General features: G+C 68.5%; 51 protein-coding genes, 2 pseudogenes and 1 riboswitch (2 of these 54 only partly in view). Of the genes and pseudogenes, 31 read left to right on the forward strand and 22 right to left on the reverse strand.

The genetic code is table 11. The annotated features are described in order from the left end of the window. The 4 genes from U5798_RS22315 to U5798_RS22330 form a co-directional block, all read right to left on the reverse strand. On the reverse strand, positions 1-95 hold the 5' end (the start) of the coding sequence (locus U5798_RS22315; protein WP_322083220.1) for a PAAR domain-containing protein. Its footprint begins 190 nt before the window's first position; 95 of the gene's 285 nt are visible here — the first part of the coding sequence; it begins with the start codon at positions 93-95; its stop codon lies off the left edge, out of view. Between the two features lie 143 nt (positions 96-238). Then, a complete protein-coding gene (locus tag U5798_RS22320) occupies positions 239-1,441 on the reverse strand; it encodes a porin (RefSeq protein ID WP_322083221.1) in 1,203 nt (400 codons plus the stop codon). Between the two features lie 92 nt (positions 1,442-1,533). Continuing rightward, positions 1,534-3,030 (reverse strand): amidase, encoded by a 1,497-nt coding sequence (locus U5798_RS22325; RefSeq protein ID WP_124453712.1) that lies wholly within the window; start codon positions 3,028-3,030, stop codon positions 1,534-1,536. 39 nt (positions 3,031-3,069) lie between these two features. Continuing rightward, entirely contained in the window at positions 3,070-4,386 is a 1,317-nt protein-coding gene (locus U5798_RS22330) for an MFS transporter (RefSeq protein WP_124453710.1), read from the reverse strand. A gap of 199 nt (positions 4,387-4,585) precedes the next feature. Between U5798_RS22330 and U5798_RS22335 the strand changes: the two genes are divergently transcribed. Next, on the forward strand, positions 4,586-5,503 hold the full coding sequence (locus U5798_RS22335) for a LysR substrate-binding domain-containing protein (RefSeq protein WP_124453707.1): 918 nt from the start codon (positions 4,586-4,588) through the stop codon (positions 5,501-5,503). Positions 5,504-5,512: 9 nt separating this feature from the next. On the opposite strand, the gene U5798_RS22340 is transcribed toward U5798_RS22335, so the two are convergent. Beyond that, positions 5,513-5,905, reverse strand: coding sequence for an MAPEG family protein (locus U5798_RS22340; protein WP_124453705.1), 393 nt, complete (start codon positions 5,903-5,905; stop codon positions 5,513-5,515). Between the two features lie 418 nt (positions 5,906-6,323). Here U5798_RS22340 and U5798_RS22345 point away from each other — a divergent pair, with 418 nt between their 5' ends. Further along, the gene (locus U5798_RS22345; RefSeq protein ID WP_322083222.1) at positions 6,324-9,431 is read left to right on the forward strand and encodes a transglycosylase domain-containing protein; all 3,108 of its coding nucleotides are present in this window, start codon (positions 6,324-6,326) and stop codon (positions 9,429-9,431) included. 34 nt (positions 9,432-9,465) lie between these two features. On the opposite strand, the gene U5798_RS22350 is transcribed toward U5798_RS22345, so the two are convergent. Next, entirely contained in the window at positions 9,466-9,813 is a 348-nt protein-coding gene (locus U5798_RS22350) for a GFA family protein (RefSeq protein WP_124453701.1), read from the reverse strand. Positions 9,814-9,965: 152 nt separating this feature from the next. Between U5798_RS22350 and U5798_RS22355 the strand changes: the two genes are divergently transcribed. After that, a complete protein-coding gene (locus tag U5798_RS22355; protein ID WP_124453699.1) occupies positions 9,966-10,211 on the forward strand; it encodes a DUF1272 domain-containing protein in 246 nt (81 codons plus the stop codon). A 27-nt stretch (positions 10,212-10,238) separates the two neighbouring features. Here the strand turns inward: U5798_RS22355 and U5798_RS22360 are convergent, their stop codons facing one another. Then, a complete protein-coding gene (locus tag U5798_RS22360; protein WP_322083266.1) occupies positions 10,239-10,943 on the reverse strand; it encodes a FadR/GntR family transcriptional regulator in 705 nt (234 codons plus the stop codon). A 134-nt stretch (positions 10,944-11,077) separates the two neighbouring features. Here U5798_RS22360 and dgoD point away from each other — a divergent pair, with 134 nt between their 5' ends. Further along, positions 11,078-12,226 (forward strand): galactonate dehydratase, encoded by a 1,149-nt coding sequence (gene dgoD / locus U5798_RS22365; protein WP_124453696.1) that lies wholly within the window; start codon positions 11,078-11,080, stop codon positions 12,224-12,226. 147 nt (positions 12,227-12,373) lie between these two features. On the opposite strand, the gene U5798_RS22370 is transcribed toward dgoD, so the two are convergent. Then, a complete protein-coding gene (locus tag U5798_RS22370) occupies positions 12,374-13,306 on the reverse strand; it encodes a copper resistance D family protein (RefSeq protein WP_322083223.1) in 933 nt (310 codons plus the stop codon). A 378-nt stretch (positions 13,307-13,684) separates the two neighbouring features. Here U5798_RS22370 and U5798_RS22375 point away from each other — a divergent pair, with 378 nt between their 5' ends. The 3 genes from U5798_RS22375 to U5798_RS22385 all read left to right on the forward strand — a co-directional run bounded on the left by U5798_RS22375 (position 13,685) and on the right by U5798_RS22385 (position 17,350). Continuing rightward, entirely contained in the window at positions 13,685-14,449 is a 765-nt protein-coding gene (locus tag U5798_RS22375; protein ID WP_124453691.1) for a c-type cytochrome, read from the forward strand. Positions 14,450-14,468: 19 nt separating this feature from the next. After that, on the forward strand, positions 14,469-15,767 hold the full coding sequence (locus tag U5798_RS22380; RefSeq protein ID WP_124453689.1) for a c-type cytochrome: 1,299 nt from the start codon (positions 14,469-14,471) through the stop codon (positions 15,765-15,767). 128 nt (positions 15,768-15,895) lie between these two features. Next, a complete protein-coding gene (locus U5798_RS22385; protein ID WP_322083224.1) occupies positions 15,896-17,350 on the forward strand; it encodes a DEAD/DEAH box helicase in 1,455 nt (484 codons plus the stop codon). On the opposite strand, the gene U5798_RS22390 is transcribed toward U5798_RS22385, so the two are convergent. The 3 genes from U5798_RS22390 to U5798_RS22400 all read right to left on the reverse strand — a co-directional run bounded on the left by U5798_RS22390 (position 17,344) and on the right by U5798_RS22400 (position 20,715). Beyond that, the gene (locus tag U5798_RS22390) at positions 17,344-17,850 is read right to left on the reverse strand and encodes a hypothetical protein (RefSeq protein WP_124453686.1); all 507 of its coding nucleotides are present in this window, start codon (positions 17,848-17,850) and stop codon (positions 17,344-17,346) included. The genes U5798_RS22385 and U5798_RS22390 overlap by 7 nt on opposite strands. Before the next feature lie 70 nt (positions 17,851-17,920). Then, on the reverse strand, positions 17,921-18,748 hold the full coding sequence (locus U5798_RS22395) for a ferritin-like domain-containing protein (protein WP_034189104.1): 828 nt from the start codon (positions 18,746-18,748) through the stop codon (positions 17,921-17,923). A 326-nt stretch (positions 18,749-19,074) separates the two neighbouring features. Further along, positions 19,075-20,715 carry a gamma-glutamyltransferase family protein gene (locus tag U5798_RS22400; RefSeq protein ID WP_322083225.1) on the reverse strand — a complete coding sequence of 547 codons (1,641 nt, stop codon included), beginning with the start codon at positions 20,713-20,715 and terminating at the stop codon, positions 19,075-19,077. A 211-nt stretch (positions 20,716-20,926) separates the two neighbouring features. On the opposite strand from U5798_RS22400, the gene U5798_RS22405 reads away from it, so the two are divergent. After that, positions 20,927-21,706, forward strand: coding sequence for a DeoR/GlpR family DNA-binding transcription regulator (locus U5798_RS22405; protein ID WP_006493999.1), 780 nt, complete (start codon positions 20,927-20,929; stop codon positions 21,704-21,706). Between the two features lie 301 nt (positions 21,707-22,007). Further along, positions 22,008-22,205: a hypothetical protein gene (locus U5798_RS22410; RefSeq protein ID WP_166963486.1), complete on the forward strand. Its 198-nt coding sequence runs from the start codon at positions 22,008-22,010 to the stop codon at positions 22,203-22,205. Positions 22,206-22,293: 88 nt separating this feature from the next. On the opposite strand, the pseudogene U5798_RS22415 reads toward U5798_RS22410, so the two are convergent. Beyond that, positions 22,294-22,660 (reverse strand): annotated as a pseudogene (locus U5798_RS22415) (hypothetical protein). A 162-nt stretch (positions 22,661-22,822) separates the two neighbouring features. On the opposite strand from U5798_RS22415, the gene glpD reads away from it, so the two are divergent. From glpD to U5798_RS22430, 3 genes are all read left to right on the forward strand, one after another. Then, positions 22,823-24,346: a glycerol-3-phosphate dehydrogenase gene (gene glpD / locus U5798_RS22420; protein ID WP_124453678.1), complete on the forward strand. Its 1,524-nt coding sequence runs from the start codon at positions 22,823-22,825 to the stop codon at positions 24,344-24,346. A 105-nt stretch (positions 24,347-24,451) separates the two neighbouring features. After that, entirely contained in the window at positions 24,452-25,954 is a 1,503-nt protein-coding gene (gene glpK, locus U5798_RS22425) for a glycerol kinase GlpK (protein ID WP_124453676.1), read from the forward strand. 80 nt (positions 25,955-26,034) lie between these two features. Next, entirely contained in the window at positions 26,035-26,751 is a 717-nt protein-coding gene (locus U5798_RS22430) for an MIP/aquaporin family protein (RefSeq protein ID WP_124453674.1), read from the forward strand. A 69-nt stretch (positions 26,752-26,820) separates the two neighbouring features. Here U5798_RS22430 and U5798_RS22435 read toward each other — a convergent pair whose 3' ends face one another. Genes U5798_RS22435 through U5798_RS22445 form a run of 3 tightly spaced genes read right to left on the reverse strand, consistent with a single transcriptional unit; the run spans position 26,821 to position 29,503 of the window. Continuing rightward, positions 26,821-28,071, reverse strand: a complete 1,251-nt coding sequence (locus U5798_RS22435; protein WP_124453672.1) for an NAD(P)/FAD-dependent oxidoreductase — start codon at positions 28,069-28,071, stop codon at positions 26,821-26,823. A 4-nt stretch (positions 28,072-28,075) separates the two neighbouring features. After that, on the reverse strand, positions 28,076-28,384 hold the full coding sequence (locus U5798_RS22440; RefSeq protein ID WP_124453670.1) for a non-heme iron oxygenase ferredoxin subunit: 309 nt from the start codon (positions 28,382-28,384) through the stop codon (positions 28,076-28,078). Between the two features lie 36 nt (positions 28,385-28,420). Next, positions 28,421-29,503, reverse strand: a complete 1,083-nt coding sequence (locus U5798_RS22445; protein ID WP_124453668.1) for a fatty acid desaturase family protein — start codon at positions 29,501-29,503, stop codon at positions 28,421-28,423. A gap of 174 nt (positions 29,504-29,677) precedes the next feature. Here U5798_RS22445 and U5798_RS22450 point away from each other — a divergent pair, with 174 nt between their 5' ends. The 5 genes from U5798_RS22450 to U5798_RS22470 all read left to right on the forward strand — a co-directional run bounded on the left by U5798_RS22450 (position 29,678) and on the right by U5798_RS22470 (position 34,682). Then, positions 29,678-30,742, forward strand: coding sequence for a LacI family DNA-binding transcriptional regulator (locus tag U5798_RS22450; protein WP_124453666.1), 1,065 nt, complete (start codon positions 29,678-29,680; stop codon positions 30,740-30,742). Between the two features lie 144 nt (positions 30,743-30,886). Next, complete coding sequence (locus U5798_RS22455; protein ID WP_322083226.1) at positions 30,887-31,888, forward strand: xylose isomerase; 1,002 nt, start codon at positions 30,887-30,889, stop codon at positions 31,886-31,888. A 37-nt stretch (positions 31,889-31,925) separates the two neighbouring features. Next, positions 31,926-32,753, forward strand: a complete 828-nt coding sequence (locus U5798_RS22460) for a TIM barrel protein (protein WP_124453662.1) — start codon at positions 31,926-31,928, stop codon at positions 32,751-32,753. Between the two features lie 67 nt (positions 32,754-32,820). Continuing rightward, positions 32,821-33,807, forward strand: a complete 987-nt coding sequence (gene iolG / locus U5798_RS22465; protein WP_124453660.1) for an inositol 2-dehydrogenase — start codon at positions 32,821-32,823, stop codon at positions 33,805-33,807. A 188-nt stretch (positions 33,808-33,995) separates the two neighbouring features. Continuing rightward, positions 33,996-34,682, forward strand: a complete 687-nt coding sequence (locus tag U5798_RS22470) for an HAD family hydrolase (RefSeq protein WP_322083227.1) — start codon at positions 33,996-33,998, stop codon at positions 34,680-34,682. Positions 34,683-34,752: 70 nt separating this feature from the next. Here the strand turns inward: U5798_RS22470 and ribB are convergent, their stop codons facing one another. The 3 genes from ribB to U5798_RS22485 all read right to left on the reverse strand — a co-directional run bounded on the left by ribB (position 34,753) and on the right by U5798_RS22485 (position 37,996). Then, positions 34,753-35,463, reverse strand: a complete 711-nt coding sequence (ribB, locus tag U5798_RS22475) for a 3,4-dihydroxy-2-butanone-4-phosphate synthase (protein ID WP_322083228.1) — start codon at positions 35,461-35,463, stop codon at positions 34,753-34,755. A gap of 118 nt (positions 35,464-35,581) precedes the next feature. Next, positions 35,582-35,730, reverse strand: a riboswitch (FMN riboswitch). Positions 35,731-35,916: 186 nt separating this feature from the next. Beyond that, the gene (locus U5798_RS22480; RefSeq protein ID WP_322083229.1) at positions 35,917-36,603 is read right to left on the reverse strand and encodes an XRE family transcriptional regulator; all 687 of its coding nucleotides are present in this window, start codon (positions 36,601-36,603) and stop codon (positions 35,917-35,919) included. Positions 36,604-36,820: 217 nt separating this feature from the next. Continuing rightward, positions 36,821-37,996: an MFS transporter gene (locus tag U5798_RS22485; RefSeq protein WP_322083230.1), complete on the reverse strand. Its 1,176-nt coding sequence runs from the start codon at positions 37,994-37,996 to the stop codon at positions 36,821-36,823. Between the two features lie 147 nt (positions 37,997-38,143). Between U5798_RS22485 and U5798_RS22490 the strand changes: the two genes are divergently transcribed. From U5798_RS22490 to lnt, 8 genes are all read left to right on the forward strand, one after another. Further along, on the forward strand, positions 38,144-39,076 hold the full coding sequence (locus U5798_RS22490; RefSeq protein ID WP_124453650.1) for a LysR family transcriptional regulator: 933 nt from the start codon (positions 38,144-38,146) through the stop codon (positions 39,074-39,076). Between the two features lie 213 nt (positions 39,077-39,289). Then, entirely contained in the window at positions 39,290-40,663 is a 1,374-nt protein-coding gene (miaB, locus tag U5798_RS22495) for a tRNA (N6-isopentenyl adenosine(37)-C2)-methylthiotransferase MiaB (RefSeq protein ID WP_124453648.1), read from the forward strand. 29 nt (positions 40,664-40,692) lie between these two features. Continuing rightward, complete coding sequence (locus U5798_RS22500; protein ID WP_124453646.1) at positions 40,693-41,739, forward strand: PhoH family protein; 1,047 nt, start codon at positions 40,693-40,695, stop codon at positions 41,737-41,739. A 134-nt stretch (positions 41,740-41,873) separates the two neighbouring features. Further along, entirely contained in the window at positions 41,874-42,650 is a 777-nt protein-coding gene (ybeY, locus tag U5798_RS22505) for an rRNA maturation RNase YbeY (protein ID WP_124453644.1), read from the forward strand. Between the two features lie 12 nt (positions 42,651-42,662). Beyond that, positions 42,663-43,295 (forward strand): gamma-glutamylcyclotransferase, encoded by a 633-nt coding sequence (locus tag U5798_RS22510; RefSeq protein ID WP_124453642.1) that lies wholly within the window; start codon positions 42,663-42,665, stop codon positions 43,293-43,295. Between the two features lie 79 nt (positions 43,296-43,374). After that, positions 43,375-43,524 (forward strand): hypothetical protein, encoded by a 150-nt coding sequence (locus U5798_RS22515; protein ID WP_322083231.1) that lies wholly within the window; start codon positions 43,375-43,377, stop codon positions 43,522-43,524. Positions 43,525-43,841: 317 nt separating this feature from the next. After that, positions 43,842-44,729: an HlyC/CorC family transporter gene (locus U5798_RS22520; protein WP_124453640.1), complete on the forward strand. Its 888-nt coding sequence runs from the start codon at positions 43,842-43,844 to the stop codon at positions 44,727-44,729. Between the two features lie 52 nt (positions 44,730-44,781). Continuing rightward, positions 44,782-46,482 (forward strand): apolipoprotein N-acyltransferase, encoded by a 1,701-nt coding sequence (lnt, locus tag U5798_RS22525; protein ID WP_322083232.1) that lies wholly within the window; start codon positions 44,782-44,784, stop codon positions 46,480-46,482. Positions 46,483-46,547: 65 nt separating this feature from the next. Here the strand turns inward: lnt and U5798_RS22530 are convergent, their stop codons facing one another. After that, positions 46,548-48,203, reverse strand: a complete 1,656-nt coding sequence (locus U5798_RS22530) for a hypothetical protein (RefSeq protein WP_322083233.1) — start codon at positions 48,201-48,203, stop codon at positions 46,548-46,550. 321 nt (positions 48,204-48,524) lie between these two features. On the opposite strand from U5798_RS22530, the gene glyQ reads away from it, so the two are divergent. The 5 genes from glyQ to U5798_RS22555 are packed head-to-tail and all read left to right on the forward strand — an operon-like array spanning position 48,525 to position 53,966. Continuing rightward, positions 48,525-49,529, forward strand: coding sequence for a glycine--tRNA ligase subunit alpha (gene glyQ, locus U5798_RS22535; protein ID WP_006477868.1), 1,005 nt, complete (start codon positions 48,525-48,527; stop codon positions 49,527-49,529). A 22-nt stretch (positions 49,530-49,551) separates the two neighbouring features. Continuing rightward, positions 49,552-51,651, forward strand: a complete 2,100-nt coding sequence (gene glyS, locus U5798_RS22540; protein ID WP_124453633.1) for a glycine--tRNA ligase subunit beta — start codon at positions 49,552-49,554, stop codon at positions 51,649-51,651. Between the two features lie 10 nt (positions 51,652-51,661). Next, the gene (gene gmhB / locus U5798_RS22545; protein WP_124453631.1) at positions 51,662-52,225 is read left to right on the forward strand and encodes a D-glycero-beta-D-manno-heptose 1,7-bisphosphate 7-phosphatase; all 564 of its coding nucleotides are present in this window, start codon (positions 51,662-51,664) and stop codon (positions 52,223-52,225) included. Positions 52,226-52,268: 43 nt separating this feature from the next. Continuing rightward, on the forward strand, positions 52,269-53,033 hold the full coding sequence (locus tag U5798_RS22550) for a lysophospholipid acyltransferase family protein (protein WP_124453629.1): 765 nt from the start codon (positions 52,269-52,271) through the stop codon (positions 53,031-53,033). 45 nt (positions 53,034-53,078) lie between these two features. Beyond that, positions 53,079-53,966, forward strand: coding sequence for a M48 family metallopeptidase (locus U5798_RS22555; protein ID WP_124453627.1), 888 nt, complete (start codon positions 53,079-53,081; stop codon positions 53,964-53,966). A gap of 109 nt (positions 53,967-54,075) precedes the next feature. Here U5798_RS22555 and gloA read toward each other — a convergent pair whose 3' ends face one another. After that, positions 54,076-54,459 (reverse strand): lactoylglutathione lyase, encoded by a 384-nt coding sequence (gene gloA, locus U5798_RS22560; protein WP_124453625.1) that lies wholly within the window; start codon positions 54,457-54,459, stop codon positions 54,076-54,078. A gap of 362 nt (positions 54,460-54,821) precedes the next feature. Between gloA and U5798_RS22565 the strand changes: the two are divergent. Further along, positions 54,822-55,758 (forward strand): annotated as a pseudogene (locus tag U5798_RS22565) (DMT family transporter). A 91-nt stretch (positions 55,759-55,849) separates the two neighbouring features. On the opposite strand, the gene rsmA reads toward U5798_RS22565, so the two are convergent. Both rsmA and pdxA read right to left on the reverse strand, forming a co-directional pair. Further along, a complete protein-coding gene (gene rsmA, locus U5798_RS22570) occupies positions 55,850-56,677 on the reverse strand; it encodes a 16S rRNA (adenine(1518)-N(6)/adenine(1519)-N(6))-dimethyltransferase RsmA (RefSeq protein ID WP_124453622.1) in 828 nt (275 codons plus the stop codon). A gap of 49 nt (positions 56,678-56,726) precedes the next feature. Then, positions 56,727-56,852 carry the end of a 4-hydroxythreonine-4-phosphate dehydrogenase PdxA gene (gene pdxA / locus U5798_RS22575; protein ID WP_322083234.1) on the reverse strand. The gene runs 864 nt beyond the window's last position, so only the last 126 of its 990 coding nucleotides appear in the window; its start codon lies off the right edge, out of view; the stop codon is at positions 56,727-56,729.

A 56,852-nucleotide genomic window follows, 5' to 3' on the forward strand; every position in this document is an offset into this window, starting at 1 on the left:
AGTTCGCGTCCGTCGAACGACGAGTTGGCGATCCCCTCGAGCACCACGCCGCCGTGGTCGGTCGTGTCGCCCTTCAATATGAATTTGCGGCTCATGTGTCGGTTCTTCCCTCGGAAACGCCGCGCTGCGCGGCACTCGGCCGCGCACGGGCAATCGGAATCCGCCCGTCGGTCGCGGGCGTTCCGCGAGCATATCACCGCTCGCGGCCGCCGCTTGCCGATCGCCGCCGCCGCGCCCGTCAGAACTTGTGCCGGATGCCGATCCGCGCCTCGAACTGGCGGTCGTTCGCGGACGCGCCGGGGCCGTTGATCGCGGCGACCGCCGCGCGCCCCGTCGAACCGGTGCCCGATGCGCGCTGAAAGACGGCCGTCGCATACACGTCGGTGCGCTTCGACAGGAAATAGTCGAGCCCGGCCGCGACCTGGTGGTACGTCGCGCCGTCTCGGCCGTTCACGCCGCCGCCGCGCGTGTAGTCGTACGCAACGCCGCCGAACAGGTAGGGCGTGAACTGGTAGCGCACGCTGGCCTCGACGTTGTTGAACACCGCGTTTCCCGACACGCCGCCCGGGTTCGGCCCGGACGACAGGTCGCCGAGCCGGCGAAACGACGTGTTCGTATACATCGCGCCGAGCGTCACCGCGCCGAGCGCGTAGGTGCCGCCCGCCGCCGCGACCTGCAGCGTGCGCGCCGACGCATAGCCGGAATACACGGGCGACAGCATGTTGTTGCCGGGCACGCCGACGACGACCGGCGCGGGGCTGCCGGTCGTGCCGAAGAACGACACGTTCGGGTTGCGGGCATTCAGGTAGCCGGCCGCGACCACGAGCGGCCCGCGCGTGTAGCCGGCCGTCATCGACCACACCTGGTTGCGCGTCGCCGCGCCCGCGATGCCGCCCACGCCATACATGGCCGCGAAACGGAATCCGCCGTAGTCGTTGCTCGTGAACTTGATCGCGTTGTTGGTCGAGTTCGCGTTGTTCACGTTGTCGAGATCGCCGGGGTGCGCAACCATGTAGCCGCCGAACTGCGCGGCGGCCTCGAGCGGCCCGAGGAAGTCGACGTTGGTATCGTACTGGCGCCCGAGCGTGACGGTGCCGAACGGCCCCGACAGCCCCACGAACGCCTTCTTGCCGAAGATCAATCCGCCCTGCCCGAGCTTGCCGGTGCTCGGGTCGAAGCCGTTCTCGAGCGTGAAGACGGCCGCCAGCCCGCCGCCGAGATCCTCGACGCCGCGCAGCCCCCAGCGGCTCGCCTGCTGCACGCCGCCGAGCATCCGCCACGCCGGCTTGCCGCTCGCGGTGCCGTTCGGGCCGGCGACCGCGAGGTTGCTCGTGTAGGTCAGCCCTTCGTCGATAATGCCGTACAGCGTCACGCTGCTCTGTGCGTGCGCCGCACCCGCGATCAGCGCGACGCCCGCGCCTGCCAACAGCCGTTTGTTCATCGGAAGGTCTCCATTGCGCGGGTCGAATGGCCAAACGCAGGCGTGCGCGTCCCCCGCAGGCGCGCGGCCTGCTCCGGTGCGAACCGGAACGGTCAGCGGTGAATCGGGGAAGACGGCTGGCGCAGCGCGTCGGCGACGACGGCCGGCGGGGCCCAGCGGCGGCCGGCCGCGATTTCGTACGCATGGCCGAACTGCAGCACGCCCCAGTCGTCGCGGTAGCGGCCGACGATCTGCATGCCGATCGGCAAACCGGTCGCGCCGAAGCCGCACGGCACCGACAGGACAGGCGCCTCGGTCGACGACAGGTACCAGCACACGCGCATCCAGTCGATGTACGACGTGCTCGCGGCGCCCTGCACGTGCGCAGGCGAACGCAGGTCGACGTCGAACGGCATCACCTGCGTGGTCGGCAGCACATAGAACGCGTAGCGCTGCATGAACGCGCGCATCCGCTCGAACAGCCGCGTCTTGCGCACGAACATGCGGCCGAGATCGGCGGCCGTCAGCGATCGATGCAGCCGGTATTCATCGTGAATCTCGGGCTTCAGCGTCGCACGCCGCGCATCGTCGAACCCGTCGACCAGCGTGCCGATCGTCCAGGCGCGCTCGATGCGGAACACGTCCTCCGCGTCGGACAGGTCGGGATCGTCGAATTCGACTTCGCAACCGAGCGACGCAAACACGCGCGCTTGCGCCTCGACCGCGCGACTGATCTCCGGATCGACCGGCACGCCGGGCAGGCCGCGCGACATCGCGATGCGCGTGCCGCGGAAGTCGCGTTCGAGCGGCTGCGCGAAGCGCGCGCCCGGTTCCGCGAGTTCGGTCGCGGTCTCGCCGCTCGGCCCGGCGATCGCCGCAAGCAACAGTGCGGTATCGGCCACGTCGCGCGCCATCGGCCCGTCGACGCCGAGCGTCGTCCAGCCGTTCAGGTCCGGCGCGCGCGGCACGCGGCCCGGCGACGGCCGCAATCCGACGACGTTGTTCCACGCGGCCGGGTTGCGCAGCGAGCCGCCCATGTCGCTGCCGCACGCGAGCGGATTCATCCCGCACGCGAGCGCGGCCGCCGCGCCGCCGCTGCTGCCGCCCGCGGAGCGCGTCAGGTCCCACGGGTTGCGCGTCGCACCGAACACGTCGTTGAACGTATGCGACCCGGCGCCGAATTCGGGCGTGTTCGACTTGCCGATCATCAGCGCGCCGGCGCTCGCGCAGCGGCGCACGACGAGCGCGTCATGCAGCGGCACGTGATCGGCGAACGACGGCGAACCGTACGTCGTGCGCACGCCGCGCGTCGCGGTGAGATCCTTCTGCGACACCGGCAGCCCGTGCAGCGGGCCCTGCCATTCGCCGCGCATCCAGCGGGCGTCGATGTCGCGCGCGCGGGCCCGCAGCACGTCGGGATCGACGACGGTCACGAGCGCGTTCACGCACGGGTTGACCGCCGCGATCCGCGCGAGATGCGCGTCGAGCAGGTCGCACGCGCTGATCTGCCGCGTCTTCAGCAGGTCGAGCATCGTGCGGGCGGACAGGTCGCACAGGTCGCCGGCCGTGACGTCGGCGGGCGGGGACGAAAGCGAAGCGATGGCGGTCATACGATTCGGGGCGAAGAGGAAAGAAGGAAGCGGCGGCGGTCATGCATCGTGTTCGCTGCGATCCGTTGCGAACGCGAGCGCGACGAGCGACAGCACGCCGCAGGCGATCACGTACCATGCGGGCGCCGCCGGATTGCCGGTCGCGCCGATCAGCCACGTGACGATGAACTGCGCGAAGCCGCCGAAGATCGACACGCCGCCCGCATACGCGATCGACAGCGCGGTGGCACGCGTGCTCTTCGGGAACAGCTCGGCGAGGATCACGCCGTTCGCGCCGGCGTTGATCGAGTGCAGCGCGGCGAGCAGCATCACGACCGCATACATCGTCGCGATCGACGGCACCGCGCGAATCAGCCAGAAGCCCGGCAGGATCAGCACGGTCAGTGCGATGCGCGACCACAGCGCGACACGCTTGCTGCCGATGCGATCCGACAGCCGCCCGCCGATCGGCGCGGCGACGAACATCACGGCGCCGGACAGGATCCCGCACCACAGCGCCGTATCCATCGGCAGGTGCAGCACCTTGATCGCATACGTCGACATGTAGTACAGAACGATGAAATGCGCGGCCGTGCCGCCGACCACGAGGCCGAGCGCTGTCAGCACGGCGCCGCCGTCGCGCCGCAGCACGGTGCCGAGCACCGCCGACGAACGCCGTGCGGCCGCGGCCGGCGCGTGCTGCTCGATCGCGCTGAAGCGTGCGCGCAGGTAGAGGCCGATCGGTGCGATCAGCACGCCCAGCAGGAACGGCACGCGCCAGCCCCACGCTTCGAGCGACGCGGTATCGAGGCAATACGACAGCAGGAAGCCGACGAACGAACCGGCCAGCGCGGCGGCGCCCTGGCTCGCGAACTGCCAGCTCGTGTAGTAGCCGCGTTCGCCGGCCGGCGCGCGCTCGGCGAGCAGCGACGTCGACACGCCGACCTCGCCGCCGGCCGAAAAGCCCTGCAGCAGCCGCGCGACGACGACCAGCACCGGCGCCGCGACGCCGATCTGCGCATAGGTCGGCAGCACGCCGATCATCCCGGTGCCGATTGCCATCGTGACGAGCGTGAGGTTCATCGCGGGCACGCGGCCGAAGCGGTCGGCGACGAGCCCGATCACGACGCCGCCGACCGGCCGCGCGATGAAGCCGACGCCGAAGGTCGCGACCGACATCAGCAACTGCTGCTGCGCCGAGACCGCGGGAAAGAACAGTTTGCCGAGCAGCACCGCGAAGAAACTGAACACGGTGAGATCGAAGAATTCGAGGCCGTTGCCGATGGTGATCGCGACAATCAGCTGACGATTGGACGGGGATGCGGCAGCGTCGCCGACATGCCCGCCGAACATGCTGTCCGCTCGGGGCGCCTTCATGAAGGTGTGTCTCCGTACTGGTTATGCGTGTCGTGTGCACGGCCCGTTCGACGGCCTGCGCATGCAGTCTAGGCATTCAAAATACGCAGCCCGGAGCGACATTTTTCGATCGTGATAACGCACGGTTATCGCGTGCTTTCCACGCGGCGGCGCGGTGTAGGATACGAACGTCGCCACTGCCGCCGCGCCCCGCCTCGCCGTGAAACACCACCAGCTCCGGGCGCTTGCCGCCATCGCCGAACACGGCAGCCTGCGCGCGGCCGCGCGCGCGATCCACCTGTCGCAGCCCGCGCTGACGAAGGCGATCCGCGAACTCGAACTCGATCTCGGCGTGCCGCTCGTCACGCGCAATGCGCGCGGTGCGCAGCTCACGCGTTTCGGCCAGGCCGTCTATGCACGCGCACGGCTGATCCTCGCGGAGATGCAGCACGCGCGCGACGACGTGATCCAGCTGTCGGGCGGCAAGGAAGGCGCGCTCGCGTGCGCGCTGACGCCGCTGATGTCGCTCGGCTTCCTGCCGGCCGCGCTCGACGCGTTCCGCCAGCGGATGCCGACGATCCGCCTCGACGTGCGCGAAGGGTTTCTCGACACCGCGCTGCCGCGGCTGCGCGACGGCTCGCTCGACTTCGTGATCGCGATCGTCGACGCGGCGCGGCTGTCGCCGGAATTCACGTTCCGGCCGCTGCTCGAATCGGAACTGATCCTGATGACGCGCGCGAGCAATCCGCTGCGCCACTGCACGTCGCTCGCGCAGCTGCAGGACGCGCAATGGATCCTCAACACGTCGCCGGAAAGCATCGGCCGGCTGCTGCAGGACGTGTTCGTCGCGCACGGCTATCCGGCGCCGCAACCGATCGTCGAATGCACGTCGTTCAGCGCGGCGTTTTCGCTGTCGGTGCACACCGACACCGTGTCGTGCGTGCCGAAGAGCTTCATGGAAGTCGACTGGATTCGCGAGCGGATGGTCGCGATCGAGGTGGAAGAAACGATTCCGGCCGTATCGGTCGGCGTGCTCACGCGCCGCGATGCGCTGAACACGATTGCCTGCGACTACCTGATCCACTGCTTCGTCGAAGCCGTGCGCCGGCACGCTCGCGAGACGCTGCCGGGGCGATAGCGGCGCCGCTCAGACGACCAGCGCGATGCACAGCGCGGCACCGCACAGATAGGTGCCGAGCGCACCGATGAAACGCGCGGGATTGGGGTTGGCCATCGTCGGCCACGCGAGCAATCCCATGACCAGCAGGCAGCGGCACGTGGTGGCCGCGACGATCAGCGCGAGGATCGCGTGCGACGGATCGTGTGCGCCGAAATAGAGAAACAGCACCGCGAGAAACGGCGCGTATTCGGCCGTATTGCCATGCGCACGCACGAGCTTGTGCAGCCCGTTCGTCGGGTCGGGCGCGCACCCGGATTCGGTGGCCTGCCGAAAGCGCGTGACTGACACGACGAGCCCGAGCCCGAACAGCAGCAGCCCGAGGATGGCCGTGCACACGAGTGCGACGGGATGGATCGTCATGGGACTCAGGGCGTAAGCGGACACGCGCCGCACATCCGGCGATCGTACTCGCCGCCGGCGCGCGCGGCTATCGCGGAAACCCGTAGCGGCGCCGTACGACGCCTCCTTTCGCGAACGCGTTCCGGCCCGAATTGCACCGATTCCGCAGCGCACGAAATCCGTGCATCGTCCGTCGGCCCGACCGCGCGGGCCTGTCCGACGCCGCCCCGGTCACGCGCAAGTCGCCGCGCGACACGCGCAAACGTTAAGCAGTGCCGGCACGCACCATCGCGGCGCAACGCCGATCGCCACGCATCACAGGCACGCGCGTTGCGTCGGCGCATCTCGGTAGTCGACGTCCTTGGCAGCACGCTGCGGAGGACTACACTAATCCTTAATGGGGTGCGGCCGGAGCCCGCGCCTTCAGGGAGACGCCGCCATGAATCGGCCGCTGAATCGTATCCTGCCGCGCGTGACCGGGCTCGCATCGGTCTGGACGTGGGTCAAGTGGTCCTTGCTCGCCGCGCTGCTGATCGCGGTGGCGATCGTTGCGCGGCTCGTGCAGACCGAGATCGAAACGTCCCGGCTGCAGGCGCACTACCTGTCCGAGCTCACCCGCGACGTCGGCTACACGATCGAAACGGGCCCGAGCGATCACATCCGCTTCCCCGCGAACGGCCCGTACGACCAGCGCCTCGGCTATGCGATGCTGCCGGCATTCCAGGAGCGGCTGCTCGCCCGCGGCTTCGTCGTCGGCAAGCAGGCGCGCGATTCGCAGCGAATGCTGTCGCTCGGCGATCGCGGGTTGTTCCTCCCTTTTGAAGAGAAGGATCAGGCCGGCCTGATGCTGTTCGATTCGACCGGCGCGCCGCTGTTCGCGACCGTGTTCCCGCAGCGCGTGTACGCCGACTTCGACTCGGTGCCGCGCGTGGTCGCCGATTCGCTGCTGTTCATCGAGGATCGCTACCTGCTCGATGCGAACGCACCGAACCGCAACCCGGCGATCGACTGGGGACGCTTCGGCCGCGCGCTCGCCGACCAGGCGCTGCACGTCGTCAACCGTCACCAGGCGCGCCCGGGCGGCAGCACGCTCGCGACGCAGATCGAGAAGTTCCGCCATTCGCCCGAAGGCCGCACCGCGACGCCCCCCGAGAAGCTGCGGCAGATTGCGTCGGCGTCGGTGCGCGCGTACCTGAACGGCCCGCAGACGATGCTCGCGCGCCGCACGATCGTCGTGCGCTACCTGAACTCGGTGCCGCTCGCCGCGCGGCCGCACATCGGCGAAATCACCGGCATCGGCGACGGTCTCGCCGCGTGGTACGGCCGCGACTTCAACGACGTGAACCGGATCCTGTCCGCGCCGACGACCGGCGACAACGTCGACGAACAGGGCAAGACGTTCCGCGAGGTGCTGTCGCTGGTCATCGCGCAGCGCGCGCCGTCGTACTTCCTCAACCGCGGCTATCCGGCGCTGCAGAAGCTGACCGACAGCTACCTGCGGCTGCTGTCGAACGGCGGCGTGATCTCGCCCGCGCTGCGCGATGCCGCGCTCGCCGCGCAGATCGAGCGCAGCGCGCCGCCGGCCGCCGCGCGCGTGCAGTCGTTCGTGTCGCGCAAGGCCGTGACGTCCGCGCGCGCGTCGCTGCTGTCGGCGCTCGGCATCAGCGACCTGTACCAGCTCGACCAGCTCGACCTGCAGGCGACGAGCACGCTCGACAACGGCGTGCAGCAGGCCGTCGCCGAACGGCTCGCCCAGGCGTCGACACGCGACGGCGCGCAGGCCGCCGGCCTGTACGGCTACGAGATGCTCGCGCCGAAGGACGACCCGTCGCACCTCACGTACAGCTTCACGCTGTACGAACACCGCAACGGCGCGAACCTGCTGCGCGTGCAGACCGACAGCGTGAACCAGCCGTTCGACGTGAACCGCGGCGGCCGCATCAACCTCGGGTCGACCGCGAAACTGCGCACGCTGATCACGTACCTGCAGATCGTGTCCGACCTGCATGCGCGCTATGCGAACCTGTCGAATGCGGCGCTCGCGCGCGTGAAGCCCGACCCGATCGACGGGCTGTCGCGCTGGGCGCTCGACTACCTGTCGCATACGCGCGACCGCTCGCTGCAGGCGATGCTCGACGCGGCCGTCGAGCGCAAGTACTCGGCGAGCCCCGACGTGTTCTACACGGGCGGCGGCGCGCAAGTGTTCTCGAACTTCGAGAAGTCGGACAACCGCCGCATCCTGACGCTGCACGCAGCGTTCGAGCATTCGGTCAACCTCGTGTTCGTGCGGCTGATGCGCGACATCGTCCACTACGAGACGCTGCAGGCAGCCGGCCCGTCGTCGTCGTGGCTGGGCGATCCCGAGCAGCGCCAGCGCTACCTGCAGCAGTTCGTCGACGGCGAAAGCCAGGTCTACGTGAAGCGCTACTACACGCGCTACGCGGGCAAGGCGCCCGAAGACGCGCTCGCGCTGATGCTGAAGGACGTGCGCAAGTCGCCGCCGAAGATCGCGACGGTGCTGCGCAGCGTCGCGCCGAACGAATCGCTCGCGTGGTTCGATGCGCAGATGCGCGCGCAGCTGAAAGGCACGCCGGCCGCGACGCTGTCCGACGACGATCTCGCCGCGCTCTACGCGAAGTACGCGATCGACCGCTTCAACCTCAACGACCGCGGCTACATCGCGAGCGTGCATCCGCTCGCGCTGTGGACGCTCAACTACCTGCGCGCGCATCCGGCGGCGTCGCTCGCCGAGGTCCAGCGCGACAGCCACGATGCGCGTTTCTACACGTACTCGTGGCTGTACAAGACGCGCTACCACGCGACGCAGGACCGGCGCATCCGTCGCATGGTCGAGCTGCGCGCGTACGCGGAGATCACGAAATCATGGCGCGCGCTCGGCTACCCGTTCGCGGAAGTCACGCCGTCCTACGCGGCCGCGATCGGCGCATCGGGCGACCAGCCCGACGCGCTCGCGAAACTGATCGGCCTGATCGCGAACGGCGGCCGGAAGGCGCCGACCGAGACGATCACGCGGCTCGACTTCGCGAAGGGCACGCCATACGAAACGCGCTTCGTGCGCGCGGCCGCGCAGCCGCAGCCGATGTTGTCGCCGGAGATCGTCAACGTGGCGCACACGCTGCTGCGCGACGTCGTGCTCAACGGCACCGCGCGCCGCCTCGCGGGCGGCCTCACGCTGCCCGACGGCAAGACGCTCGCGGTGTACGGCAAGACGGGGACGGGCGACCAGCGCTTCAACGTCTACGCGCGCGGCGCGCGGCTGATCGAGTCGCGCAAGGTCAACCGCAGCGGCACGTTCGTGTTCGTGATCGGCGACCGGTTCTTCGGGGTCCTGACGGCAACTGCGCACGAACCGTACGCGGCCCGCTACGACTTCACGAGCGCAATGGCCGTGCAGCTGCTGAAGTCGATGGCGCCGGCGCTCGCACCGCTGATCGAACGCCCGGCCGACGCCGGCACGCGCACGGCGGGCCCGGCACCGCAAGCGGAAACGCCTGCGCCGGACGCGGCGTCGGCACAACCGTCCTGACCGCGGCGCGACCGTTCGCGGCCCAGTGAGCCGCTCAGTGCGAGCGGCCGTCGTAGTGCGTGACGGGCAGCGCGTCGAGGTCGACATCCTCGAGACAGCGGACGTTGATCGCCGCCATCGCGGTGCCGTCCGGATGCACGCCCTCGCCGAACACGTGGATCCCGCAGCGTTTGCAGAAGCGATGCTTGATCACGTGCTTGTTGAACATGTAGGTCGCGAGATTCTCTTCGGGTGTCAGCAGCTTCATGTGGTCGCGCGGCACGAACCACATCAGCGCGCCCTTGCGCTGGCAGATCGAGCAGTTGCAGGCCATCACGCCCTGCAGGTCGCCTTCCGCCTCGAACGTCACGTCTGAGCAGTGACAGCTTCCGCGATACAGCATGGTCGTCTCCCGGTGCGGCCCGTGCGCGTCGACGGGTATCCGGGCGGACACCGTTGGCGAGGCCGATCCAAACGCGTACAGTAGCGCTCGCATGCGCCGCACGCAATGTCCGGCGGCGCGCATCCCGACCCTCTCCGACCAGGAACATCGTCATGCTCGAACTGCGCCCCGCCTGTGAATGCTGCGACAAGGACCTGCCGCCCGATTCGGCGGAAGCACGCATCTGCACCTTCGAGTGCACGTTCTGCGCGACCTGCGCCGACGACGTGCTGAAGGGCCGCTGCCCGAACTGCGGCGGCGACCTGGTCGCGCGCCCTCACCGGCCGGCGAGCCTGCTCGCGAAGTACCCGCCGTCGACGGAACGCATCGTCAAGCCGGGCGGCTGCGCGAACGCGTGACGGCGCTTCGCCGGCCGCCCCCTTCCGTCACGACATCTCGATCCGCGCGCGCGTCACGGCGAGCAGCGTCGCCATCGCGCGGCGCGCGCCGTCCTCGTCGCGCGCGCGGATCGCGTCGCTGACGGCCACGTGCTCGGCGAGCGACGCGTTGTAGACGTCGGCCCGGCGCGCGTTCAGATGCAGCTGCGCTTCGAGCGTGCGGTCGATCAGCGCGCCGAGCGGCACCAGCAGCTCGTTGCCGCCGGCCTCGAGCACGCTCAGGTGAAAGCGCAGGTCGGCACGCACCCATTCGTCGACGTTGCGCGCAGCGGCCATCGCGCGCGCCGCGCCGTCGATCGCGTCGCACGCTTCGGGCGTGTGCGTGCGCGCGGCCAGCGCGGCCGCGTACGGTTCGATCATCTCGCGCATTTCCTGCAGCTTCAGCGCAAACGCGAGCGGCGGCGCGACGCGCGCATACCAGTCGAGCAGGTCGGCATCGAGCAGGTTCCACGCGCGGCGCGGCCGCACGCGCGTGCCGACCTTCGGCCGCGACTCGACGAGCCCTTTCGACGTCAGCGTTCGCAGCGCCTCGCGCATCACCGTGCGGCTCACGCCGTACATCTCCATCAGGTCGGGCTCCCGCGGCAGCAGCGATTCGGGCGGATAGTCGCCGCGCAGGATCGCCGTCGCCAGCCGGAAGGCCGTCTGTCCATGCAGGTCGCGTTGAATGATGATTCTCCGTTGATCCGGCAGGCCGGCTGCCCACTATCTGCACAATAATGCTATTAATACTATTTTTTATCGGGCTACGCTAGGATAACCGTGAAAGCACGCGACCGTGCGCCGCGCCCGAGCGGCCGCGCCGGTCAACCATGGAGACTCGCGTCATGAAAATCACCCGCCTCGAAACCTTCGTCGTCCCGCCGCGCTGGCTGTTCCTCAAGATCGAAACCGACGAGGGCATCGTCGGCTGGGGCGAGCCGATCGTCGAAGGCCGCGCGCACACGGTCGAGGCCGCCGTGCAGGAACTGGCCGACTATCTCGTCGGCCGCGACCCGCTGCTGATCGAGGATCACTGGCAGGTGATGTACCGCGCAGGCTTCTACCGCGGCGGCCCGATCATGATGAGCGCGATCGCCGGCGTCGACCAGGCGCTGTGGGACATCAAGGGCAAGCATCACGGCGTGCCCGTGCACGCGCTGCTGGGCGGCCAGGTGCGCGATCGCATCAAGGTGTATTCGTGGATCGGCGGCGACCGGCCGAGCGATGTCGCGAACAATGCGCGCGCGGTCGTCGAGCGCGGCTTCAAGGCCGTGAAGATGAACGGCTCCGAGGAGCTGCAGATCGTCGATACCTACGACAAGGTCGAGCAGGTGATCGCGAACGTCTCGGCCGTGCGCGAGGCGGTGGGCCCGCACGTCGGGATCGGCGTCGACTTCCACGGCCGCGTGCACAAGCCGATGGCGAAGGTGCTCGCGAAGGAGCTCGATCCGTACAAGCTGATGTTCATCGAGGAACCGGTGCTGTCGGAGAACGCCGAGGCGCTGCGCGACATCGTCAACCAGACCAGCACGCCGATCGCGCTCGGCGAACGGCTGTACTCGCGCTGGGACTTCAAGCACATCCTCGCGGGCGGCTATGTGGACATCATCCAGCCCGACGCGTCGCACGCGGGCGGCATCACCGAGTGCCGCAAGATCGCGACGCTCGCGGAAAGCTACGACGTCGCGCTCGCGCTGCACTGCCCGCTTGGGCCCATCGCGCTCGCCGCGTGCCTGCAGCTCGATGCGGTCAGCTACAACGCGTTCATCCAGGAGCAGAGCCTCGGCATCCACTACAACCAGGGCAACGACCTGCTCGACTACCTGCGCAACCCCGAGGTGTTCCGCTACGAGGACGGCTTCGTCGCGATCCCGCAGGGCCCTGGGCTCGGCATCGACGTGAACGAGGAGAAGGTGCGCGAGATGGCGAAGACCGGCCACCGCTGGCGCAACCCGGTGTGGCGCCACGCGGACGGCAGCGTCGCCGAATGGTGATGAAGGGACGAGACGAGCCGGAAGGCGCGACGATCACGCCGCGCACCGGCTTCGACACGGCCGCCCGGCAGGCGGCCGTTTTCGCTTCTGCGCTTCGCCGCGCGTCGACAGGGAGCGTCGCTACCCTGCCCCGCGCGACGCCCTCGGTCAGCCGAGCGCCGCGAACCCCGGCACGCTGAACGACAGCACGGCTGCCGCGACGAACACGCCGATCATCGTCATCCCTTCGAGATGCAGGATGTTGCGGAACGTGTGCGCGTCTTCGGTCGACGCGGTGCGGCGCAGGCGCGGCAGCGCCGAGAAGCGGTTCAGGCCGCCGAGCACGAGCGCGAGCGCGACGAGCAGCAGCTTCAGCAACAGCACGCGCCCCCACGTGCTGCCGTCGAGCGGCGCGAGCGAGCCGCCGAGCCCGCGGATCGCGTTGAGCACGCCCGTGCCGAGCACGAACACGACCGCGACGATCGACGTGCGCGACAGGTGCTGGCCGATGCGGATCAGCGCGCCGCGCGCGACCGACGAACCGAGCGCCGGCAGCACCGCGAGCCCGCCCGCGAGGACGAGGCCGCCCCACACCGCCGTGGCGAGCAGGTGCAGCGTCTGGATGCCGACCGCCGCGGACAGCGCGCCCGTATCGGCCGCGTGGCCGAGCGAGGCCTTGCCGGCCGCGACCACGATCACCGCGAGCCACAGCACGGCGTGCGCGACCGGGCCGTCCGGTTTCGCGAGCGCGACGATCGCGAGCACGAGGGCGCCGGCGAACGCGACGCTCCATGCAAAGCCCGTGTGCGTCTGCATCAGCATGGTCGGAATCGCGGCGAACGCGCCGCCGAGCCCCGCACCGCTCATCGTCGCGGCCTCGTAGACGAGCCAGCCGAGATCCGCGAGCACCAGCGCCAGCGCCGCCGCGACCAGCGAATGTTGCGCACGCAGCCATGCCGGATGCGACGGCGCGATGACCGGCCGCGCGCCGTCCTTGCCGAGCCACGCCTTGAGCAGCGCCGAGCCGACCGCCATCGCGAACGCGGCGTCCATCAGCGCCGCGAGCGCGACCTGACCGATCCACAAGCTGTCGAACTTCATCGCGCGGCCCCTCCCGACAGCGACGGGCCGGCAGGGCGGCGGCAACGGGACGGACAGCATGAGGCAGGCAACGGCACGGTAGAAAACGTCATCGATGAATCCGGAAACGGGAGAAATGACTGGACCAGCGGCGGAGGCGGCGCCGCGCGACCCGCGAGTGTACGGTCTTCGATGGTGAAAACGCACGCCGGTTCACACCGCAGCGCCGCAATGCGCGTCAAATTGTCGCAAGTCGTAAACAGGCAGGAACCGATGTCCTTTTGCCAAATAGCCGTCATTACCCATCGATGATAGAATGCCGCGTCGCAGCAGCCCGGCTGTCCTGCCGTCCATGCGCCGAGCCGATCGTAGCCCGGACAAGGTCCCCGACGAATAAACATGGAGTCTCGTGTGTCTTCAAGACGCCTCTTCCGTCCGCTGCTCGCCGTTCTGATGATCGGCGGCGCGGGCCTTATGAGCGCTGCCCAAGCGCAGACCAAGCCCACGGAGCAAGCGCACGCCCAGCAGGCGCCGCTCAAGGCACCCGATACGATGGCCGAGCGCGTGCGCGGCTGTACCGCATGTCACGGCGTCCACGGCCAGGGCACGGACAACGATTACTTCCCGCGTCTTGCCGGCAAGCCGGCCGAGTACCTGTACAACCAGCTCGTCAACTTCCGTGACGGCCGGCGCAAGTACCCGCCGATGAACTACCTGCTGACGTACCTGAACGACGACTACCTGCGCGAAATCGCCGAGCACTTCTCGGCCGAACGTCCGCCGTATCCGACGCCGGCGAAGCCGACGCTGCCGGCCGCGACGCTCGCACGCGGCAAGCAGCTCGTCACGCAGGGCGACCCGTCGCGCAAGCTGCCGGCCTGCGTGGCCTGCCACGGCGCCGGGCTGACCGGCATGCAGCCGGCGATCCCGGGCCTCGTCGGCCTGCACGCCGATTACCTGAGCGCGCAGCTCGGCGCCTGGCGCTCGGGCAACCGCCACGCGAAGGCACCGGATTGCATGCACGACATCGCCGCGAAGCTTTCCGACGAAGACGTGACGGCCGTGACCGCATGGCTCGCCGCGCAACCGGCGCCCGCCAACCCCGTGCCGGCCCCGGCGCGTTCGATGAAGACTCCGCTCGCCTGCGGCAGCGAACCGCAATAAGGCAAGGGAGACAGACACAATGAAACGCAAGTCCCTGTTTGCACTCTCGGCTGCCGCGATCGTCGCGGCCGCTGCCCTCGTGCCGGTCCTGTGGCCGGGCAACGACACGCTGCACGGCGCTTCCGCCGTCGCGGCCACGCCGGCCGACCAGGCCGCGCTGATCAAGAAGGGCGAATATCTCGCGCGCGTCGGCGACTGTATCGCGTGTCACACCGTGCGCGGCGGCAAGTCGTTCGCGGGCGGCCTGCCGATGGCGACGCCGTTCGGCACGATGTACACGCCGAACATCACGCCGGACGACCAGAACGGTATCGGCAAGTGGACGTCGGACGACTTCTACCGCGCGATGCACACGGGTCGCTCGAAGGACGGCAGCCTGCTCTACCCGGGCTTCCCGTTCGCGAGCTACACGAAGGTCACGCGCTCGGATTCGGACGCGATCTACGCGTACCTGCGCTCGGTCGCACCGGTGTCGGTGCCGAGCCGTCCGCACGAACTGAAGTTCCCGTTCAACAACCGCAACCTGCTGATCGGCTGGCGCACGCTGTTCTTCAAGGAAGGCGAGTACAAGCCGGATCCGACGAAGTCGGTCGAATGGAACCGCGGCGCGTACCTCGTCGAAGGCCTCGGCCACTGCTCGATGTGCCACACGTCGATCAACATGATGGGCGGCCCGGTGAGCTCGTCGGCGTTTGCCGGCGGCCTGATCCCGCTGCAGAACTGGTATGCGCCGTCGCTGACGAACGACAAGGAACTCGGCCTCGGCGACTGGCACGTGCAGGAGCTGTCCGACCTGCTGCAGGCCGGCGTGTCGCAGAAGGGTGCGGTGTTCGGCCCGATGGCGGACGTGGTCCACAACAGCCTGCAGTACATGACCGACGAAGATACGCGCGCGATGTCGACGTACCTGAAGTCGATCCCGCAGAAGGCTGAAGCGCCGAAGAACATGCAGTACGAGCCGTCGAAGCAGTTCGGCAACGCGCTGTTCGACCAGGGCAAGAAGATCTACGCGGACAACTGCGCGACCTGCCACGCCGAAACCGGCGCCGGCAAGCCGCCTGCTTATCCGCCGCTCGCGGGCAACCACTCGATCATGATGGAATCGGCAGTCAACCCGATCCGCATGGTGCTGAACGGTGGCTATCCGCCGAGCACGTTCAAGAATCCGCGTCCGTACGGGATGCCGCCGTTCGCACAGTCGCTGTCGAACCAGGAAGTGGCGGCGGTGGTCACGTATATCCGGATGTCGTGGGGTAACAACGGTACGCCGATCTCGCCGCAACAGGTGAGCGACCTGCGTTCCGCGCCGCTCGACTAAGAAGCGGCTGACACAAACGGGGCGCGGCTGCGGGAAACCGCGGCCGCGCCCTTTTGCATTTGTGCGATGCAGGTTTTCCGCGCGGGCCGCGCGACGCGTCGCCATCATAAAACTCAAGAGTGGTATCTATGTCTTTCGAATCTCTCGGCTTGGCCGAACCGCTGGTCAAGGCGGTCAACGAGCTCGGCTACACGTCGCCGACTCCGATCCAGCAGCAGGCGATCCCTGCCGTCCTCGGCGGCGGCGACCTGCTCGCCGGCGCGCAAACGGGCACCGGCAAGACCGCCGGCTTCACGCTGCCGATCCTGCAACGCCTGCACACGTTCTACGCGGACAATCGCGGTGCGAAGCGCGCGGTGCGCGCGCTGATCCTCACGCCGACGCGCGAACTCGCCGCGCAGGTCGAGGAAAGCGTCCGTGCGTACAGCAAATACCTGAAGCTGCGCTCGACCGTGATGTTCGGCGGCGTCAGCATCAATCCGCAGATCGATGCGCTCAAGCGCGGCGTCGACATCGTCGTCGCGACGCCGGGCCGCCTGCTCGACCACATGCAGCAGAAGACCATCGACCTGTCGGATCTCGACATCCTCGTGCTCGACGAAGCCGACCGGATGCTCGACATGGGCTTCATCCACGACATCAAGCGCGTGCTCGCGAAGCTGCCGCCGGACCGCCAGAACCTGCTGTTCTCGGCCACCTTCTCCGACGAGATCAAGGCGCTCGCGGACAGCCTGCTCGACTCGCCCGCGCTGATCGAGGTCGCTCGCCGCAACACGACCGCCGAAAGCGTCGCGCAGAAGATCCACCCGGTCGACCGCGATCGCAAGCGCGAGCTGCTCACGCACCTGATCCGCGAACACAACTGGTTCCAGGTACTCGTGTTCACGCGCACCAAGCACGGCGCGAACCGGCTCGCCGAGCAGTTGACGAAGGACGGCATCAGCGCGATGGCGATCCACGGCAACAAGAGCCAGTCGGCCCGCACGCGCGCGCTGGCCGAGTTCAAGAACAGCACGCTGCAGGTGCTCGTCGCGACCGATATCGCCGCGCGCGGGATCGACATCGACCAGTTGCCGCACGTCGTCAACTTCGACCTGCCGAACGTCCCCGAGGATTACGTGCACCGGATCGGCCGCACGGGCCGCGCGGGCGCGACCGGCGAAGCCGTGTCGCTCGTGTGCGTCGACGAGAAGCAGCTGCTGCGCGACATCGAGCGGCTGATCAAGCGCGAGATCCCGCAGGAAGTGATCGCGGGCTTCGAACCCGATCCGCACGCGAAGCCGGAGCCGATCCAGCAGCGCCGCGGCCAGCAACAGCCGCGCGGTGGTGGCGGCGGCGGCGGCGGCAATCGCCAGCCGCGTGCAGGCGGCTCAGGCCAGCCGGCCGCGAAACGCGACGGCAACGCGCAACCGAAGGCCTCGCAGCAGAAGGCTGCAAAGCCGCGCACGCAAGGCGGTGCCGGCGCCGGCGGCAATGGCGGCGGACGTCCGGCGGGCGGCGGCAACAGCGCTCGCCCGGCGAACGGCAATGCCGCGCACCCGAACCGCAATCGTTCGTCGCGCAGCGGCCAGCGCGGTCACTGAAGCCGCGCGGCGGCGTGCCGCAGGTGCTCGACCTGGCGTTGCCAGCGTGCGAGCACCGCGGCGCGATCCCCTTCCAGCGTGAACGTGACACCCGTCGCGAGACGCGCATAGCCGACCCGCTGCGCATCGCCCTGCGCGATCGTCGCTGCGAATCCGGCGAGGCCGCCGAAGTCTCCTTCGAGCGGCGTCATCCGCAATTGCGCCTGAAGGAACGCGCCGTCCGCGACGAGCGTCAACGCGGCCGTGCGCCGTTGCGCGAGCGCGCGCGCCGCGCGCGACTGCGGCCATAGCGCGATCAGCAACGTATGCGCATCGCGCGCATAGATCTCGCCGACACCGAGCAGCGTCGTGCGCAACTGGCCGTCGTCGGTCGCGACGATCAGCGAGGCGGCGATGTCGGCATGGCGCTCGAGCGCGGTGCCGTCGAACAGCGCGACGACGGCTGGCGGCCACGCGTCGAACGTCCATTGTTCGAGTGCGTGGCGATGGGTATCGGTCATGATGGCGTGGCCCTGGTGCGGATCGGATGAAGATGCACCAGCATACGCGCGACGGGCCGTGCCGACGCGATCAGCGCAGGAAAACGTGCCGCGTGATCTTCGTGAGCGGATAGTGGACGCCCGGCTGGATCTTCGCGGGCAGATCGAGCGGCTTGAGCAGCATCTTCACGCACATGTCGGCCGACAGGTTGCGCCGAACGAGCGAATTGATGCGCGCCGCGCGTTCGCGGTTGTATTGATTGTCGCCGACGCGATCGGGATAGCGGATCGCGAACACGTGGCGCAGCGCGATCTCGGAATCCTCGTTCTTGATTTCCATCACGCGGCGCGCCAGCGCGCCGAGCACCGCGAGCCGGCCGTTGCCTTCGACCTGGTTGTACTTCTTGAAGAACTTGAAGAAGTGCTTGTAGTGACGCACTTCGTCGGTGCGGATGTTGTCGGTGATTTCCTTCAGCACGGGCTCGTCCGAGCATTCGTTGATCGCGCGATACAGCGTGGCCGTGCCCGTCTCGACGACGCAGCGCGCGACCATCTCGAGCGCGCGCGTCTTCTCGAACGCCTCGACCGAGCAGGTCTTCGAATACTCGGCGAAGAAATTCGCGAACGCGGTATCCCAGTCGAACTCGGGCCACACGTGCGCGATGTATGCCTTCAGCGCGCGGCCGTGCTGCAATTCTTCGTGCTCCCATGCATTGTTGAGCCATGCGGAGACTTCCGGATCGTCATTGAAGAACGTGCTCAGATTGCTCGTATAGAGATCCGAGCCGCTTTCGATGAACGACGACGCGCACAGCAACAGCAACAGATCCTCGTTCGCGGCGGCACGCTGACGATCGATCCGGTTCAGGTCGATGTCCTCGATACGCCACGGCATGACATGCGTCGTTTTAGTGTCCATGGTGGTGCGCTCCCAGTCGTCGCGCGGGGGCCGGCTCATGCCTTCGGCACGGGCGCCAGTCTTCCCGCAGGCGGCGTTTTACGTCGTTTATAGTGAATTGGTCCGGCCGAACCATCCAGCCATCTTAGCCGGACTTTGGTGTTCGTGCTCCAGAGCACTGACCATACCCGACAGGCGCAGTTCCACGGCGTCTGTTGCCGTTCGTTAGACGAGTCCTTCAAACCGCCTGCACCGGCTCGACGGCAAGTATCGCGCCAAACGAAACGGGCGGCCGAACGGCCGCCCGTGAAACGCACGAACTGCAAGCGAAAGCCGGAAGCGATCCGTCAGAAACCGGCCGCCAGGCCATCGCGCCGGCTGTCGCTCGCGGCCACGTAGCCGCGCTCGCGATCGTCGCGGTCGAGACGCCAGATGAACTGCCCCGAGCCGAAATCCATGTAAGGATCGTCGATCGACTTGATCGTATGGCCGCGTGCGGCCAGCGCGTCGACGGTCGCGCGATTCATCGTCGATTCGACGTCGAGCGTGAAGTCGCGGTTGACCTTCCAGCGCGGCGCATCGCATGCGGCCTGCGGCTGCTGTCCATGGCCGAGCATCCGCACGACGGTCTGCAGATGGCCTTGCGGCTGCATGTCGCCGCCCATCACGCCGAAGCTCATCACGGCCTCGGTGCGGCCGTCGACCTCTTCGGTGACGAACGCCGGGATGATCGTGTGGAACGGCCGCTTGCCGCCCGCGACGACGTTCGGCGACGCCGGATCCATCGAGAAGCCGTGCCCGCGGTTCTGCAGCGCAATGCCGGTACCCGGCACGACGAGCCCCGAGCCGAAGCCCATGTAGTTCGACTGGATAAAGCTCACCATCATGCCGCGCTCGTCGGCGGCCGACAGGTAGATCGTGCCGCCCGAGTGCGGCCGGCCCGCGCCGAAGTGCGTCGCGCGCGCGCGATCGATCAGCTTCGCGCGTTCGGCGAGATACGCATCGTCGAGCATCTGCTCGGGCGTGACGTCCATCGCGCGCGGATCGGCGACGTAACGATAGACATCGGCGAACGCGAGCTTCATCGCCTCGATCTGCAGATGCTGCGAGTCGGCCGAATCGAGCGGCCAGTCGGTCACGCCCGCATGCTCGGCGATCCCGAGCGCGATCAGCGCGGCGATGCCCTGCCCGTTCGGCGGGATCTCGTGAATCGTGTGGCGGCCGAAGCGCTTGCCGATCGGCTCGACCCATTCCGGCCGGTACGCACGCAGGTCGGCTTCGGTCAGCGCGCCGCCGCCTTCGCGCGAGAACGCAGCGACGCGCTCGGCGAGCGCGCCTTCGTAGAACGCACGCGCACCGTCCTTCGCGAGCGTGCGCAGCGTCTGCGCATGACCGGGCAGGCACACGCGCTCGCCGACGAGCGGCGCACGGCCGCGCGGCATGAAGGTGTCCGCGAAGCCCGGCAGGCCCTGCAGTTCGGGCACGGCCGCCGCCCACTTGTGCGCGACGATCGGCGGCACCGCATAGCCGCGCTCCGCGATCTCGATCGCCGGCTCGAGCAGATCCGCGAACGGCAGCGAACCGAACTTCGCGTGCAGCGCCTCCCAGCCCGCGATCACGCCCGGCACGGTCACGGTATCCCAGCCGCGCGTCGGCTTGTTCGCGATGCCGTGCGCGTTCACGCCGTGACGCTTGCGGAAATAGTCGACGTTCCATGCGGCCGGCGCAACGCCAGACGCATTCAGCCCGGACAGCCGCTCGCCGTCCCACACGAGCGCGAACGCATCGCCGCCGAGCCCGCACGACACGGGTTCGACGACGGTGATCGCAGCGGCGGCAGCCAGCGCCGCGTCGACCGCGTTGCCGCCTTTCCACAGCATCCGCAGCCCGGCCTGCGCGGCCAGCGGGTGCGACGTCGATACGACGTTGCGCGCGAACACCGGAATGCGGGTCGTCGGATACGGGTTGTGCCAGTTGAAGCCAGTCATCGATGCCACCTCGTCGAAAGCCGAATGAACGCGCCCGCGAGCGCGGGCAATCCGCCATTGCAGCGCGATCGGCGGAATCGCACAAATTCATTTGTCACATGAATCCATGCACTTTCCACATGAATCGTACGCCGCCGTGCCGGCGAGGCCCGCCGAATGGCGTTGCCGCCCTTACAATACCCGCTCCGTCTCACGACCCGACCATCGAGCCATGACCCGAGATCCCCGCCTCACCCTCAACGCGCGCCAGCAGGAATTGCTCGAATGGGTGCAGCGCGACGGCTTCGTGACCGTCGACGATCTCGCCGCGCACTTCGCGGTGACGCCGCAGACGATCCGCCGCGACGTGAACTGGCTCGCCGACCTGAACCTGCTGCGCCGCTACCACGGCGGCGCGAGCCTGCCGACCAGCTCGGAGAACGTGTCGTATACCGCGCGCCAGCGGATGTTCCACGACGAGAAGCGGCGGATCGCGGCGCTCGCGGCGTCGCACATCCCCGACCAGGCGTCGCTGTTCATCAACCTCGGCACGACGACCGAGGAAGTCGCACGCGCGCTGAACCGCCATCACGGGCTGCACGTGATCACGAACAACCTGAACGTCGCGTCGATGATGAGCGGCTACCCCGACTGCGAGGTGCTGATCACGGGCGGCATCGTGCGGCCGTGGGACAAGGGCATCGTCGGCGAGCTCGCGATCGACTTCATCCGCCAGTTCAAGGTCGACTACGCGATCATCGGCACGTCGGCGATCGAGGCCGACGGCACGCTGCGCGACTTCGACACGCGCGAGGTGCGCGTGGCCGAGGCGATCATGCAGCACGCGCGCACGGTCTATCTCGTCACCGACCATTCGAAGGTCGGCCGCCCCGCGCTGGTGCGCCAGGGCCACCTGAGCCAGGTACACGCGCTCTTCACCGACAAGCCGCTGCCGCCCGAGATGGCCGACACGGTGGCCGCCGCCGGCACCCAGGTGTACGTCGCGGAATAACGGTTGCCATGCTGCACCGCACCTGAAACTTCAAGTGAAATCAAGAAGTTGGCGCCGCGCGCGGACCGCTTGCGGTGCATGTTCCTGTCAAACGGAAAATTAACGGGGCACGATTTGTCGTTGCCGGCGCGCTCGACTAGACTCCAGTTCCCCGGCCCGTTCGCCCGATCCGCCTGTGCCAGGGCGTGTGCGAACCGCAGGGCCGGCGAAGACAGCTTCCCCCCAAGCCATACCCCGCGGGGTATCGCGCGCCGGCGTCCGCGCCGGCCGCGCGGGCAGTCCGATTGCCATGGAGAGAACGATGCTGAGTCCGCATGAATTCGCCACGCTATTGCTTGTGAAGGACGCGCCTGATCAGCGCGACATGGATCGGGATGAACTGGACATCCTGCTCGAACAACAGCTCGTTCGCCTGGAAGGGCTCGGCTCGGGGCGCAAGTACTGCGTGACCGAGAGCGGCGACGCCGCGCTGCGATCCATCAAGTACCGCTATTCGTGAAATTCCGCCGTTCCTGACCTGACCGCGCGGCCGGATGCCCGGCCACGCGGTCGCTTCTGCTTGTCCCGCCCGTTCACCGCAGCCGGCGTCAACCGCCGCGCAGCGTCGGATCGACCGCCGCCCGCCAGCTGATGGCCTGCGCGCGCCCCGTTGAAATACGCAATCCAGCCGGCGCGCGCCGCCGCGTCAGGCGCCACATAGTGGGTCGAAAGTTCGTTTACGAACGCACAATAGTTCGCTTCGGTCAGCCCGCGATACCGTTTCGCCACATAGGCGTCGTACAGCGTCGAGTAGACCGGCTGCGCGTCCGCGCCCCAGTCGCGCGCCGTGCCGCCGCACGACGTCTGCAGGTCGACGAACGACGGCGCCCGCCAGTTGCCGGCGAGCGGCGGCATGCCCGCGCTGCACCCCGCCAGAAGGACGGCACCCACGCCGGCCCACATCCCAATACGCATGATTCACCTCGCGAAACGGTCGATTCCGCCAGTATCGTCCGGGATCGCGCCGCACGCTACTGGCCCCGCTTTTTCGAACTTTACTTTTTCGATTTCGTTCGTTAAATTTCGAATTCGAACATTTCGTGTTCACCCCATTTCAACAGACGATAAGGACAGCAGGTGACCCAACCGAATCGCTACGATCTGCTCGTCGTCGGCGGCGGCATCAACGGCGCGGGCATCGCGCGCGATGCGGCCGGCCGCGGCCTGTCGGTCATGCTCTGCGAGCAGGACGACCTCGCGTCGCACACGTCGTCGTCCAGCACGAAGCTGATTCACGGCGGCCTGCGTTACCTCGAGTACAACGAGTTCGGACTGGTGCGCAAGGCGCTGCAGGAGCGCGAGACGCTGCTGCGCGCGGCACCGCACATCATGTGGCCGCTGCGCTTCGTGATGCCGCACATGCCGAACCTCCGTCCGGCCTGGCTGATCCGCATCGGCCTGTTCCTCTACGATCACCTCGCGAAACGCGAACTGCTGCCCGGCTCGCGCGGCATCGACATGCGCCGCCATGCGGCCGGCGCACCGCTGATCGACTCGATCAAGCGCGGCTTCGTCTATTCGGACGGCTGGGTCGACGACGCGCGCCTCGTCGTGCTGAACGCGATGGATGCGAAGGAGCGCGGCGCCGAGATCCTGACGCGCACGAAGCTCGTCTCCGCCGAACGCCGCGGCGACGAATGGGAAGCGCGGCTGCAGCAGGCCGACGGTTCGATCCGCGTCGTGCACGCGCGCGCGATCGCGAACGCGGCCGGCCCGTGGGTCGGCGAAGTCCTGCACGGTGCGCTCGGCCGCGGCGCGCAGCACAGCGTGCGGCTCGTGAAGGGCAGCCACATCATCACGCGCCGCCTGTTCGATCACGATCACGCGTACATCTTCCAGAACCCGGACAAGCGGATCATCTTCGCGATTCCGTACGAACACGACTTCACGCTGATCGGCACGACCGACGTCGAATACACGAACGATCCCGCGAAAGTCGCGATCGATCGCGACGAGACGCAGTACCTGTGCGATTCGATCAACCGCTATTTCAAGCGCAAGATCTCGCCGGCCGACGTGCACTGGACCTACTCGGGCGTGCGCCCGCTGCTCGAAGACGAGAACGCGGCGAACGCGTCGGCCGTCACGCGCGACTACCGCCTCGAGCTCGACGACGGCGCGGGCGCCCCGCTGCTGTCGGTGTTCGGCGGCAAGATCACGACGTTCCGCAAGCTCGCGGAAGAAGCCGGCGACATGCTGTGCCGCGCGCTCGGCCGCGACGCGAAGACCTGGACGGCCGGCGTCGCGCTGCCGGGCGGCGACATCGCGAACGCGAAGTTCGACGTGTTCGCCAGCGCGTTCGCGCAACGCCACCCGTGGCTGCCCGCCGCGCTCGCGCGCCGCTATGCACGTGCGTACGGCACGCGCGCGGAGCGCGTGGTCGACGGCGCCGCGTCGCTCGCCGACCTCGGCACCGAAATCGCGCCGGGCATCTACGACGCCGAACTGCGCTACCTGCGCGACGCCGAATGGGCGACCTGCGCGCAGGACGTGCTGTGGCGCCGCTCGAAGCTCGGCCTGCACGTCACGCCGGGCACGCTCGATGCGGTGACGGCCGCGGTCGACGCATGGTTCGCCGCCGCGCACGCGCCGCACGCATGACCCGAATGCAGTTGCAGTTGCCTGACCGACGTTGATTCACCGACGCGCCGCCCCACATGCGGCGCGCATCACAACTACGCCAATTCACGGATGGAGATGAGAGACATGCAGGACCAGTACATCCTCGCGCTTGACCAGGGCACCACGAGTTCCCGCGCGATGCTGTTCGATCGCCAGGGCAATATCGTATCGATCGCCCAGAAGGAATTCGAACAGATCTACCCGCAACCCGGCTGGGTCGAGCACGACCCTCAGGAAATCTGGTCGACGCAAGCCGGCGTCGCCGCCGAAGCCGTCACGCGCACGGGCCTGAACGGCACGTCGATCGCCGCGATCGGCATCACGAACCAGCGCGAGACGACCATCGTCTGGGATCGCGAGACGGGCCAGCCCGTCTACAACGCGATCGTCTGGCAGGATCGCCGCACGGCCGACTTCTGCGACTCGCTGAAGAAGCAGGGTCTCGAAGCGAAGGTACGCGCGAAGACTGGCCTGCCGATCGACTCGTACTTCTCCGGGACCAAGATCCGCTGGATCCTCGACAACGTGCCGGGCGCACGCGAGAAGGCCAGGCAGGGCAAGCTCGCGTTCGGCACCGTCGACAGCTGGCTCGTGTGGAACTTCACGAAGCACGAACTGCACGTGACCGACGTGACGAACGCATCGCGCACGATGCTGTTCAACATCCACACGCGCGAATGGGACAACGAGCTGCTCGAACTGCTCGACATCCCGCGCAGCATGCTGCCGGAAGTGAAGGCCTCGTCGGAAATCTACGGCCACACGAAGACCACCGTGTTCGCGTCGAAGATCCCGCTCGCGGGCATCGCCGGCGACCAGCACGCGGCGCTGTTCGGCCAGATGTGCACGACGTCGGGCATGGTGAAGAACACCTACGGCACCGGCTGCTTTCTGATGATGAACACCGGCGACAAGCCGATCGAGTCGAAGAACAACCTCGTCACGACGATCGCCTGGCAGATCGGCGACGACGTGCAGTACGCGCTCGAAGGCAGCATCTTCATCGCGGGCGCGGTCGTGCAATGGCTGCGTGACGGCGTCGGCATCATCAAGACGGCCGCCGAGATCGAAGCGCTCGCCGCGACCGTGCCGCACACCGACGGCGTCTACCTCGTGCCCGCGTTCGCCGGCCTCGGCGCACCGCACTGGAACGCACGGGCGCGCGGCTCGGTGTTCGGCGTCACGCGCGGCACGACCTCCGCGCACCTCGCACGCGCGGCGCTCGATGCGATCGCGTACCAGTCGCTCGACGTGCTGGCCGCGATGGAAGCCGATTCGGGCATCAGCATCGGCGAGCTGCGCGTGGACGGCGGCGCGAGCGCGAACAACCTGCTGATGCAGTTCCAGGCCGACCTGCTCGGCGTCGACGCGGTGCGTCCGCAGATCACCGAGACGACCGCGCTCGGCGCGGCCTACCTCGCGGGCCTCGCGATCGGCTACTGGAAGAACCTCGACGAAGTGCGCGACCAGTGGCAGCTCGATCGCCGCTTCGCACCGTCGATGCCGAAGGAGCAGGTCGAGCAGCGCATGGCCGGCTGGCAGCGTGCGGTGCGCGCGGCGAAGGCGTGGGCCGACGACGCCCAGTAATCCTCAGGCATCCCAACGAAATACAACAACACCGGCGGACCGCGCAACGCGCGAGTCCGCCGCGACCTACGAGAGACAACATGTCACCTTATATTGCAGAATTCATCGGCACGGCGATCCTCGTGCTGCTCGGCAACGGCGCGGTCGCAAACGTGCTGCTTGCAAAGACCAAGGGCAAAGGCGCGGACCTGATCGTGATCGTGATGGGCTGGGCGATGGCCGTGTTCGTCGCCGTGTACGTGACCGCGTCGTTCAGCGGCGCGCACCTGAACCCGATCGTCACGATCAGTCTCGCGCTCGCGGGCAAGTTCGCGTGGTCGAAAGTCGGCGGCTACGTCCTTGCGCAGATGCTCGGCGGGATGGCGGGCGCGCTGCTCGTGTGGCTCGCGTATCGCCAGCATTTCGCGAAGGAAGCCGACGCCGACCTGAAGCTCGCCGTGTTCTGCACGGCGCCGGCGATCCGCAGCGTCACGCACAACGTGCTGACCGAAGCGATCTGCACGTTCGTGCTGATCCTCGGCGTGCTGTACCTCGCGTCGCCGCAGGTCGGCCTCGGCGCACTCGACGCGCTGCCTGTCGGCCTGCTCGTGCTCGGCATCGGCATCTCGCTCGGCGGCCCGACCGGCTATGCGATGAGCCCCGCGCGCGACCTGTCGCCGCGCATCATGCACGCGCTGCTGCCGATCCCCGGCAAGCGCGACAGCGACTGGCGCTATGCATGGGTGCCCGTCGTCGGCCCGCTGCTCGGCGGCGCCGCCGCAGCCGGCCTCTATCTGCACTTGCATTCCACGATCTGATCGCGGTTTGAACGACGCGCGCGGCGTCCGGCGCCGCGCGCTTCATTTCCCCTCCTCGCTTCCCTTCCGCTATCGGCCGCTCTCAGCCGCCACCAGCGATTTCAGCTTCACGTCGACGTCCGCGACAGCAGCCGGCGTCACGTCGATCCCGCGCTCGACCAGCATTCTCGCCACGCGCATTTCCTTGACGAATCCCGATGTACGGCCGAAGCCGCTTGCAGCGACGAGCCGCGCGCCTGCATCGAAATGGAAATGGATTTCCGCATCGTCGTCGAGCACGCGCGCAACCGACCGCTCGCCGAGCGCCGGCTCCCCGGCCACCTGCAACTGCGCGTCGTATTGATCGGACCAGAACCACGGCGTGTCGCGATACGGTTCGCCGGCGCCGAGCATGTTGCGGGCGGCGACGCGTGCCTGCGTCTCGGCGCCGTGCCACGTCTCCTGCCGAACCGGCCGCCCCGACAAGACGCTCGGAAACACCGCGACATCGCCGGCCGCGTAAATGCCTTCCGCCGACGTCTCGAGCTGCGCGTTCACGATGATCCCGCGCTCGACTGCGAGGCCTGCAGCGCGCGCCAGTTCGTCGGCCGGTTCGATGCCGACGCCGGCGACGACCGCATCGGCGATCAGCGTGTCGCCGTCGTCGAGCACGACAGCCAGCGCACCGCCTGACGTCCGCTCGATCGCAACGGGTTTCCGGTTCATGCGGATCGTCACGCCCTGTGCTTCGTGCAACGCGCGCACGCGTGTCGCGATCGCCTCCGGCACCGCGCGGCCGAGCAGCCGCGGCGCCGCGTCGAGCACCGTCACGCGGCACCCAAGCATGCGCGCCGACGCCGCCACTTCGAGACCGATGAAGCCGCCGCCGATCAGCACGATCCGCGCGTCGGGCACGAGCCGCGCGCCGAGTGCCGCCGCATCGTCGAGCGTGCGCAATGCGAATACGCCGTCGAGCATCGCGCCCGGAATCGCAAGACGGCGCGCGCGGCCGCCGGTCGCGAGCAGCAGCGCGTCCCAGGCGAACACCCGCCCGCCGGATACGCTCACTTCGCGTGCATGCGGATCGATGCGCTCGACGGTTCCGACGACCGGCTCGATGCCGTCCGCCATCCACGCGTCAGGATCGCGCAATCGGCATTGCGCCGCACTGCGCTTGCCCGTCAGCACGCCCTTCGACAACGGCGGCCGTTCGTACGGCAGGTGTGCCTCCGCGCCGATCAGCACGATGCGCCCGCGCCAGCCGGACGCGCGCAGCGCCTGCGCCGCGCGGCCGCCCGCATGGCCGGCACCGACAATCGCCATCACCCGGTCGTTGGTCATCGCGTCACACCTCGATCAGGATGCGACCGTCTTCGATCTTCGCGCGGTACGTGCGCAGCTTCTCGCACGCGGGCGGCGACAGCGGCCGGCCGTCGCGCACGTCGAAGCGCCCGTTGTGCTTCGGGCACTCGATCACGTGATCCATCACGAACCCGTCCGCGAGATGCACCTGCTCGTGCGTGCACAGGCCGTCGCTCGCATAGACCTCGCCGTCGATCCGGTAGATCGCGAACGTGCGGCCGTCGTGGTCGAAGCGTGCGACGTCTTCATCGTCGATGTCGTCGAGCGCGCCGGTGTCGATCCATTGCGTCATGTTGCGTGTCTCCTTGGTTGGCGGATTCGATGGCGGTCATGCCCGCGCCGCATCCGGCACGGGCCGCACGACGTAGTCGGACGGGTCGCGCGTCTGCCGGACCAGCGCCGGCACGATCTCCGCGTAGGCGGCGAGCGTGCTGCGGTACGGCGGCGGCATGTCGGCCTTCACGGCGTCGTGCAATTTGGGCAACGCATGGAACGGCACCATCGGGAACATGTGGTGCTCGACGTGATAGTTCATGTTCCAGTACAGGAAGCGGAACACCGGATTCATCATCACGGTGCGGCAGTTGCGCCGGTGATCGAGCACGTTCTCAGGCATGCCCGCATGCTGCGTCAGGCCGAAGTACAGGTACAGCCACGCGCCGTAGAGGCTCGGCAGCCCGATGTAGAGCAGCGGCAGGATCGTGCGCCAGTAAAGCGACGCCCCGATCACGAGCGCGTACATCGCGAGATGGATGCGCGACTCGCGCACGACCTTCCGCCACTCCGATTCGGGCACGTAGGTACGCTCCTCGTCGTCGAGCCGGCCGGTGATCGACACCGCGATCATCTTGCGCAGCTCGCCGGCCACATGCTTCAGCGCGACGACGTTCAGCGCGAGCGCAAGCCAGTCGGTCGGCTTCGGCGCGGCGATTTCCGGATCGCGCCCGACGACCAGCGTATCGGTGTGATGACGTGCATGGCTCCAGCGCCATGCGGTCGCGCGGCGGAACACCTGGAACGACGCGACCTGGTACAGCACGTCGTTCATCCAGCGTGTACGGAACGCGGTGCCGTGCCCGCATTCGTGCCAGCGCGAGTCGGCCGGGCTGCAGTAAAGCGTGCCGTACACGAAGAACGCGGGGATCGCCCACGCCGAATGCGCACGCCACGCCAGCCACGCGAGCCCGCCGCTGATCGCGATCGCCGCGTACCAGATCAGCGTGTCGCGGATCGCACGCGCATCGCCGCGCTGCATCAGCTGCTTCATCAGCGGCCGCGGCACCGCGCACCGGTACCACGCGGCGTTGACGAGCCCGGCCGCTTGCGCGCGCTCGCCGGCACCGCCGGTCATTCTGTATTCCTGACGGCGTGCCGCCGTGCGGTCACGCACCGGGTGGTCGGGTTGAGCCACGTCTGTCTCCCTGGATTCTTGTGCGAGGAAAGCGCAACGAGCGCTTCGCCATGGAATCAAAATTAGGCCCGCGGCCTCCGCTGCTCAATCGAAACGTTGACGAAATTTCGCCATCGCTTTAGCGTGTCCGGCAACGCCACGCGATCGATGGCGACCTCAACGATGGAGACGACCATGGCAGGTGAATCCGGGCCGCGCTGGCGCAAGCGCACTGCGCGCTTCGACGAGATCGCGGCGCTCGCGGGCGTCAGCACGACCACCGTCGACCGCGTGCTGAACGAGCGCGGCAGCGTGTCCGCGCAGGCGCGCGAGCGCGTGGTGGCGGCCGCACGGCAGCTCGGCGTGCCGCGGCAACTGCCCGACACGCGACACGGGCTGATCCACGTCGACGTGCTGCTGCCGGACACCGACGCGCCGTTCTTCCGGCGGCTCCAGCAGGCGCTGCAGCGCTCGCTGCAAATGCTCGACCGGCGCGTGGTCGTGCACCGGACGATCCTGCCCGCCGCGGATGACGAACGCGCCGCCGCGCAGATCGAACGGCCCGCGTACCGGCGCGCGGCGCTGATCGTCACCGCGCGCGACACGGCCCGCGTGCGCGACGCACTGGCCGGCGCGATCGCGCGCGGCGAGACCGTCGTCACGATGGTCACCGACATCGGCGGCATCGATCGCGCGCACTTCGCCGGCATCGACAACTACCGCGCCGGACGCACGGCCGGCTACTACATCGGCCGCCTCGCGGCGCGCCCCGGCCGCGCGCTGCTGCTCGGCGGGCGCATGGGCTACCGCGCACACGCCGACCGGATGGCCGGCTGCCGCGACCAGCTCGCCGACGCGTTCGCCGCGATCCGCTGCGACGACGAGCCGGTCGAAACACTCGACCAGGACGACCGCTGCTACCGCGCGGTGACGAAGGCGCTGCAGGCGCACGACGACGTGGTCGCGATCTACAACAGCGGCGCAGGCTCGGCCGGCATCGAAGCGGCGCTGCGCAAGGCCGGCGCCATCGGGCGCGTCGTGTGGATCGGCCATGAGATGATCGACCAGCACCGCACCTTCATCGAAGCCGGCGCGATGGATCTCGCAATCGACCAGGACCCGGACGGCCAGGCGATTTCCGCGCTGCAGCACGTGCTGCATGCGTGCGGGATCGTCGAACAGCCGCCGCCGGGCGACCCGGTCGAGTTCCGCGTGTTCTGCCCGGCGAACGTGAGAACGAGCACGTACCTGCAGCCCTGAATCCCGCCGTGTAACGCGCGGCGTGCGCCTGGCGAAAAAATCGACCGCCGCATGGGCGATTTTTCGCCAACGCCGGGCATGCAGCCTGTGCCGCTCATCCGTACATTGGACAGCCATCCGCAGGACATCCATGGACAGGAGACGATGGCTGAACCGATCCTCATCGGCGTGAACCTCGACGGCGTGCTCGAACACGACGGCCTGCCGCCGCCCACGCCCGCCGAACGCTTTCGGATGATCGCCGGCGCCGGCGTGTTCGACTACGTCGAACAGAACCCGGTGCGCGGCGAAGACCTGTCGCCGTACTTCGCGCTGGTCGAGCGCCACGCGCTGCCGATTCGCGTGATCGGCGGCATCTGGTGCGCGGGTCGCGACGAAGCGCACGTCGCCGAGATCGTCGACGCGGGCGCGCGCTTCGGCAGCACGGTGCTCAACTGCCAGTTGTTCGCGCATCACGCGGACGGCCACCCGCTGTCGGACCGCGAAGTCGCCGATTTCTACCTGCGTACCTATGAACGCGGCGAGCCGGTCGGATGCCTGCCGAGCCTCGAAGTGCACGTCGACATGTGGAGCGAGGATTTCGCGCGCGTGGCGCGCGTCGCGCAGCACGTCGAGCAGGCCGGCGCACCGTTCCGGATCACGCTCGATCATTCGCACCTGCTGTTCAAGATCGGCAATCGCACCGAACTCGACGCATCGGGCCTGCGCGAACCAGCCGACGGCGGACGCGCGCTGCTCGACCCGGCTTCGCCCGCTGCCTTCTACACCGACTGGATCGCGCGCGGCTGGGTCCGGCATGCGCATGCGCGCAGCGTCGCGCCGAACAATCCCGACAATCGCTGGATGCGCCGCGCGGACGGCCGGCCCGGGCGCGGCATCCAGTACCCGTTCGTCGCGCCTGCGCCGGGCGCCTATCACGGCGAATGGCACGCGGCATCGCTCGACACGTGGAAAGCCGCACTGCGCCAGTTGCTGCATGCGCAGGTTCACACGCAGCCGACGCCGCTCGAACAGATCAGTTGCGAGTTCATCCCGTTTCCCGACTACGGCGGTGGCGCCCGCTATTCGATCTTCGACAACAACGTCGCGTGTGCGCACTGGCTGCGCGACACATGGCAGGCACTCGCCGCGCGCACCGGCACCTGATTCGAACCCACCCCACTCGAGCCCCAAGGACAGAACGATGACGCAAGCCTTCCACTTTTCGCTGAACCGGATCAGCGCGCCGCGCTTGCCGCTCGACCGCTACGTCGCGATGTGCCGGCGCCTCGGCGTCGACACGATCGAGATCCGCAACGATCTCGACGGCGTCGAGATCGCCGACGGTACGCCGGCCACCGCCGTACGCGCGACGGCCGAAGCCGGTGACGTGACGATCCTGACGATCAACGCGCTGCAGCGCTTCGAGCAATGGAACGCCGAGCGCGCGGACGAGGCGACCGCGCTGGCCGACTACGCGGCGCAGTGCGGCGCGCGTGCGCTGGTGCTGTGCCCGACCAACAGCCGCGGCGACACACGCAACGCGGACGCGCGCCACACGGATCTCGTAAAGGCATTGAAGGCGCTGAAGCCGATCCTCGAAGCACGCAACCTGCTCGGCTTCATCGAGCCGCTCGGCTTCGAGGAATGCGCGCTGCGCCGCAAGTCGGATGCGGTGAAAGGCATCTACGACGCAGCGGGCGAACAGGTCTTCCGGCTCGTGCACGACACGTTCCACCACCACCTGTCCGGCGAGGACATCTTCTTCCCGAACCTGACGGGCCTCGTGCACATCTCGGGCGTCGAGGAACACGACCTGCCGGTCGACCGGATGCGCGACGGCCACCGCGTGCTGGTCGGCCGCGCCGACCGCCTCGGCAACCTCCGGCAACTGCGCGAACTGCTTGCACGCGGCTACCGCGGCGCGTTTTCGTTCGAACCGTTCGCGAGCGAGATCGCCGAGGCCAGCGACATCGAAGACCGGCTGCGGGCGAGCATCGACTACGTGCGCGGTGAACTGGCGGATCACTGATACATCACCAGGACACGCTGCCGGCACACGCGGCGTGCCGACAAAACCCAATCAACAGGAGAACGGAATGATCGAATTCGCCTTGTTCGGCGCGGGCAGGATCGGCAAGATCCACGCGGCGAATCTCGCGCGCCATCCGGGCGCGAAGCTCAGGTACGTGATCGACCGGCATGCGCCGTCGGCCGAGGCGCTCGCGCACGCGCACGGCGCGCAGGTCGCCGACCTCGAGCGCGCACTCGGCGACGCGTCGGTGCAGGCCGTCGTGATCGCGTCGAGCACCGACACGCACGCGGACCTGATCGTCGCGGCCGCGAACGCGGGCAAGGCCGTGTTCTGCGAGAAGCCGGTCGACCTGACCGTCGAACGCGCGCGCGCATGCGCGGACGTCGTGCGGCGCACCGGCGTGACCTGCATGATCGGCTTCCAGCGCCGCTTCGACCCGACGTTCGCGGCGCTGAAGGCACGCGTCGAGCGCGGCGAAATCGGTGCGCCGGAAATGCTGGTCGTCACGAGCCGCGACCCGGGCGCGCCGCCGGCCGACTATCTCCGCAGCTCGGGCGGCATCTTCAAGGACATGCTGATCCACGACTTCGACGTGTTCCGCTGGATCCTCGGCGACGAGGCGCAGACGCTGCACGCGACCGGCAGTTGCCTGACCGACCCGGCCGTGCACGAAGCGGGCGACATCGATTCGACCGCCGTGACGATCCGCACGCAGCGCGGGATGCTGTGCCAGATCAACACGTCGCGACGCGCGGCCTACGGCTACGACCAGCGCTTCGAGCTGCTCGGCAGCCACGGGATGCTGCAGGCCGGCAACGTGCGGCCTACCGAGGTGAGCGCATGGCTCGCCGGCGGCATCGCGACCGACGTGCCGGAGCCGTTCTTCCTCGAGCGCTACCGGCATGCATACGCGGCCGAGATCGCGCACTTCGTCGACGCGCTGCGCGACGGCACGCCGGTCAGGACGACGATCGACGACGGGCTCGCCGCGCTCGAGCTGGCCGAAGCCGCGATGACGTCGTGGAAAACGGGGCGCGTGATCGCGCTGTGACGCGACAAACGGCGGCGGCCCGGTCACCCGGGCGGCCGCCATCGGGCGACCTGTGCCTCGGCGGCACGACATGTGGCACCCGCACGCCCGTATCGGGCAAATTTGCCGAAACGCCACGCGGCGCGCGCGCGAAAGCACGTATGATGGCGAATTGATCGGCGTCGCCGGTCTACCGCATTTTCATCACCATGCTCGATCACCTCATCTGCGACTGCGACGGCGTGCTCGTCGACAGCGAAGTCATTGCCGACCGCGTGCTGCTTGAAACGCTGTCCGCCACGTTCCCGAACCTCGATTTCGAAGCCGCCGCGAAGTCGGCATTCGGCCAGCAGACGTCGCGCTTCCTCACCGGCATCGAATCCCGCTTCGGGATCGAGATGCCCGCGAACTTCATCGAGACCATCGAGCACAACATCGAGGTCGCGCTTGCGCGATCGCTCGCGCCGATCTCCGGCGTGCGCGACGCGCTGCTGAAGGTCACGCTGCCGGCGGCCGTGGTGTCGAACAGCCGGCTCGTGCGCGTGCGCAATTCGCTGAAGCGCGCGTCGCTCACCGAGATTTTCGGCGAGCGCGTGTTCAGTTCCGAGCAGGTGGCGCGGCCGAAACCCTACCCCGACGTCTACCTGCACGCGGCGCAGACGCTCGGTGTCGTGCCGGAGCGCTGCATCGTCGTCGAGGACAGCGTATCGGGGTTGAATGCCGCACGGGCGGCCGGGATGAAGACGATCGCGTTCGTCGGCGCGAGCCACATCCCCGACAACTACGCGGACGCGCTGCGCGCGATGGGCATCACGCGGATCATGCGCAAGATGGACGAACTGCCGGCGCTCGTCGAAGCCGGCATGCGCGGCGAATTCGGCGACGTGCAGTCCTGATGTTCATGCCGGCCGGATCGGGTCGATCCAGCCCGCGACGGGTGCACGAACGCACCCGCCTTCCCGTCGCTCAGGCCGGTTCGCAGCAGCGTTCGCGCGCGGCCGCCAGCGCCTCGCGGAATTCGACGAGCTCCGCGATCGTCAGCATCGGCAGCCCGTGGCGTTGCGCGAAACGCTCGACGTCGTCGCCGCGCGTCATCGTGCCGTCCGGATTCATCAGCTCGCACAGCACGCCGGCCGGCTTCAGGCCCGCGAGGATCGACAGGTCGACCGTCCCTTCGGTGTGACCGCGGCGCGCGAGCACGCCGCCCGGTTGCGCACGCAGCGGAAACACGTGGCCGGGGCGCACGATGTCGTGCGGCTTCGCACCTTCCGCGATCGCCGCCCGGATCGTCGTCACGCGATCGGCCGCCGACACACCGGTATGCACGCCTTCGCGCGCTTCGATCGACACCGTGAACGCGGTGCCGTTGCGGCTTTCGTTGGTCTGCACCATCGGCGGCAGTTCGAGCGCGCGCACGGTGTCGTCGGTCAGGCACAGGCATACGATGCCGCTGCACTCGCGGATCAGCAGCGCCATCGTCTCGGGCGTGATGCGCTCGGCGGCGACGATCAGGTCGGCTTCGTTCTCGCGGTCGTGGTCATCCTGCAGCACGACCGCACGGCCTGCGCGCATGGCGTCGAGCGCAGCGGCGATGCGCGGCGGCACCGGTTCGGAATCCAGCAGCGGGAGATCGGCAAAGGCGTCGGCGGGCGCCGACGAAACGGACAACAAGGACATGTGAAACGCTCCTCGCAAATTCGATTTGGGCGAAAAACGTTTCAGGGCATTGCAAACAGACAGAACGGCAACCCGCTTCGCGTGCATCGCGAAGCGGCCCTGACGGACATGACTATCTGCACATCTTCTCTCATCCGGACTATGACCGTCGGCTCTGGCATTCGACCAGATCTGCTGACCCCGCGCGGATGCGCGGGCGCTCGCGGGCTCGCCGGCTTACGCCGACCTACCGCCGGTGGGGAATTTCACCCCGCCCTGAAGACGCACTGATTGCCGGACGGGAACACCCCGTCAGCGGCGGGCCAAGCATACAACAGCTGTGCACGAAGCGCAGCGCACCACGCCTGAAACCTTACTGACGACTCGGTCAAACGGCATCGTCCGAACGGCCGACCGCCCGACGGCGCTTCCACGCGACAACGGGAAGGCGGCCGTTCGGTCGCGCCGGCACGGTCAATGAGCCGCGTGCGCCGCGTCGGGCACGAGCCAGCGCGGCGGCACCTCGGGGCTCACCGTCACACGGAACGCGCGCGCTTCGCGGTCGCCGGGGTTGCGCAGGCTGTACGGCTGGTCGGCATCGAACACGATCGCGTCGCCGGTCGCGAGCAACTGGCGGCGGTCGTGCACGCTGACTTCGAGCGTGCCTTCGCTGACGACGAGGTTGATCGTCGTGCCGGGCGCACGGCGCGCGCCGGGCTCCGTATGCAGCGGCGCGATCCGCAGTTCGTGGAATTCGGCCGCGGCCGGCTCGCCTTCCGGATACAGCGCGCGCGCCGAGAAACGGCCGTTCGAGCTGACGACGCGCGATGCGCGTTCGGCCGCCAGGTGCTCGAAGCCGTTCACCGCATGGCGGCGCAGGAACGCAGCGACCGACACCTTCAGCGCGGCGGCGATCTTGCAGAGCACCTTAATCGACGGCACGCTGCGCGCCGATTCGATCTGCGCGAGCATCGCGCGCGACACGCCGGACAGCCGCGCGAGCGCATCGAGCGACAGCTGCCGCTCGGCGCGCAAGCGCGCGAGGTTCACGCCGACGACCTGCTCGAGGACGTCGAGCGATGCGGACGCGCCGCGCAGGTCGGCCGCATTGCCGGACTCGAAGGAAGACACGTCGCGCACGAGCGCCAGGGATGAAGACATAGCATTGCCTCCGGGCCGCCGCGCGGCCCTGCATAGGGGGTAAGCCGGGATCGGAATCGCGTTGCGCCAGCCTTGGCGCGTATCGAGACGCTATCACCCGGTCTTGCACGGGCAAACGAAGTTATCTTCACACCGTTATCAGCATCGCGGAGGAATACGTTTCTCGCGAACCTTTTCCTGCCGCTATGGCGTCGCCGTCAGCGCGCCGCGGCGACGCTCACTGCGCCGCCGGTGCCGCGCCGCGTGCCGGGCCGCGCGCGTCGAGCCGCATCGCGAGCCACGTGACGACGAGCGCCGCGAACGTCACCGCGACGGCGACCCAGGGCAGCGCGTCGAGCGCGAAGCCGTGTTCCAGCGCAAGGCCGCCGAGCCACGCGCCGCCCGCGTTGCCGACGTTGAACGCGCCGATGTTCAGCGTCGACGCGAGATGCGGCGCGCTCGCGGCCTTCTCGACCACGCGCGCCTGCAGCGGCGGCACCGTCGCGAACGCGGCGATCCCCCACACGAATACGGTGACGGCGGCCGCGACCGGCAGGTGGCTCGTCTTCGCGAACACGGCCATCACGGCCATCAGCGCGACGAGGATCGCGATCAGCGACGGCATCAGCGCACGGTCGGCGAGCTTGCCGCCGAGCGTGTTGCCGACCGTCAGCCCGGCGCCGAACAGCACGAGGATCAGCGCGACCGCGCGCGGCGAGTAGCCCGACACGGTCTCCAGAATCGGCGCGATGTAAGTGAACACGACGAACACGCCGCCGAAGCCGAGCACCGTCATCAGCAGCGCGAGCCACACCTGCGGCTCCTTCAGCACGCGCACTTCGTGGCCGAGGCCCACCGGCCCGCTGTCGTGGCGGTTCGGCACCAGCGCGGCCACGCCGCCGAGCGCCAGCACGCCGAGCGCGGCGACGATCCAGAACGACGCGCGCCAGCCGAGCAGCTGGCCGACGAACGTGCCGAACGGCACGCCGAGCACGTTCGACAGCGTGAGCCCGGTGAACATCAGCGCGATCGCGCTCGCGCGCTTGTCGGCCGGCACGAGCGACGCGGCGACCACTGCGCCGATCCCGAAGAACGAACCGTGCGCGAACGACGTGACGACGCGCGCGACCATCAGCATCGCGTAGCCGGACGCGGTCGCGCACAGCACGTTGCCGACGATGAAGATCGCCATCAGCAGCTGCAGCGCGGCCTTGCGCGGCATGCGGCTCGTCAGCACCGCGAGCAGCGGCGCGCCGACCGCGACGCCGAGCGCATAGCCGGTGACGAGCAGGCCGGCCGACGGCAGCGACACGGCGAGGTCGTGCGCGACTTCGGGCAACAGGCCCATGATGATGAATTCGGTGGTGCCGATGGCGAAGGCGCTGATCGCGAGCGCCAGTAACGGAATGGGCATGACGTTCTCCGGAAGGCGGCGGCCACGGCGCCCGGTCGGTGCCGCACCGCACAAGAAAGCGGGATGTGCGCGCATTGTCCCGAAGACGCCTATATTTGATAATTGGCGTGGCATTTGAACCATTTTCAAAAATTTCTGGAAAATCGCATGGACCGACTGGGCGATATCCGGCTGTTCGTCGAAGCCGCGGAGCTGGGCAGCCTGACGGCCGCCGGGCGCAAGCTGAACCTCACGCCGGCCGCCGCGAGCGCGCGCCTCGCGAAGCTCGAGGCGAAGATCGCGACGCGGCTGTTCGAACGCTCGACGCGGCAGTTGCGGCTCACCGACGAGGGCAAGCTGTACCTGAACTGCTGCCGCCAGGCGCTGCAGGCGCTCGACGACGCGGATGCGATGCTGCAGGAAGGCCGCAATGTCGTGAGCGGCAAGGTGCGGCTGTCGTCGACGTCCGATTTCGGCCGCCACCAGTTGCTCGACTGGCTCCACGAATTCACGACGCTGCATCCGGGCGTCACGTTCTCGCTGACGGCGTCCGATTCGTCGTCGAACCTGTGGCAGGACGAGATCGACCTCGCGATCCGCTTCGCCGCGCCGCCCGACGGCGCGCTGATCGCGCGCCGGCTCGCGACCAACCGGCGTGTGCTGTGCGCGGCGCCGTCGTTCGTCGAGCGCCACGGCACGCCGGCCGATCCGTATGATCTGGCCCGCTTTCCATGCAACGTGATCACGATCGCGTCCGGCCCGATGAACACGTGGCATTTCACGCGCGGCGACGAGGTGCAGATCCACACGGTGCCGGTGTCGACCGCGTTCGAGACCAACGATGGCGGCCTCACGCGCGAATGGACGCTGCGCGGCCACGGCATCGCGCTGAAGTCGCTGTGGGACATTGCCGACGACGTCCGCGCGGGCCGGCTGCGCGTGCTGCTGCCCGACTGGCGGCACCAGGACGCGCCGCTGCACGCGATCTATCACAGCAAGCGCTACATGGCGCCGCGCGTACGCGTGCTGCTCGACTTTCTCGCCGAACGCTTCGCGCACGAGGAAGCCGCGCTCGACGACCTGCTGAACGCGTGCCGCTGACCGTGGGCACACTGCCATCGAGGGGTCGGAACCCGTCACCCGGCGTCGCGCGGCCGCAACCGGCCGCCCGTCCGGCGCGGCGCGAAAAGCTATAATGGAAGGCTTTCCCGACGGCCTTTCTGCTCGCTGCGCGCCTTTCGCGTGCAGCGCACGGCCGTCCCGATTCACCCTTGACGACGCCCCCAGGTCAACCACTGCGAACGGCGAATCCCCATGACCAAGAAAGTTTACGTAAAGACCTTCGGCTGCCAGATGAACGAGTACGACTCGGACAAGATGGTGGACGTGCTCAATGCCTCCGAAGGCCTCGAAAAGACCGACACGCCGGAAGACGCGGACATCATCCTGTTCAACACGTGCTCGGTGCGTGAAAAGGCGCAGGAGAAGGTGTTCTCCGATCTCGGCCGCGTGCGCGAGCTGAAGGAAGCGAAGCCCGGCCTGCTGATCGGCGTCGGCGGCTGCGTCGCGAGCCAGGAAGGCGCGTCGATCGTGTCGCGAGCCCCGTACGTCGACCTCGTGTTCGGCCCGCAAACCCTGCACCGCCTGCCGCAGATGATCGACGCCCGCCGCGAGAGCGGCCGCGCGCAGGTCGACATCTCGTTCCCGGAAATCGAGAAGTTCGACCACCTGCCGCCCGCGCGCGTCGAGGGGCCGAGCGCGTTCGTGTCGATCATGGAAGGCTGCTCGAAGTACTGCAGCTACTGCGTGGTGCCGTACACGCGCGGCGATGAAGTGTCGCGCCCGCTCGACGACGTGCTGACCGAAGTGGCCGGCCTCGCCGACCAGGGCGTGCGCGAAGTCACGCTGCTCGGCCAGAACGTGAACGCCTACCGCGGCGCGCTGGCGGCCGGCTCGTCCGAGATCGCCGATTTCGCGACGCTGATCGAATATGTCGCCGACATCCCCGGCATCGAGCGGATCCGCTATACGACCTCGCACCCGAAGGAATTCACGCAGCGCCTGATCGACACCTACGCGAAGGTGCCGAAGCTCGTGAGCCACCTGCACCTGCCGGTCCAGCACGGCTCCGACCGCATCCTGATGGCGATGAAGCGCGGCTACACGGTGCTCGAGTACAAGTCGGTGATCCGCAAGCTGCGCGCGATCCGCCCGGACCTGTCGCTGTCGACCGACATGATCGTCGGCTTCCCCGGCGAGACCGAGGAGGATTTCGACAAGATGATGGCGCTGGTGCACGAGATGGGCTACGACACGAGCTTCTCGTTCATCTACAGCCCGCGCCCCGGCACGCCGGCCGCGAACCTGCACGACGACACGCCGCGTGAGGTGAAGCTCAAACGCCTGCAACATCTGCAGGCGACCATCGAGGAGAACGTCGCGCGCATCAGCCAGTCGATGGTCGGAAAGGTCGAGCGGATCCTCGTCGAGGGCCCGTCGCGCAAGGACCCGAACGAACTCGCGGGCCGCACCGAGAACAACCGGGTCGTGAATTTCCCGGCGCCGCTCGCGTCGCACCCGCGCCTGATCGGCCAGATGATCGACGTGAAGATCAACCATGCGTACCCGCATTCGCTGCGCGGCGAGCTCGTGCTCGTCAGCGACGACGCGAGCGCGGCCACCCACTGATTGACGCTCAACAGGAGCCCGACGCTACTTTGAAGACCGTCCAAGCACTGGAATTCACCGCCCCGCGCGACGACAACGCGCGCCTCGCCAACCTCTGCGGCCCGCTCGACGAGAACCTGCGGCAGATCGAACAGGCACTCGACGTCACGCTCGCGCGGCGCGGCCACCGGATCACGATTCGCGGGCGCGGCGCCAAGCTCGCGCTCGCCGCGCTCGAAAACTTCTACAACCGTGCGCGCGATCCGCTGTCGGTCGACGACATCCAGCTCGCGCTGGTCGAGGTGCGCCACACGACCGGCAACGGCCGCCAGGACACGATCGACGTGCGCTTTCGCGGCGACCCCGACCATCCGTTCGACGAGCCCGTCGTGCAGCTCGACGCCAGCGAGCCGGACGAAGAACCCGCACCGAAGCTGTACACGCGGCGCGCCGACCTGCGCGGCCGCACGCCCGCGCAGCGCGAGTACCTGAAGCAGATCCTGCAGCACGACGTGACGTTCGGCATTGGGCCGGCCGGCACCGGCAAGACCTATCTCGCGGTCGCGTGCGCAGTCGACGCGCTCGAGCGCGACCAGGTCAAGCGGATCGTGCTGACGCGCCCGGCCGTCGAGGCCGGCGAGCGGCTCGGCTTCCTGCCGGGCGATCTCGCGCAGAAGGTCGACCCGTACCTGCGCCCGCTGTACGACGCGCTGTACGACCTGCTCGGCTTCGACAAGACCGCGAAGATGTTCGAGCGCCAGATGATCGAGATCGCGCCGCTCGCATACATGCGCGGCCGCACGCTGAACCATGCGTTCATCATCCTCGACGAGGCGCAGAACACGACGCCCGAGCAGATGAAGATGTTCCTCACGCGGATCGGCTTCGGCTCGAAGGCCGTCGTGACCGGCGACACGAGCCAGGTCGACCTGCCGCGCGGCCACAAGAGCGGCCTCGTCGAGGCGCAGCAGGTGCTCGGCGGCGTGCGCGGCATCGCGCTCACGCGCTTCACGAGCGCGGACGTCGTGCGCCACCCGCTCGTCGCGCGTATCGTCGAGGCGTACGACGAGTTCCACGCGCAGCATCAGGACGGCTGATGGCGGCGCCTGCGCGCCCAGGGCTGCCGGCCCGGCCCGCCACACGGCGCGCCGGGCTTTTTTTCGCCCGTTCGAATTCGGGTGGGATCGGCCGTTTGGTGTATCCTCAACGCGTCCCAATCGCCGTACGCGTCATGAAATCCTCCCGCTCCCGCAAGTCCGGTCGCGCCCCGTCCGCCGCGCCCGAATCCCCCCGCCTTTCGCTGTTCGACGCGAAGGGCAAGGCCCGGACCGTCAACGCACAAGGGCTGCGGATCGACTTCCCGGACGGCCGCAGCCTGATGTTCGACCTGTCGGGCAGCTCCGGTGACGCGGCCGTCGCGATCGTCGCGCAGCACAACGACCCGGCGATGCGCGCGAAGCTCGCGCTGCAGCCCGAGCACTACGACAGCGTGACGCTGCACGTGGGCGCGGAACTCGCGCCGCGCGAAGACGACGTCGACGACGAACCGCGCGCGCTGGAACTCGACCTGTCCGTGCAGTACGGCGACGAGATCACGAGCGACATCCGCAAGACGCTGCCCAAGCGCAAGCTGATCGCCGAATGGATCGAGCCGGCGCTGTTCGCGAGCGCGCAGCTCACCGTGCGCTTCGTCGGCGAAGACGAAGGCCGCACGCTGAACGCCGGCTACCGCCACAAGGACTACCCGACCAACGTGCTGACCTTCGCGTACGACGCGGCGCCCGACGGCACCGTGATCGGCGATCTCGTGCTGTGCTGCCCGGTCGTCGAGAAGGAAGCGCACGAACAGGGCAAGCCGCTCACGGCCCACTACGCGCACCTGCTGGTGCACGGCGCGCTGCACGCGCAGGGCTACGACCACGAGACGAGCGACGAGGACGCGGCCGAAATGGAAGCGCTCGAAGTCGACATCCTCGCGAAGCTGGGCTTCCCGAACCCGTACCAGTAAGCGTTCAGTACGATGCGCAACGCCGCGATGCTCCCGCCCGCCTACCCGCCCGCGATCGGCGACGGGCGACTGCTGACGGAAGACGAGCTCGCGGCCTCGCTCGCGCACACGATGCGCGACTGGGACGGCCGGCAGGACCTCTGGCTGTTCGGCTATGGCTCGCTGATCTGGAACCCCGGCCTGCCGACCGTCGCCGCCGTGCGCGGCAAGGTGCATGGCTACCACCGCGGCCTCTACCTATGGTCGCGCGTGAACCGCGGCACGCCCGAACGCCCGGGCCTCGTGCTCGCGCTCGATCGCGGCGGCTCGTGCTCCGGCATCGCGTTCCGGCTGTCGGGCCCGACCGCTCAGCCGCACCTCGAGACGCTGTGGAAGCGCGAGATGCCGATGGGGTCGTACCGGCCCGCCTGGCTGCCGTGCACGCTCGAGACCGGCGAACGCGTGAACGCGCTCGCCTTCGTGATGCGCCGCGACGTACCGACCTATACGGGCAAGCTGTCCGACCCGGTCGTGAAGGAAGTGTTCAGCTGCGCGGCCGGCCGCTATGGCACGACGCTCGACTACGTGAGCCGCACCGTCGATGCGCTGCGTGCGAGCGGCATTCCCGATCGCGCGCTCGAAGGGCTGCTCGCGCGATGCAAGTGACGCGACCCGACGCCCGGCTTGCCGCCACGCGGTCCCGCGCGGCCAGCGCCGCCCGCGCTTTCGAACGAGGTTCCCGCCGATGAACCCGGCACGCCGGTCGCGTTGCAGGATTGCCGCGCTGCTCGTCGCCGCGAGCGTCGCGCTGTCCGGCTGCGGCATCCTCGGCTGCGGCGGCGCCGCGACCAACGGTGCGGCCGCCGGCGGCTGCTCGGCCGGCATGCGCTTCTGAGCCCCTTCCAGGCCCGGGTTCACACGCAATCGCGTGCGGCAGATTGCCGCCGACACCGACCGGCCGGCCGGTCGTTTCCCCGTGTCGCGCCGTCCCGCGCCGCCCGCAGCCGATTTTTGCCGCTGCTGCGCCATCGCCCTTTTCTGGGATAGGATGGACCCGAGGACGAAGTCGCGCCCGGCGCGGCCGTCCACGAGCGGGGCCCGCGTGCCGCCCGCCCCGGCCAGACGGCCGGGGTGACACGGTCGCGTCGTGCCCTTGGTGTATCCTTGCCTACTCCGTGACAGCGCGCTCCGGCATGACCCGGGCGCACCACCATGAACGATTCGTATCCCAGTCGTAAGCCAACCGACAAACCGCAAGAAAAGCGCTCGCTGCTCGAGCGCCTGACCGACTTCATCTCGCCCGAGCCCGAATCCCGCGGCGAGCTGCTGGAAATCCTCCAGGACGCCCACGAACGCAACCTGATCGACGCCGACTCGCTGTCGATGATCGAAGGCGTGTTCCAGGTATCCGATCTGTGTGCGCGCGACATCATGGTGCCGCGCGCGCAGATGGACGCGATCAACATCGCCGACAAGCCCGAGGATTTCATCCCGTTCGTCCTCGAGAAGGCGCACTCGCGCTACCCCGTGTACGAGGAGAACCGCGACAACGTCATCGGCGTGCTGCTCGCGAAGGATCTGCTGCGTTTTTACGCCGAGGAAGAGTTCGACGTGCGCGGGATGCTGCGCCCGGCCGTGTTCATCCCGGAATCGAAGCGCCTGAACGTGCTGCTGCACGACTTCCGCGTGAACCGCAACCACCTGGCGATCGTCGTCGACGAATACGGCGGCGTGGCGGGCCTGATCACGATCGAGGACGTGCTCGAACAGATCGTCGGCGACATCGAGGACGAATACGACTTCGACGAGGAAGCCGGCAACATCATCTCGGGGCCCGACGGCCGCTTCCGCGTGCGCGCGCTCACCGAGATCGAACAGTTCAACGACGCGTTCGGCACCGATTTCCCCGACGACGAAGTCGACACGATCGGCGGCCTGATCACCCATCATTTCGGACGCGTGCCGCACCGCGGCGAGAAGCTGCAGCTCGGCAACCTCGTGTTCGAGATCCAGCGCGGCGATGCGCGCCAGGTGCATGTGCTGCTGGTGCGCCGCAACCCGCTCGCCAGCCGTCGCGCCGAAACCTCGCACGAAGACTGACCGCTCCGCGCCAGCCGCGTTTCCTTCAACCGCTCGCCCACTTCCGCTTCACATGGACGATCCGATCCCGTCCCGCCCGGCTGGCGGCCTCCTCGCGCCGGCGCCCGGCCGCGCGCTGCCGCGCTGGCACTACCCGGCCGCGCTGCTCGCCGGCGCGGCCAATACGCTCAGCTTCGCACCGACGCCGTACGGCGGCTGGCTGCAACTCGTCGTATTCGTCTGGTTTTTCGCGCAGCTGACGCGCACGTCGAGCTGGCGCGGCGCCGCGCTCACCGGCGGCGCATTCGGCTTCGGCAATTTCATCAGCGGCGTCTGGTGGCTCTACATCAGCATGCACGTGTACGGCGAGATGGCCGCGCCGCTCGCGGGCGGCGCGCTCGTGCTGTTCTCGCTGTACCTGTCGCTGTACCCGGCGTTCTCGGCCGGGCTGTGGTCGTTCTGCGCGGGCCATGCGTGGCATCGCCGCACGCCCGATCCGCGCCCGTTCGCGCCGACCTGGCACGGCGCGTTCGCGTTCGCGAGCGCGTGGGCCCTCGGCGAATGGCTGCGCGGCACGCTGTTCACCGGCTTTCCATGGCTCGCGAGCGGCTATCCGCAGGTCGACGGCCCGTTCGCGGGCTTCGCGCCGGTGGTCGGCGTGTACGGGATCGCATGGGTGCTCGCGCTGTTCGCCGCGCTGGTCGTGCAGGCGCTCGTCGCCGCGCGCCCGTCGCCCGCGCGCGACAACGGCGCCGGCAATCCCGGCGGCAACGCAGGCGTGCGCATCGCCGCGCCGGCCGGCGTGGCGGTCGCGCTGATCGCGGCCGGCCTCGGGCTGTCGCAGGTCACGTGGACCGTGCCCGCGAACGCACCGCTCACCGTGCGGCTGCTGCAGGGCAACGTGAAGCAGGACATCAAGTTCGAGCAGGAAGGCATCGACGCGGCGATCAAGATGTACCAGCAGATGATCGTCGAGAAGCCGGCCGACCTGATCGTCACGCCGGAGACCGCGATCGCGGTGATGATCCAGGAGCTGCCCGAGCCGTTCGCCGTCGCGATCCGCAAGTTCAGCGACGCGACGGGGTCGGCCGTGCTGTTCGGCGCGGTCGGCGCATCGGTGACCGAGGACGGCCACTACGTCGACTATACGAACAGCCTGTACGGCGTGACGCCGAACTCGCGCGACATCTATCACTACGACAAGCACCACCTCGTGCCCTTCGGCGAATTCATCCCGTGGGGCTTCCGCTGGTTTGTCGACCTGATGAAGATGCCGCTGGGCGATTTCGCGCGCGGCGCGCCCGTGCAGAAGCCGTTCCTCGTGCACAACCAGCCGGTGATGGCCGACATCTGCTACGAGGACTTGTTCGGCGAGGAAATCGCCGCGACGATCCGCGACAACCCGCAGCCGCCCGGCGTGCTCGTCAACGTGACGAACCTCGCGTGGTTCGGCGACACGATCGCGCTCGACCAGCACCTGCAGATCGCGCGGATGCGCTCGCTCGAGACGGGCCGGCCGATGCTGCGCTCGACCAACACGGGGATGACGGCCGCGATCGATGCGCACGGGCGCGTGCTCGGCCAGCTGAAGCCGTTCACGATCGGCTCGCTCGACGTGCGGATCGAAGGCACGAGCGGCTTCACGCCTTATGTGACGAGCGGCAACAACATCGTGCTCGCGGCGTCGCTGGTGCTGCTCGCGTTCGGCTTCACGTTCGGGCCGGGGCTGCGCCGGCGCAACGGCCGGAACAACGGCGACGACCGGCCCGAATGACGCAAACGGCCGCCGCTGCGCGCGGTGGCCGCGCGGTGGCCGATGACCGCGAACCGGCCGGCCGCTCAGGCCTGCCGGGCCGGTTGATCCAGTCGATCCGGCTGCGCGGCGAGGTTCCGCAGGTCGCGACTCACCGCCTCCATCACGGGCTCCCACATGCCGAACGTCGGCTGCCGGTACAGCGTCGCGGTCGGATACCACGGGCTGTCCGTGCGTTCGAGCATCCACGGCCAATGCGGATTCACGTCGAGCAGCACCCAGGTGCGCGCGCCGAGCGCGCCCGCCAGGTGCGCGACCGACGTGCATACGGTAATCACGAGATCCAGCGCGCCGATGAAGGCGGCCGTATCGTCGAAGCTCGTCAGTTCCGCCGTGAAATCCTCGACCGCGAACCCGGCCGCGCGCGCCGCGGCGACGTCCGCCTGCGCGCCCGGCTGCAGCGAATGGAACGCGACGCCGTCGATCCCGCGGAACGCGTCGGCATAGCGCTCGAGCCCGACGCGCCGGAACGGGTTGCGCTGATGGCCCGCGCTGCCCGTCCACACGAGCCCGACCTTCAGCCGGCGATCGCCCGCGAGCCGCGCGCGCCACGCATCGCGTGCACCGGCGTCGGCCTGCAGGTACGGCACCGACGACGCGAGCGTCGACGCTTCCATGCCGAGCATCAGCGGCAGGCCGATCAGCGGCACCTCGTAATCGAAGGCCGGCAGCACGTCGACACCGCCGCCCGCGCTGAAGGCGTCCGCGTGCGCGCCGAGGCTGCGCTGCATCAGCGTGCCGACCTGCGGGAACGTATTCCACGCGAGCCGGCCGCCTTCGCGATGCACGCGCTCGGCGAGCGGCGCGACAAAGCGGCAGAACTGCAGCACGTCGCCGAGCCCCTGCTCGCCCCACACCAGCAGCGTCTTGCCCGCGAGCGGCTCGCCCTGCCAGCGCGGGCCCGGCAGCGCCGGCCGGCGGCCGCGCAGTTCGCCGGCGCCATCCCAGCGTGCCTCGTGGCCGCGCCAGCCGGCCGCATGGTTGCCGCGCACGAGCTGGATGATCGCGAGGTTGAACCGGAACGACGCGTCGTCGGGCGCCAGCTCGCACGCGCGCGTCGCGTAGCGTTCGGCATCGTCCCAGCGCTGCGCCTCCTTCATCGCCATCGCGACGTTGTTCATCGCGAGCGCGTTGTCGGGTGCGAGGTCGGCGAGCCGCGCGGCGCACGCGAGCGCGTCGTCGAGATCGTGTGTCGCGATCCGCGCGACCACGAGGTTGATCCACGCCTGCACGTCCCGCGGATCGTGCTTCACGGCCGCTTCGAGCAGCGCGATCTCCTCCGCGCGGTCGCCGCCCGACAGCCGCAGCGCGATCGCGAGGTTGTTGCGCAGCGACGGCCGGCCGGCATCGATCGCCAGCGCCGCGCGATACGGCGCGACGGCATCCGCGTGGCGATCGGCCATCTGCAGCACATAGCCGTGATTGAAGTACGTGCCCGCGCCCGGCTGCGCCCGCGCCGCGCATTCGGCCAGCGCGAGCGCGTCGGCCATGCGCTGCCGCGCGACGAGTGTCGTCGTGAGCTGCGCGAGCGCATCGGCATCGACCGCGTGCAGATGGGCGGCGGCGGCGAGCCACAGATCGTGCGCGGCATGCTCGCCGCGCGCCCGCGCGTCGGCGGCCTGCCCGAGCAGCGCGAGGAACGGCGGGAGCAGCGGAATGAGGAGGTCGGTCGGGTCGTCCATGCAGTCGGCGTCGGCGAGTGGTGACGCGGCACGCGTGACGCGCGCCGCAATATGCGCATCTTAACGCCCGCGCGCAGCGGCACGGCACGCGCGTCGCGAGCGGCCCATGGACGGGCCGACGGGCCGCGCCGGCCGCTCATGCGCGCCTTTCGGAAGCGGGCCGGCGGCGCCTTCGCCCGCGTTCCGGCCGCATCCGGTCGCCGATCCGGTAAAATTACGCGTTTCAGCACACTAACAAGCCGCGCCGCCGCGCGAGCCGACCCTCCGGGCCCCGCCCGGAGCGCCGCCCGCAACGGAGCGCCAGCGCCACGAAGGCTCTTCATGCTTACGTTTCAGCAAATCATCCTGACGCTGCAGTCCTACTGGGACAAGCAGGGTTGCGCCCTGCTCCAGCCCATCGACATGGAAGTCGGCGCGGGCACGTCGCACGTTCACACGTTCCTGCGCGCGGTCGGCCCCGAGCCGTGGCGCGCCGCGTACGTGCAGCCGTCGCGCCGTCCGAAGGACGGCCGCTACGGCGAGAACCCGAACCGCCTGCAGCACTACTACCAGTACCAGGTCGTGCTCAAGCCGGCACCGGAAAACATCCTCGACCTGTACCTCGGCTCGCTCGAGGCGCTCGGCTTCGACCTGAAGCAGAACGACGTGCGTTTCGTCGAGGACGACTGGGAAAACCCGACGCTCGGCGCGTGGGGCCTCGGCTGGGAAGTGTGGCTGAACGGGATGGAAGTCACGCAGTTCACGTATTTCCAGGAAGTCGGCGGCCTCGAATGCAAGCCGGTGCTCGGCGAGATCACGTACGGCCTCGAGCGCCTCGCGATGTACCTGCAGAAGGTCGAGAACGTGTACGACCTCGTGTGGACCGAGTGGGAAGAGCAAGGCCCGAACGGCCCCGAGCTGCGCCGCCTGTCGTATGGCGACGTGTACCACCAGAACGAGGTCGAGCAGTCGACCTACAACTTCGAGCACGCGAACGTCGACCTGCTGTTCACGTTCTTCAACAGCTACGAAGCGGAAGCGAAGAAGATGATCGACGCGCAGCTCGCACTGCCCGCGTACGAACTCGTGCTGAAGGCCGGCCACACGTTCAACCTGCTCGACGCGCGCGGCGCGATCTCGGTCACCGAGCGTGCGGCGTACATCGGCCGCATCCGCGCGCTGTCGCGTCTCGTCGCGCAGGCTTACTACGACTCGCGCGAGAAGCTCGGCTTCCCGATGCTCGGCAACCCGCCGGGCGTGCCGGGCCTCACCACCGACGCCCAGGACGCCGCGCAGCCGGCATGGGCGCCGCCGCTCAAGGTCGAACGCAAGATCGATCAGGACTGACGAGACGAGATTCAATCCAACCATGACGCACAATCATCCCGCCCCCCTGCTCGTCGAACTGCTGACCGAAGAGCTGCCGCCGAAGGCCCTCGCGCGCCTCGGCGACGCATTCGCCGAAGGTCTCGCGCAACGCCTCGCCGCGCGCGACCTCGTCGAAGGCGAACTCGTGTTCGAACGCTACGCGACGCCGCGCCGCCTCGCCGTCGTCGTACAGAACGTGCGCGCCGTCGCGCCTGAAAAGCAGGTTCGCGAAAAGGTCCTGCCGGTGTCGGTCGCCCTCGACGCCGAAGGCAAACCGACGGCCCCGCTTGCGAAAAAGCTCGCGGCGCTCGGCCACCCGAACCTGTCGATCGCCGATCTCGAGCGCGCGCAGGACGGCAAGGCCGAAGCCTTCTTCATCAACTACTCGGCGGCCGGCGCCACGCTCGCCGACGGCCTGCAGGCCGCGCTCGACGAAGCGCTCGCGAAGCTGCCGATCCCGAAGTTCATGACGTACCAGCGCCCGGACGGCTCCGACGTGAAGTTCGTGCGCCCGGTGCACCGCCTGACGGTGCTGCACGACGACCGCGTCGTGCCCGTCACCGCGTTCGGCGTCGATGCCGGCGACACCACGCTCGGCCACCGCTTCCTGTCCGACGGCCTGGTCGCGATCCAGCATGCGCGCGCGTACGCCGACACGCTGCGCGACAAGGGCCGCGTGATCGCGCACTTCGCCGATCGCCGCGAGACGATCCGCACGCAACTGAACGAACACGCGAACGGCGACACGGTCGTGATGCCCGAATCGCTGCTCGACGAAGTGACGTCGCTGGTCGAATGGCCGGTCGTCTACCCGTGCCGCTTCGAGGACGAATTCCTGCAGGTTCCGCAGGAATGCCTGATCCTCACGATGCAGACGAACCAGAAGTATTTCGCGCTGACCGACGTCGCCGGCAAGCTGCGCTCGCGCTTCCTGATCGTGTCGAACATCGAGACGAAGACGCCGGGCGAGATCATCGAAGGCAACGAGCGCGTCGTGCGCCCGCGCCTCGCCGATGCGAAGTTCTTCTTCGAGCAGGACAAGAAGAAGCCGCTCGCCGACCGCGTGCCGCAGCTCGCGAACGTCGTGTATCACAACAAGCTCGGTTCGGCGCTCGCACGCGTCGAGCGCCTCGAGGCGCTGGCCGGCGAGATCGCCCCCGCGATCGGCGCCGACACCGCGCACGCGAAGCGCGCCGCGCGCCTCGCGAAGGCCGACCTGCTGACCGACATGGTCGGCGAGTTCCCGGAACTGCAGGGCACGATGGGCACGTACTACGCGCGCCACGACGGCGAAGCCGACGATGTCGCGCTCGCATGCGCCGAGCACTACCAGCCGCGCTTCTCCGGCGATGCGCTGCCGACCACGCCCGTGTCGACCGCCGTCGCGCTGGCCGACAAGCTCGAGACGATCGTCGGCATCTGGGGCATCGGCCTCGCGCCGACCGGCGAGAAGGATCCGTTCGCGCTGCGCCGCCACGCGCTCGGCGTGTTGCGCCTGCTGCTCGAGAAGCAGTTGCCGCTCGATCTCGTGTCGCTGCTGCGCACGGCCTACGCGCGCTTCGAAGGCGTGCCGGGCGTCGCCGAGTCGACCGATGCGATCTTCGCGTTCTTCATGGATCGCCTGCGCGGCCTGCTGCGCGAGCGCGGCTATTCGGCCGGTGAAATCGATGCGGTGCTGAGCCTGAACCCGACGCGCGTCGACGATCTCGTCGCGCGCCTCGACGCGGTGCGCGAATTCACGCGCCTCGCGGAAGCCGAAGCGCTCGCGGCCGCGAACAAGCGGATCTCGAACATCCTGAAGAAGTCGGAAGGCGGCGCGAACGGCGCGGTGCAGCCGACGCTGCTCGTCGAGGCCGCCGAGAAGGCGCTGCACGAACAGCTCGCGGCCGTGACGCCGCACGTGCAGTCGCAGCTCGAGGCGCGTGCGTACACGGGCGCGCTGTCGGCGCTCGCCGCGCTGCGCGCGCCGGTCGACACGTTCTTCAACGACGTGATGGTCAACGCGGAAGATCCGGCGCTGCGCGCCAACCGTCTCGCGCTGCTGTCCGCGCTGCACCAGCAGATGAACTGCGTCGCCGACATCTCGAAGCTCGCCGCATAAGGGCCGCACGATGCCGATCAGCCCCAACCGAAAGCTCGTCGTCCTCGACCGGGACGGCGTGATCAACGTCGATTCGGATGCGTTCATCAAGACGCCCGACGAATGGATCGCGCTGCCCGGCGCCCTCGAGGCGATCGCCCGGCTCAACCACGCGGGTTATCGCGTGGTCGTCGCGACCAACCAGTCCGGCATCGGTCGCGGGCTGTTCGACATGGCCACGTTGAACGAGATGCACCTGAAGATGCATCGCGCGGCGGCCGCCGTCGGCGCACGTATCGACGCGGTGTTCTTCTGCCCGCACACGGCCGAGGATCACTGCGACTGCCGCAAGCCGAAACCCGGCATGATGCAGATGATCGCCGAGCGCTTCGAGATCGATCCCGATCACACGCCGGTCGTCGGCGATTCGCTGCGCGACCTGCAGGCCGGCGTCGCGGTCGGCTTCCAGCCGCACCTCGTGCTGACCGGCAAGGGCAAGAAGACGCTCGCCGCGGGCAATCTGCCGCCCGGCACGAAGGTCCACGACGACCTGCGCGCGTTTGCGCTCGACTTCCTTTCACACGAACACGAGTGATGCGGCTGCCGCGCGCATCCTCCCTAACGCCAGACTCACGCCGATGCGCTTCGTCCGCTCCCTGCTGCTGCTGATCTACTTCATCCTGTACACGGTGCCGTACGCCACCGCGTGCTTCATCGCGTTCCCGTTCATGCGCCCCGACGCGCGCTACTGGATGGCGGCCGGCTGGTGCAAGTCGACCCTGTGGGTCGTGCGCTGGCTGAACGGAATCCGCTACCGGATCGAAGGGATGGAAAACCTGCCCGACGGCCCGGCCGTGCTGCTGTCGAAGCACCAGTCGGCATGGGAGACGCTCGCGTTCCCGGCGCTGATGCCGAAGCCGCTCTGCTACGTGTTCAAGCGCGAACTGCTGTACGTGCCGTTCTTCGGCTGGGCGCTCGGGCTGCTGCATATGGTCAACATCAACCGCAAGGAAGGCAAGAACGCGTTCAATTCGGTGATCCGCCAGGGCAAGAAGCGCCTGTCGGAAGGCGCGTGGATGATCATGTTCCCCGAAGGCACGCGCACGCCGGTCGGCAAGCAGGGCAAGTACAAGACGGGCGGCGCGCGCTTCGCGATCGAAACCGGCACGCCGGTCGTGCCGATCGCGCACAATGCAGGTCGGGTGTGGCCGCGCAACTCGTTCACGAAATTCCCCGGCGTCGTCACCGTGTCGATCGGCAAGCCGATCCCCAGCGACGGGCTGACGCCCGATGTATTGAACTCGCAGGTCGAAGCATGGATCGAAGCGGAAATGCGCCGCATCGATCCCGATTCCTATCGCCAGGCGGGCAATGCCGGCACGCGCGATGCCGCGCGAGCCTGAGCCCCCGGATTGCAGCCGTTGCGTACGACAAAAAGAAGCGAACTGATGAAACAGCGTCCGCGGCCACGGCCTGCCGTCGTGGCCCTCGATCATCGCCAGATGGATCTGCCGCTCTTCGACGGGCCGGCCGCCGCACCGTCGGCGCCCGCCACGCCGCCGGCGCCGCCTGAAGCCTCGCCCACCATTCCGCCCGTTCCGGGCCCGGCACCCGACCGCTCACGCGTGCGCACGTTCGCGCTCGACAGCCGCGTGCTCGAATACCGGCTGAAACGTTCGGCACGCCGTACGATCGGCTTCACGATCGACGGCAGCGGGCTGTCGATCACCGCGCCGCGCTGGGTCACGCTCGCCGACATCGAAGCGGCGATCTCCGAGAAGCAACGCTGGATCTTCGCGAAGCTCGCGGAGTGGAAGACGCGCACCGAGCAGCGCGCGCTGCCGCAGATCGACTGGCGCGACGGCGCGCAGCTGCCGTATCTCGGCAAGACGGTGACGATCGCGCTCGGCGCGGGTGCCGTCGCGTTCGACGCCGATGCGCTGCGGCTGTCTCTGCCGCTGCCCGTGCAGGCCGACATGCAGCAGATCAAGGATCGCGTGCAGGGCTGGCTGCAGGGCGAAGCGAAGCGCATCTTCGGCGAGCGCCTGCCGGTCTACGCGGAAAAGCTCGGCGTCACGTATTCGATGTATGCGCTGTCGTCGGCCGCGACACGCTGGGGCAGCTGCTCGAGCGACGGCAAGATCCGCCTGAACTGGCGGCTGATCCATTTCCCGATGTCGATCATCGACTACGTCGTCGCGCACGAGTTGTCGCACCTGCGCGAGATGAATCACAGCCCGGCCTTCTGGCAGACCGTCGAATCGATCTTCCCCGAGTTCCGCGAAGCGCGGCACACGCTCAAGCATCACCCGCCCGAGCTGCTGCCGTCGCTTTGACACCGCCCACGCGGCGGCGCTGCCCATCAAAAAGGGCGATGCGGGTCACCCCGCATCGCCCTTTTTTGCCGCCGCGCGCCTCGCGCTCCGCGGCCCGTTCATCCGGCGCTTACTTCTTCTGGATGAACTCGATCTTGTAGCCGTCCGGATCCTCGACGAAGGCGATCACGGTCGTGCCGTGCTTCATCGGGCCCGCTTCGCGCGTGACCTTGCCGCCTTGCGCCTTGATCTTCTCGCAGGCCGCGTACGCATCCTCGACCGCCACGGCCAGATGGCCGAAGCCGTTGCCGAGATCGTAGGACGGCGTATCCCAGTTATGGGTCAGCTCGATCACGGTGCCGGTGCTCTCGTCTTCGTAGCCGACGAACGCGAGCGTGAACTTGCCTTCCGGATAATCCTCGCGACGCAGCAGCTTCATGCCGAGCAATTCGGTGTAGAACTTGATCGAGCGGTCGAGATCGCCGACTCGCAGCATCGTATGCAGCAAACGCATGTGTTGTACTCCTGTGGGGACTTTCCTGAACCGGAAACTCTACCAGAGTCAGGTGAAACTCGCCGGGGGCGCCCAGCCGGGGCGCTTGGCCGGGGGCGCGGCCGATACCGCGCATCGGGGTGACCGGTGCGAACACGCTCGCAGCGGCGGAAAACAGCACGATCCGGGCCGCCCGGCTACCGCGCCGATCGGGTAACATCCTTCGATCTCGCACCAAAAACGGGCATGCGCCGCACCGCCCGAATGCGACCGCCCACCCTTTCCTGAAGCCACACTGCCGTGCGAAACCGCCGATTCGAGCGCGCCGGACACGCTGTCCGCCCAACCCTGCCGCCGCCGTACCGATCAAGCGAGGTGCGCCGATGACCACGCTCGCCGCCGCCCCCATGCGCCGCGCGCTCGACCTGCGCGCCGTCGGCCTGATGCTGCTGCTTTGCGCGATCTGGGGCTTCCAGCAGGTCGCGATCAAGAGCACGAACGCCGCGATCGCGCCGATGTTCCAGGCCGGGCTGCGCTCGGTGATCGCCGCGGGGTTGCTGTGGGGCTGGGCCCGCACGCGCGGCACGCCGCTGTTCCAGGCCGACGGCACGTTCGGCGCGGGCCTCGCGGCCGGTGCGCTGTTCGCCGGCGAATTCATCTGCGTGTTCTTCGGGCTCACGCTGACGAGCGCGTCGCACATGGCGATCTTCCTGTACACGGCGCCCTGCTTCACCGCGCTCGGCCTGCACCTGTTCGCACCGGGCGAGCGGCTGCAGCGCACGCAGTGGGCCGGCGTCGGTCTCGCCTTCGCCGGCATCGCGCTCGCGTTCGCGGACGGCTTCCTGAAGCCGCGTGCACCCCGGCGCATCGGTACTGGCCGGGCTGGCCGGCGACGCGCTCGGGATTCTCGGCGGCGCGATGTGGGCCGCGACGACGGTCGTCGTGCGCTCGACGGCGCTCGCGCGGGCGAGCGCGAGCAAGACGCTGTTCTATCAGCTCGCGGTGTCGGCGGTCGTGCTGGTCGCGCTCGCCGCGCTGTTCGGGCAAGTGTCGTTCGCGCAGGTGACACCGATCGCCGTGGCGAGTCTCGCGTATCAATCGGTGATCGTCGCGTTCGTCAGCTACCTGTCCTGGTTCTGGCTGCTGACGCGCTACAGCGCGTCGCGATTGTCGGTCTTCACGTTCCTGTCGCCGCTGTTCGGCGTTGCGTTCGGCGTACTGCTGCTCGGCGAATCCGTCGGCTGGCGCTTCATGTCCGCGGCTGCGCTCGTGCTGACCGGCATCGCACTCGTCAACGCGCCGCCGCGCAGGCGGGCGTAAGCGGCCACCGGCAAGAAACACGCGTGCAACAAAAAAGCTGCCCGTCGGGCAGCCCTTTCACCACATCCGGTCCGGCTTCGCGTGCCGCGCGTTACCCGGCCTTGCGTACCGCCGCAAGCGCCTGCGCGACGCCGACGTATTCCGCCACGCTCACGTCCTCGGCACGGCGCGCGAGATCGAAGCCGAGCCCGTCGAAATCGATCGTCTCGCGATAGTCGCCCAGCGTGTTGCGCAGCATCTTGCGGCGCTGCGAGAACGCGGCGGTGACGATTTCGCCGAGCAGCACGGGATCGACGTCCGGCAGTTCGTGCGGCTCGTACGGAATCATCCGGACGATCGCCGAATCGACCTTCGGCGGCGGCTGGAACGATTCCGGCGGCACGTCGAGCATCTTTTCCATCACGTAGCGGTACTGCAGCATCACCGACAGCCGCGAGAACGCCTTCGTGCCGGGCTCCGCGACCATCCGTTCGACGACTTCGTTCTGCAGCATGAAATGCTGGTCGATCACCGCATCGGCGAACGTCATCAGGTGAAACAGCAGCGGGCTGGAAATGTTGTACGGCAGGTTGCCGACGATCCGCAGCGACGGCTTGTCGCCGGGCGCCGCGAGCGAACGGAAGTCGAACGCGAGCGCGTCGCCGGCGTGCAATTCGAGCAGCGCGCCGAAGCGCTGCTGCAGGCGGCCGATCAGGTCGCGGTCGAGCTCGACCGCGTGCAGCGGCGCCTCGGGCGTCGCGAGGCGCTCGATCAGCGGCCCGGTCAGCGCGCCGAGCCCGGGGCCGATCTCGACCATGCGCTGGCCGCGCGCCGGGCCGATCGTCGACACGATCGAATCGATCACGCCGTGATCGACGAGGAAGTTCTGCCCGAAGCGCTTGCGCGCGAAGTGGCCTTGGTGCTGTCTGCTGTTCGACATCGACTGTGTAAAACGAAAAATACGACGAAAGAGGTGAGACCGCGCGGCGTCAGGCCGCGCGGCGATGGCGCGCCATCGTGACGGCCGTGTCGAGCGCGGCAATCATGCTGCCCGGATCGGCACGGCCCGTGCCGGCCAGGTCGAGCGCGGTGCCGTGGTCGACCGACGTGCGGAT

Origin of the sequence: Burkholderia sp. BCC1972 (genome assembly GCF_905339605.1) — a bacterium.
Taxonomy (GTDB): domain Bacteria; phylum Pseudomonadota; class Gammaproteobacteria; order Burkholderiales; family Burkholderiaceae; genus Burkholderia.

Bases quoted from the DNA above. Each gene is read 5' to 3' on its own strand.
- U5798_RS22320 (WP_322083221.1), bottom strand. From the start codon at position 1,441: ATGAACAAACGGCTGTTGGCAGGCGCGGGCGTCGCGCTGATCGCGGGT.
- U5798_RS22325 (WP_124453712.1), bottom strand. From the start codon at position 3,030: ATGACCGCCATCGCTTCGCTTTCGTCCCCGCCCGCCGACGTCACGGCC.
- U5798_RS22330 (WP_124453710.1), bottom strand. From the start codon at position 4,386: ATGAAGGCGCCCCGAGCGGACAGCATGTTCGGCGGGCATGTCGGCGAC.
- U5798_RS22340 (WP_124453705.1), bottom strand. From the start codon at position 5,905: ATGACGATCCATCCCGTCGCACTCGTGTGCACGGCCATCCTCGGGCTG.
- U5798_RS22345 (WP_322083222.1), top strand. From the start codon at position 6,324: ATGAATCGGCCGCTGAATCGTATCCTGCCGCGCGTGACCGGGCTCGCA.
- U5798_RS22350 (WP_124453701.1), bottom strand. From the start codon at position 9,813: ATGCTGTATCGCGGAAGCTGTCACTGCTCAGACGTGACGTTCGAGGCG.
- U5798_RS22355 (WP_124453699.1), top strand. From the start codon at position 9,966: ATGCTCGAACTGCGCCCCGCCTGTGAATGCTGCGACAAGGACCTGCCG.
- dgoD (WP_124453696.1), top strand. From the start codon at position 11,078: ATGAAAATCACCCGCCTCGAAACCTTCGTCGTCCCGCCGCGCTGGCTG.
- U5798_RS22370 (WP_322083223.1), bottom strand. From the start codon at position 13,306: ATGAAGTTCGACAGCTTGTGGATCGGTCAGGTCGCGCTCGCGGCGCTG.
- U5798_RS22375 (WP_124453691.1), top strand. From the start codon at position 13,685: ATGGAGTCTCGTGTGTCTTCAAGACGCCTCTTCCGTCCGCTGCTCGCC.
- U5798_RS22380 (WP_124453689.1), top strand. From the start codon at position 14,469: ATGAAACGCAAGTCCCTGTTTGCACTCTCGGCTGCCGCGATCGTCGCG.
- U5798_RS22385 (WP_322083224.1), top strand. From the start codon at position 15,896: ATGTCTTTCGAATCTCTCGGCTTGGCCGAACCGCTGGTCAAGGCGGTC.
- U5798_RS22390 (WP_124453686.1), bottom strand. From the start codon at position 17,850: ATGACCGATACCCATCGCCACGCACTCGAACAATGGACGTTCGACGCG.
- U5798_RS22395 (WP_034189104.1), bottom strand. From the start codon at position 18,748: ATGGACACTAAAACGACGCATGTCATGCCGTGGCGTATCGAGGACATC.
- U5798_RS22400 (WP_322083225.1), bottom strand. From the start codon at position 20,715: ATGACTGGCTTCAACTGGCACAACCCGTATCCGACGACCCGCATTCCG.
- U5798_RS22405 (WP_006493999.1), top strand. From the start codon at position 20,927: ATGACCCGAGATCCCCGCCTCACCCTCAACGCGCGCCAGCAGGAATTG.
- U5798_RS22410 (WP_166963486.1), top strand. From the start codon at position 22,008: ATGCTGAGTCCGCATGAATTCGCCACGCTATTGCTTGTGAAGGACGCG.
- glpK (WP_124453676.1), top strand. From the start codon at position 24,452: ATGCAGGACCAGTACATCCTCGCGCTTGACCAGGGCACCACGAGTTCC.
- U5798_RS22430 (WP_124453674.1), top strand. From the start codon at position 26,035: ATGTCACCTTATATTGCAGAATTCATCGGCACGGCGATCCTCGTGCTG.
- U5798_RS22435 (WP_124453672.1), bottom strand. From the start codon at position 28,071: ATGACCAACGACCGGGTGATGGCGATTGTCGGTGCCGGCCATGCGGGC.
- U5798_RS22440 (WP_124453670.1), bottom strand. From the start codon at position 28,384: ATGACGCAATGGATCGACACCGGCGCGCTCGACGACATCGACGATGAA.
- U5798_RS22450 (WP_124453666.1), top strand. From the start codon at position 29,678: ATGGCAGGTGAATCCGGGCCGCGCTGGCGCAAGCGCACTGCGCGCTTC.
- U5798_RS22455 (WP_322083226.1), top strand. From the start codon at position 30,887: ATGGCTGAACCGATCCTCATCGGCGTGAACCTCGACGGCGTGCTCGAA.
- U5798_RS22460 (WP_124453662.1), top strand. From the start codon at position 31,926: ATGACGCAAGCCTTCCACTTTTCGCTGAACCGGATCAGCGCGCCGCGC.
- iolG (WP_124453660.1), top strand. From the start codon at position 32,821: ATGATCGAATTCGCCTTGTTCGGCGCGGGCAGGATCGGCAAGATCCAC.
- U5798_RS22470 (WP_322083227.1), top strand. From the start codon at position 33,996: ATGCTCGATCACCTCATCTGCGACTGCGACGGCGTGCTCGTCGACAGC.
- ribB (WP_322083228.1), bottom strand. From the start codon at position 35,463: ATGTCCTTGTTGTCCGTTTCGTCGGCGCCCGCCGACGCCTTTGCCGAT.
- U5798_RS22480 (WP_322083229.1), bottom strand. From the start codon at position 36,603: ATGTCTTCATCCCTGGCGCTCGTGCGCGACGTGTCTTCCTTCGAGTCC.
- U5798_RS22485 (WP_322083230.1), bottom strand. From the start codon at position 37,996: ATGCCCATTCCGTTACTGGCGCTCGCGATCAGCGCCTTCGCCATCGGC.
- U5798_RS22490 (WP_124453650.1), top strand. From the start codon at position 38,144: ATGGACCGACTGGGCGATATCCGGCTGTTCGTCGAAGCCGCGGAGCTG.
- miaB (WP_124453648.1), top strand. From the start codon at position 39,290: ATGACCAAGAAAGTTTACGTAAAGACCTTCGGCTGCCAGATGAACGAG.
- ybeY (WP_124453644.1), top strand. From the start codon at position 41,874: ATGAAATCCTCCCGCTCCCGCAAGTCCGGTCGCGCCCCGTCCGCCGCG.
- U5798_RS22510 (WP_124453642.1), top strand. From the start codon at position 42,663: ATGCGCAACGCCGCGATGCTCCCGCCCGCCTACCCGCCCGCGATCGGC.
- U5798_RS22515 (WP_322083231.1), top strand. From the start codon at position 43,375: ATGAACCCGGCACGCCGGTCGCGTTGCAGGATTGCCGCGCTGCTCGTC.
- U5798_RS22520 (WP_124453640.1), top strand. From the start codon at position 43,842: ATGAACGATTCGTATCCCAGTCGTAAGCCAACCGACAAACCGCAAGAA.
- lnt (WP_322083232.1), top strand. From the start codon at position 44,782: ATGGACGATCCGATCCCGTCCCGCCCGGCTGGCGGCCTCCTCGCGCCG.
- U5798_RS22530 (WP_322083233.1), bottom strand. From the start codon at position 48,203: ATGGACGACCCGACCGACCTCCTCATTCCGCTGCTCCCGCCGTTCCTC.
- glyQ (WP_006477868.1), top strand. From the start codon at position 48,525: ATGCTTACGTTTCAGCAAATCATCCTGACGCTGCAGTCCTACTGGGAC.
- glyS (WP_124453633.1), top strand. From the start codon at position 49,552: ATGACGCACAATCATCCCGCCCCCCTGCTCGTCGAACTGCTGACCGAA.
- gmhB (WP_124453631.1), top strand. From the start codon at position 51,662: ATGCCGATCAGCCCCAACCGAAAGCTCGTCGTCCTCGACCGGGACGGC.
- U5798_RS22550 (WP_124453629.1), top strand. From the start codon at position 52,269: ATGCGCTTCGTCCGCTCCCTGCTGCTGCTGATCTACTTCATCCTGTAC.
- U5798_RS22555 (WP_124453627.1), top strand. From the start codon at position 53,079: ATGAAACAGCGTCCGCGGCCACGGCCTGCCGTCGTGGCCCTCGATCAT.
- gloA (WP_124453625.1), bottom strand. From the start codon at position 54,459: ATGCGTTTGCTGCATACGATGCTGCGAGTCGGCGATCTCGACCGCTCG.
- rsmA (WP_124453622.1), bottom strand. From the start codon at position 56,677: ATGTCGAACAGCAGACAGCACCAAGGCCACTTCGCGCGCAAGCGCTTC.